This window comes from Embleya sp. NPDC020886 (assembly GCF_044333915.1).
GTDB lineage: Bacteria > Actinomycetota > Actinomycetes > Streptomycetales > Streptomycetaceae > Embleya.
Genome location: NZ_JBIRRX010000015.1, coordinates 115219 through 172889 on the forward strand (window position 1 = coordinate 115219; position 57671 = coordinate 172889).

At 70.3% G+C, this 57671-nt stretch carries 53 protein-coding genes (1 of these 53 running past the window's edge); 18 read left to right on the plus strand and 35 right to left on the minus strand.

Annotated elements, in window-relative coordinates; genetic code table 11:
* Window positions 1–176: 176 nt before the first annotated feature.
* Window positions 177–797, minus strand: a complete 621-nt coding sequence (locus tag ACH4U8_RS37070) for an anti-sigma factor (protein ID WP_360314649.1) — start codon at window positions 795–797, stop codon at window positions 177–179.
* Between the two features lie 104 nt (window positions 798–901).
* Window positions 902–1519, minus strand: coding sequence for an RNA polymerase sigma factor SigE (gene sigE, locus ACH4U8_RS37075; protein WP_052174094.1), 618 nt, complete (start codon window positions 1517–1519; stop codon window positions 902–904).
* Window positions 1520–1844: 325 nt separating this feature from the next.
* Here sigE and ACH4U8_RS37080 point away from each other — a divergent pair, with 325 nt between their 5' ends.
* Window positions 1845–2531 carry an O-methyltransferase gene (locus tag ACH4U8_RS37080; RefSeq protein ID WP_360314647.1) on the plus strand — a complete coding sequence of 229 codons (687 nt, stop codon included), beginning with the start codon at window positions 1845–1847 and terminating at the stop codon, window positions 2529–2531.
* A gap of 159 nt (window positions 2532–2690) precedes the next feature.
* On the opposite strand, the gene ACH4U8_RS37085 is transcribed toward ACH4U8_RS37080, so the two are convergent.
* Complete coding sequence (locus ACH4U8_RS37085) at window positions 2691–2858, minus strand: DUF3117 domain-containing protein (protein WP_078976897.1); 168 nt, start codon at window positions 2856–2858, stop codon at window positions 2691–2693.
* A 281-nt stretch (window positions 2859–3139) separates the two neighbouring features.
* Here ACH4U8_RS37085 and ACH4U8_RS37090 point away from each other — a divergent pair, with 281 nt between their 5' ends.
* Window positions 3140–3937 carry an enoyl-CoA hydratase-related protein gene (locus ACH4U8_RS37090; RefSeq protein WP_360314645.1) on the plus strand — a complete coding sequence of 266 codons (798 nt, stop codon included), beginning with the start codon at window positions 3140–3142 and terminating at the stop codon, window positions 3935–3937.
* A gap of 69 nt (window positions 3938–4006) precedes the next feature.
* Here ACH4U8_RS37090 and ACH4U8_RS37095 read toward each other — a convergent pair whose 3' ends face one another.
* Window positions 4007–4585, minus strand: a complete 579-nt coding sequence (locus ACH4U8_RS37095) for a DNA-3-methyladenine glycosylase I (protein ID WP_360314643.1) — start codon at window positions 4583–4585, stop codon at window positions 4007–4009.
* Window positions 4582–5271, minus strand: a complete 690-nt coding sequence (locus tag ACH4U8_RS37100; protein WP_395782635.1) for a DivIVA domain-containing protein — start codon at window positions 5269–5271, stop codon at window positions 4582–4584. The genes ACH4U8_RS37095 and ACH4U8_RS37100 overlap by 4 nt, the downstream gene beginning before the upstream one ends.
* Before the next feature lie 206 nt (window positions 5272–5477).
* On the opposite strand from ACH4U8_RS37100, the gene folP reads away from it, so the two are divergent.
* The gene (gene folP / locus ACH4U8_RS37105) at window positions 5478–6290 is read left to right on the plus strand and encodes a dihydropteroate synthase (protein ID WP_360314701.1); all 813 of its coding nucleotides are present in this window, start codon (window positions 5478–5480) and stop codon (window positions 6288–6290) included.
* Between the two features lie 97 nt (window positions 6291–6387).
* Here the strand turns inward: folP and ACH4U8_RS37110 are convergent, their stop codons facing one another.
* The 5 genes from ACH4U8_RS37110 to fdxA form a co-directional block, all read right to left on the minus strand.
* Complete coding sequence (locus ACH4U8_RS37110) at window positions 6388–7797, minus strand: alkaline phosphatase PhoX (protein ID WP_395782636.1); 1410 nt, start codon at window positions 7795–7797, stop codon at window positions 6388–6390.
* A gap of 98 nt (window positions 7798–7895) precedes the next feature.
* On the minus strand, window positions 7896–8678 hold the full coding sequence (locus tag ACH4U8_RS37115) for a TIGR00730 family Rossman fold protein (RefSeq protein ID WP_360314637.1): 783 nt from the start codon (window positions 8676–8678) through the stop codon (window positions 7896–7898).
* Window positions 8679–8758: 80 nt separating this feature from the next.
* Window positions 8759–9820: a succinyl-diaminopimelate desuccinylase gene (gene dapE / locus ACH4U8_RS37120; RefSeq protein WP_360314635.1), complete on the minus strand. Its 1062-nt coding sequence runs from the start codon at window positions 9818–9820 to the stop codon at window positions 8759–8761.
* 68 nt (window positions 9821–9888) lie between these two features.
* The gene (gene dapC / locus ACH4U8_RS37125) at window positions 9889–10971 is read right to left on the minus strand and encodes a succinyldiaminopimelate transaminase (RefSeq protein ID WP_360314699.1); all 1083 of its coding nucleotides are present in this window, start codon (window positions 10969–10971) and stop codon (window positions 9889–9891) included.
* 87 nt (window positions 10972–11058) lie between these two features.
* On the minus strand, window positions 11059–11385 hold the full coding sequence (gene fdxA, locus ACH4U8_RS37130) for a ferredoxin (protein WP_020556628.1): 327 nt from the start codon (window positions 11383–11385) through the stop codon (window positions 11059–11061).
* A 203-nt stretch (window positions 11386–11588) separates the two neighbouring features.
* Between fdxA and ACH4U8_RS37135 the strand changes: the two genes are divergently transcribed.
* Window positions 11589–12530, plus strand: coding sequence for a GNAT family N-acetyltransferase (locus tag ACH4U8_RS37135; protein ID WP_395782637.1), 942 nt, complete (start codon window positions 11589–11591; stop codon window positions 12528–12530).
* Window positions 12527–13366: a SirB1 family protein gene (locus tag ACH4U8_RS37140; protein ID WP_395782638.1), complete on the plus strand. Its 840-nt coding sequence runs from the start codon at window positions 12527–12529 to the stop codon at window positions 13364–13366. The genes ACH4U8_RS37135 and ACH4U8_RS37140 overlap by 4 nt, the downstream gene beginning before the upstream one ends.
* 68 nt (window positions 13367–13434) lie before the next feature.
* On the opposite strand, the gene ACH4U8_RS37145 is transcribed toward ACH4U8_RS37140, so the two are convergent.
* From ACH4U8_RS37145 to ACH4U8_RS37165, 5 genes are all read right to left on the minus strand, one after another.
* Window positions 13435–15042 carry a cellulose binding domain-containing protein gene (locus tag ACH4U8_RS37145; RefSeq protein ID WP_395782639.1) on the minus strand — a complete coding sequence of 536 codons (1608 nt, stop codon included), beginning with the start codon at window positions 15040–15042 and terminating at the stop codon, window positions 13435–13437.
* A gap of 269 nt (window positions 15043–15311) precedes the next feature.
* On the minus strand, window positions 15312–15917 hold the full coding sequence (locus tag ACH4U8_RS37150; protein ID WP_360314627.1) for a response regulator transcription factor: 606 nt from the start codon (window positions 15915–15917) through the stop codon (window positions 15312–15314).
* 10 nt (window positions 15918–15927) lie between these two features.
* A complete protein-coding gene (locus ACH4U8_RS37155; protein ID WP_395782640.1) occupies window positions 15928–17136 on the minus strand; it encodes a sensor histidine kinase in 1209 nt (402 codons plus the stop codon).
* Window positions 17137–17185: 49 nt separating this feature from the next.
* Window positions 17186–17914, minus strand: coding sequence for an ABC transporter permease (locus tag ACH4U8_RS37160; RefSeq protein WP_360314623.1), 729 nt, complete (start codon window positions 17912–17914; stop codon window positions 17186–17188).
* Entirely contained in the window at window positions 17911–18861 is a 951-nt protein-coding gene (locus ACH4U8_RS37165; protein ID WP_395782641.1) for an ABC transporter ATP-binding protein, read from the minus strand. The genes ACH4U8_RS37160 and ACH4U8_RS37165 overlap by 4 nt, the downstream gene beginning before the upstream one ends.
* A 58-nt stretch (window positions 18862–18919) precedes the next feature.
* On the opposite strand from ACH4U8_RS37165, the gene ACH4U8_RS37170 reads away from it, so the two are divergent.
* Entirely contained in the window at window positions 18920–19690 is a 771-nt protein-coding gene (locus tag ACH4U8_RS37170) for a hypothetical protein (protein WP_395782642.1), read from the plus strand.
* 75 nt (window positions 19691–19765) lie between these two features.
* On the opposite strand, the gene ACH4U8_RS37175 is transcribed toward ACH4U8_RS37170, so the two are convergent.
* The 5 genes from ACH4U8_RS37175 to ACH4U8_RS37195 all read right to left on the minus strand — a co-directional run bounded on the left by ACH4U8_RS37175 (window position 19766) and on the right by ACH4U8_RS37195 (window position 25222).
* On the minus strand, window positions 19766–22609 hold the full coding sequence (locus ACH4U8_RS37175) for a VanW family protein (RefSeq protein WP_395782643.1): 2844 nt from the start codon (window positions 22607–22609) through the stop codon (window positions 19766–19768).
* A gap of 355 nt (window positions 22610–22964) precedes the next feature.
* A complete protein-coding gene (locus ACH4U8_RS37180; protein WP_395782644.1) occupies window positions 22965–23357 on the minus strand; it encodes a DUF6113 family protein in 393 nt (130 codons plus the stop codon).
* Between the two features lie 10 nt (window positions 23358–23367).
* Complete coding sequence (gene mshB, locus ACH4U8_RS37185) at window positions 23368–24270, minus strand: N-acetyl-1-D-myo-inositol-2-amino-2-deoxy-alpha-D-glucopyranoside deacetylase (RefSeq protein WP_360314613.1); 903 nt, start codon at window positions 24268–24270, stop codon at window positions 23368–23370.
* 58 nt (window positions 24271–24328) lie between these two features.
* Complete coding sequence (locus ACH4U8_RS37190) at window positions 24329–24949, minus strand: class I SAM-dependent methyltransferase (RefSeq protein WP_360314611.1); 621 nt, start codon at window positions 24947–24949, stop codon at window positions 24329–24331.
* A gap of 72 nt (window positions 24950–25021) precedes the next feature.
* Window positions 25022–25222, minus strand: a complete 201-nt coding sequence (locus ACH4U8_RS37195) for a DUF2304 domain-containing protein (protein ID WP_379992253.1) — start codon at window positions 25220–25222, stop codon at window positions 25022–25024.
* Window positions 25223–25430: 208 nt separating this feature from the next.
* On the opposite strand from ACH4U8_RS37195, the gene ACH4U8_RS37200 reads away from it, so the two are divergent.
* Window positions 25431–27554: a prolyl oligopeptidase family serine peptidase gene (locus ACH4U8_RS37200; protein ID WP_395782645.1), complete on the plus strand. Its 2124-nt coding sequence runs from the start codon at window positions 25431–25433 to the stop codon at window positions 27552–27554.
* A 74-nt stretch (window positions 27555–27628) separates the two neighbouring features.
* On the opposite strand, the gene ACH4U8_RS37205 is transcribed toward ACH4U8_RS37200, so the two are convergent.
* From ACH4U8_RS37205 to typA, 11 genes are all read right to left on the minus strand, one after another.
* On the minus strand, window positions 27629–28711 hold the full coding sequence (locus ACH4U8_RS37205) for an ABC transporter ATP-binding protein (RefSeq protein ID WP_395782646.1): 1083 nt from the start codon (window positions 28709–28711) through the stop codon (window positions 27629–27631).
* Complete coding sequence (locus tag ACH4U8_RS37210; protein WP_360314605.1) at window positions 28704–29747, minus strand: ABC transporter ATP-binding protein; 1044 nt, start codon at window positions 29745–29747, stop codon at window positions 28704–28706. Before ACH4U8_RS37210 ends, ACH4U8_RS37205 begins: the two co-directional genes overlap by 8 nt.
* Window positions 29748–29763: 16 nt before the next feature.
* Window positions 29764–30774, minus strand: a complete 1011-nt coding sequence (locus tag ACH4U8_RS37215) for an ABC transporter permease (protein ID WP_360314603.1) — start codon at window positions 30772–30774, stop codon at window positions 29764–29766.
* A complete protein-coding gene (locus ACH4U8_RS37220) occupies window positions 30767–31696 on the minus strand; it encodes an ABC transporter permease (RefSeq protein ID WP_020556610.1) in 930 nt (309 codons plus the stop codon). Before ACH4U8_RS37220 ends, ACH4U8_RS37215 begins: the two co-directional genes overlap by 8 nt.
* 159 nt (window positions 31697–31855) lie before the next feature.
* Window positions 31856–33502, minus strand: a complete 1647-nt coding sequence (locus ACH4U8_RS37225; protein ID WP_395782647.1) for an ABC transporter substrate-binding protein — start codon at window positions 33500–33502, stop codon at window positions 31856–31858.
* A gap of 492 nt (window positions 33503–33994) precedes the next feature.
* Window positions 33995–35128, minus strand: a complete 1134-nt coding sequence (locus ACH4U8_RS37230) for an oligopeptide/dipeptide ABC transporter ATP-binding protein (RefSeq protein WP_360314597.1) — start codon at window positions 35126–35128, stop codon at window positions 33995–33997.
* 41 nt (window positions 35129–35169) lie between these two features.
* Window positions 35170–36309 carry an ABC transporter ATP-binding protein gene (locus ACH4U8_RS37235; RefSeq protein ID WP_395782648.1) on the minus strand — a complete coding sequence of 380 codons (1140 nt, stop codon included), beginning with the start codon at window positions 36307–36309 and terminating at the stop codon, window positions 35170–35172.
* A gap of 61 nt (window positions 36310–36370) precedes the next feature.
* Complete coding sequence (locus ACH4U8_RS37240; protein ID WP_360314593.1) at window positions 36371–37354, minus strand: ABC transporter permease; 984 nt, start codon at window positions 37352–37354, stop codon at window positions 36371–36373.
* A gap of 127 nt (window positions 37355–37481) precedes the next feature.
* The gene (locus tag ACH4U8_RS37245; RefSeq protein WP_360314591.1) at window positions 37482–39245 is read right to left on the minus strand and encodes an ABC transporter substrate-binding protein; all 1764 of its coding nucleotides are present in this window, start codon (window positions 39243–39245) and stop codon (window positions 37482–37484) included.
* A gap of 132 nt (window positions 39246–39377) precedes the next feature.
* Entirely contained in the window at window positions 39378–40421 is a 1044-nt protein-coding gene (locus tag ACH4U8_RS37250) for an ABC transporter permease (protein ID WP_360314589.1), read from the minus strand.
* 325 nt (window positions 40422–40746) lie between these two features.
* Window positions 40747–42612, minus strand: coding sequence for a translational GTPase TypA (typA, locus tag ACH4U8_RS37255; protein WP_360314587.1), 1866 nt, complete (start codon window positions 42610–42612; stop codon window positions 40747–40749).
* Window positions 42613–42814: 202 nt separating this feature from the next.
* Between typA and ACH4U8_RS37260 the strand changes: the two genes are divergently transcribed.
* The 5 genes from ACH4U8_RS37260 to ACH4U8_RS37280 all read left to right on the plus strand — a co-directional run bounded on the left by ACH4U8_RS37260 (window position 42815) and on the right by ACH4U8_RS37280 (window position 47810).
* On the plus strand, window positions 42815–43624 hold the full coding sequence (locus ACH4U8_RS37260) for a hypothetical protein (protein ID WP_395782649.1): 810 nt from the start codon (window positions 42815–42817) through the stop codon (window positions 43622–43624).
* A 272-nt stretch (window positions 43625–43896) separates the two neighbouring features.
* On the plus strand, window positions 43897–44220 hold the full coding sequence (locus ACH4U8_RS37265) for a hypothetical protein (protein WP_360314583.1): 324 nt from the start codon (window positions 43897–43899) through the stop codon (window positions 44218–44220).
* Window positions 44221–44224: 4 nt separating this feature from the next.
* Window positions 44225–45046: a hypothetical protein gene (locus tag ACH4U8_RS37270; protein ID WP_360314581.1), complete on the plus strand. Its 822-nt coding sequence runs from the start codon at window positions 44225–44227 to the stop codon at window positions 45044–45046.
* 77 nt (window positions 45047–45123) lie between these two features.
* Window positions 45124–47052 (plus strand): fumarate reductase/succinate dehydrogenase flavoprotein subunit, encoded by a 1929-nt coding sequence (locus tag ACH4U8_RS37275; RefSeq protein ID WP_395782650.1) that lies wholly within the window; start codon window positions 45124–45126, stop codon window positions 47050–47052.
* Window positions 47052–47810, plus strand: coding sequence for a succinate dehydrogenase/fumarate reductase iron-sulfur subunit (locus tag ACH4U8_RS37280; protein WP_360314577.1), 759 nt, complete (start codon window positions 47052–47054; stop codon window positions 47808–47810). The genes ACH4U8_RS37275 and ACH4U8_RS37280 overlap by 1 nt, the downstream gene beginning before the upstream one ends.
* Window positions 47811–47942: 132 nt before the next feature.
* Here the strand turns inward: ACH4U8_RS37280 and ychF are convergent, their stop codons facing one another.
* Window positions 47943–49016, minus strand: coding sequence for a redox-regulated ATPase YchF (gene ychF / locus ACH4U8_RS37285; RefSeq protein ID WP_360314575.1), 1074 nt, complete (start codon window positions 49014–49016; stop codon window positions 47943–47945).
* A gap of 135 nt (window positions 49017–49151) precedes the next feature.
* On the opposite strand from ychF, the gene ACH4U8_RS37290 reads away from it, so the two are divergent.
* Together ACH4U8_RS37290 and ACH4U8_RS37295 are read left to right on the plus strand one after the other, a co-directional pair.
* Complete coding sequence (locus ACH4U8_RS37290; protein ID WP_395782651.1) at window positions 49152–49694, plus strand: hypothetical protein; 543 nt, start codon at window positions 49152–49154, stop codon at window positions 49692–49694.
* Window positions 49695–50005: 311 nt separating this feature from the next.
* Window positions 50006–50554 (plus strand): DUF6542 domain-containing protein, encoded by a 549-nt coding sequence (locus ACH4U8_RS37295; protein WP_395782652.1) that lies wholly within the window; start codon window positions 50006–50008, stop codon window positions 50552–50554.
* Window positions 50555–50645: 91 nt separating this feature from the next.
* Here ACH4U8_RS37295 and ACH4U8_RS37300 read toward each other — a convergent pair whose 3' ends face one another.
* A complete protein-coding gene (locus ACH4U8_RS37300; protein ID WP_360314569.1) occupies window positions 50646–51599 on the minus strand; it encodes a 4-hydroxy-3-methylbut-2-enyl diphosphate reductase in 954 nt (317 codons plus the stop codon).
* A 128-nt stretch (window positions 51600–51727) separates the two neighbouring features.
* On the opposite strand from ACH4U8_RS37300, the gene ACH4U8_RS37305 reads away from it, so the two are divergent.
* Window positions 51728–52819, plus strand: coding sequence for an acyltransferase (locus tag ACH4U8_RS37305; RefSeq protein ID WP_380020512.1), 1092 nt, complete (start codon window positions 51728–51730; stop codon window positions 52817–52819).
* 45 nt (window positions 52820–52864) lie between these two features.
* On the opposite strand, the gene ACH4U8_RS37310 is transcribed toward ACH4U8_RS37305, so the two are convergent.
* On the minus strand, window positions 52865–53872 hold the full coding sequence (locus ACH4U8_RS37310) for a PHB depolymerase family esterase (protein ID WP_360314565.1): 1008 nt from the start codon (window positions 53870–53872) through the stop codon (window positions 52865–52867).
* Between the two features lie 215 nt (window positions 53873–54087).
* Between ACH4U8_RS37310 and ACH4U8_RS37315 the strand changes: the two genes are divergently transcribed.
* Both ACH4U8_RS37315 and ACH4U8_RS37320 read left to right on the plus strand, forming a co-directional pair.
* The gene (locus tag ACH4U8_RS37315) at window positions 54088–54588 is read left to right on the plus strand and encodes a (deoxy)nucleoside triphosphate pyrophosphohydrolase (protein WP_360314563.1); all 501 of its coding nucleotides are present in this window, start codon (window positions 54088–54090) and stop codon (window positions 54586–54588) included.
* A gap of 24 nt (window positions 54589–54612) precedes the next feature.
* Entirely contained in the window at window positions 54613–57066 is a 2454-nt protein-coding gene (locus tag ACH4U8_RS37320; RefSeq protein WP_360314561.1) for a SpoIIE family protein phosphatase, read from the plus strand.
* A 71-nt stretch (window positions 57067–57137) separates the two neighbouring features.
* Here the strand turns inward: ACH4U8_RS37320 and ACH4U8_RS37325 are convergent, their stop codons facing one another.
* Window positions 57138–57284: a hypothetical protein gene (locus tag ACH4U8_RS37325; protein WP_395782653.1), complete on the minus strand. Its 147-nt coding sequence runs from the start codon at window positions 57282–57284 to the stop codon at window positions 57138–57140.
* A gap of 217 nt (window positions 57285–57501) precedes the next feature.
* Here ACH4U8_RS37325 and ACH4U8_RS37330 point away from each other — a divergent pair, with 217 nt between their 5' ends.
* Window positions 57502–57671: the 5' end (the start) of a tetratricopeptide repeat protein gene (locus ACH4U8_RS37330; protein WP_395782654.1), read on the plus strand. Its footprint extends 2905 nt past the window's final position; 170 of the gene's 3075 nt are visible here — the first part of the coding sequence; its start codon is at window positions 57502–57504; its stop codon lies off the right edge, out of view.

The following is a 57671-nucleotide window of genomic DNA, read 5'->3' on the forward strand; positions in this document are numbered from 1 at the left end:
GCAGTGGATACCCGCCCCGCCACGTCGCACGCGCGGTCGGCCGAAAGTGCCCCGCCCGCCGGGCGACACCCACCCCGATTCGCCCGACGACGACCCGTTTCCGCCGATCCGCACCACACCGGGCCACGACCTCGATCCCGCGCCGAATACCTCGACGCGGGATTGCGGTCGTCGCCCTAGTGGCGAGCGCCCTCCGACGGCACCGGCACCGTCAGCGGGGCGCCGGCCAGCACCAGCCCCGGCCGGCGCGGCGCCGAGCCCGCCGGCAGTGCGGTCGTGGTGGCGGCCTGCTCCACGAGGTATCGCTCCACGGCCGGCGCCGCGGGCCGTCCCTCGGTGCCGCCGCTCGTCCCGCCCGGCACGAACGCGCTGCTCAGCGCGACGGCCATCATCGAGAACGCGCCCGCGGCGGCGAATGTCAGCCGACGCCGGCTCACCGGCGGGCGCACCCGCTCGGGCATGTTGCCGGGCCGACCGGCCCGCGGACCGGTCGAGCGCAGACGCGCACGTGCCGAGACCGCCGGTCGCCCGGCGGTCGGGAAGGTGAAACGATCCCCCGACGCGGGCGGCGGAGGCGGCTCCTGATCCGGCTCGCCCAAGGCCAGCAACCGCGCCATCAGATCGCCCGACGGTCCGGGTTGCGCCACCTTGCCGAGCAGTTGTTTCACCTGGCGCTGCTCCTCCGCCTCCACGCGACAGTCCGCGCATTCGGCGAGGTGCGCCAGCACCTTCTCACGGGCCTCGTGGCCCAGCTCGCCGTCCACATAGGCGGCGAGCTTGTCGTCGAGGTGGCTCATGTCCCCACCTCGCATGCCCCACGTCGGGTCGCGGCGCGCCCCACCCGTGTGGCACTCACTACCCCCCTGCCCAAGCGGTCGCCGGGCTCACTGATCACGGTCCCTCATCTCCGCACCGTGGTCCGGACCTCCGCAGCCGTCTCCTGGCCTGCCTTGTTCCGGGGAGCACGATGCCGCAGCGCCGCACGGAGCTGGGACCGGCCGCGGTGAATGCGGCTGCGCACGGTCCCGAGTTTCACTCCGAGCGTGGTGGCGATCTCCTCGTACGACAGGCCCTCGATGTCACACAGCACGACCGCGGCGCGGAACTCCGGAGCGAGCGCGTCCAGCGCCTGCTGGACGTCCGCGTCCAGGTGGGCGTCGTCGTATGCCTGCGCGGGTGAGAGCTCACGACCGGCGAGGCGTTCGCCCGCGTCGTCGCCCAGACCCTCGAAGCGGATGCGCTGACGGCGCCGAACCATGTCGAGGAAAAGGTTCGTGGTGATGCGGTGCAGCCAACCCTCGAACGTGCCGGGCGTGTAGCTCGACAACGATCGGAACACTCGGACGAACACCTCTTGGGTGATGTCGTCCGCGTCGTGCGGGTTGCCGCTGAGGCGGTAGGCGAGCCGATAGACCCGAGCGGAGTGGGTGCGGACGATGTCCTCCCACGACGGCGGGACCCATTCGGCCTGGGCTGGGCTGCTGATTGCGTTTGCGGCTTCGGCCACGTGATCCGGCATCGGCGACGCGTCGCGGGTACAGGATTGTTCCCCGCGGTGGTCGACCACTGCCACACCTCCTCTTCCGAGTAGCGCAACCACCATAAGCGCCCTGCCTGTTAAGCCCGGATAAGGGCGCCGAGCCCGGATCCGGCCCACCTGCGGTGCCGCGAGACCACGAGCCTCGTGTTCACCTGTCTTCCGAGGGGGCCAACGAACCGCGCCCGGACGGGGTTCCCCGATTCCGGCCCGGTCGCCCCCCGGCGCTCGTGCCCGGCGCCCGGGCGCACGCGTGCGGCGCTCCCCGGCCGGGCGGATGACCCCTCGGTAATACCCTTGCGCTCAGGTGGCCGACCCGTCGAGACGCGTACGGGCGGCCGGGACAGAGGAGGAAGCCATTTCCGGCAATCGCCAGGCGAGCTGGGCGTTCGCGGAAGAGTACGTCGGCGAGGACGCCGTCCTCGCGGGCGCCCGCGCCCGCGCCCGGGAAGTCGGCGTGCTCCCGATAGGTCCGGGTGGCGGTGCCGCACTGCGCTTCCTCGCGGCCGCGGTGGAGGCCAAGGCGGTCGCCGAGATCGGGACCGGGACCGGGGTCTCCGGCCTCTACCTGCTGCGCGGCATGCGCCCCGACGGCGTGCTCACCACGGTCGACGCCGACCCGGAGAACCAGCGCCTCGCCAAGGAGACCTTCACCGAGGCGGGCTTCCCCAGCGGTCGTGCCCGGTTCATCCCGGGCCGCGCCCTGGAGGTGCTGCCGCGGCTCGCCGACGGCGGTTACGACCTGGTCTTCTGCGACGGCGACAAACTGGAGTACCTGGACTACCTGGCCGAGGCGCTGCGCCTGCTGCGACCCGGCGGCGTGGTCTGCTTCGACAACGCGCTCCTGCACGACCGGGTGCCCGATCCGGCGCACCGGGACCCGGAGACCGCGGCCGTGCGCGACGTGCTGCGGGTGATCCGCGAGCACGAGTCGCTCGTGCCCGCGCTGCTCCCGGTCGGCGACGGCCTGCTGTGCGCGGCCCGCCGGGGCTGATCGCCTCCGGTGGTCGCGGCTCGTCGGGACTCCTCCCGCCCGCGCCGTCGGGCCAAAGCCGCCCGGACATGCCGACGGCCTCGATTCGGACCCGAGTCTCCGGGTCCGAATCGAGGCCGTCGCATCACGACTTTCGTCGAGGGCGTCGCCCCGGGGGGGTCAGCCCACGGCGTTCTTCAGCGCCTCGCTCAGGGCGCCGGCCTCATCGGCCGACAGCTCGACTACGAGCCGTCCACCGCCCTCAAGCGGAACGCGCATGACGATGCCCCGCCCTTCCTTGGTCACCTCGAGCGGGCCGTCGCCCGTCCGCGGCTTCATGGCCGCCATGCTCGTTCCCCTTCCTGCATATCGACGCACCGGTGCTCAAACCGGCCACCGGTCTTCGAGAGCATTGATCAGGGACCATTATCCCGCATCGAACGGTGGGGTGAGCAACATCGGGTCCCGTCGGCCTCTCGAACCTCGTCCGTACGGAGCGGAATGAGATGGTCCGTCCCGGCTCGAAATCGAGCTGACGGTCCATCAGGGCCGGGCGGGGGCACGGCCGGACGGTCCGGCATGCTGTGCACATCCCACCTGCGGTGATGTACGTGATGCGGAGGCAGGCCATGGCCGACAAGACCGACAATGTGCTCTACGAACTCGCCGACGGAGTCGCGACCGTCACGCTGAACCGTCCCGACGCGATGAACTCGTTGGACGAATCGAGCAAGATCGCGTTGCGCGACGCGGTGCTGCGCGCGGCCGAGGATCCCGATGTTCGAGCGGTCCTGCTGACCGGCAGCGGCCGGGCGTTTTGTGTCGGCCAGGACCTCAAGGCGCACATCCGCCAGCTCGAAACCGGCCCCGAGGCCACCTTCGCGACCGTGCGCGAGCACTACAACCCGTTGGTGACCGCGCTCGCCACGATGGCCAAGCCGGTGATCGCCGCGGTCAACGGCGTCGCGGCGGGGGCCGGCGCGGCGATCGCGTGGGCCTGCGACTTCCGGATCATGGCGGACACGGCCGGCTTCAACACGGCGTTCGCGGGCGTCGCGCTGACCGCCGACTCCGGCGCGTCGTGGACGTTGCCGCGCCTGGTCGGTCAGGCTCGGGCGGTCGAACTGCTGATGGTGCCGCGCATGGTCAAGGCGGCCGAGGCGCTCGAACTGGGACTGGCCAACCAGGTGGTGCCGGCCGATCAGGTGCTGGACACGGCGCGCGAACTGGCCCGCCGGCTCGCCGAGGGGCCGACCGTGGCGCTGGCCGCGCTCAAGGAGTCGGTGGCCTACGGCGCGTCGCACTCGCTGGTCGAGACCCTGGCCAAGGAGGAGGAGCTGCAACTGCGCGTGGGCGGCTCGCAGGACCACCGGATCGCGGTCGCGGCCTTCGTCGCCAAGGAGAAGCCGACCTTCGTCGGCCGCTGAGTCCGGCTCGGCGCACCGCCGCGCGAGGTCGATCCGCGGCGGTGCCCCGGCCCGGCAGGACGGGCGGCCTCAGCGAGCGGTGCAACCCGTGAGGTGGTCGTTGACCAACCCGCACGCCTGCATCAGCGCGTAGGCCGTGGTCGGGCCGACGAAGCGGAATCCCTTGCGCTTGAGTTCCTTGGCCAGCGCGGTCGACTCGTCGGTGACCGCCGGTACGTCCGACAGGGCCGCGGGAGCCTTCCGGCGTCCGGAAGGTGCGAACGACCATACGAGCGCGTCCAGGCCGCCCTGGAGGGCCTGCGCCGCGTGTGCGTTGGCGATGGCGGCGTCGATCTTGGCCCGATTGCGGATGATGCCCTCGTCGGCGAGCAGCCGGGCCCGGTCCGCGTCGTCGAATCGCGCCACCGCGGCGATCGAGAAATCCGCGAAGGCCGCCCGGAAACCGGCCCGTCGGCGCAGGATGGTCAGCCAGGACAGGCCGGACTGGAACGCCTCCAGGCACACGCGTTCGTACAGCGCGTCCTCGCCGTGCACCGGGACGCCCCACTCGGTGTCGTGGTAGGCCCGATAGTCCTCCGGGCCGGTCGCGCCCCACGGGCAGCGCAGCAGTCCGTCCGGCCCCGCGACCGGACCGCCGACGACGGTCACGGCTTCGGGTCGCCCTTCGGCTCGGCGGTGGGTGTGGCGCCCTCGGTCGCGTCCGTCGCGTCCGTCGCATCCGTCGCGTCGCTCGCATCCGTCGCGACCTCCGCAGCGTCGGCCGGCTCGGCGGGCGGTGCCGCACTCGGCTCGGCGTCGGCCGGCTCGGCGGTCCCACCCGGGGTCGACTCGCCGACCTCGGCCGCATCCTCGTCCGCCCGTGCGGCGGCGCTCGCCGGCCGGGCCTGCTCCTCGTCGGCGCCGCTCGACCCGGCTTCGCCCGACTCGGTGCTCGGCTTCTCCAGGGACAGCGTGGTGCCCGCGGCGCGCGGCGGCGGGGCGAGTCGGCCCGCGCCGAGCGCGCTCGCCCCCGCGGCGGCCGGGACGGACACGGTGACGCCGGCCGGGGTGGTGCCGCTGATCTTGTATTCGAGTTCCAGGATGCGCGCGTCCCGCGCCGCGAGTTCGCCGGTGAGGCGGTCCAGGACCAGGTCGACCTCGCTCATCCGGTAGCCGCGAAAGACCACCGGGAACCGGATGTCGTCCACGTCGGCGCTCGTGAGCGGGCGGTCGCCGGCCATCCGCAGCTCGGGCTGTTCGCGGTGGGCGTCGGGAAGGGAGCCACCCGCCCCGAGCACGACCGCGGCGATCACGAGGATCACCCCGGTCACCACGACAAGCTGGATCCAGAACACGGACGGCTCCCCTTCGACGGCGCTGCAAGTGCTGGGACGGGCGTCCGCTCCGGGCCGCTTCGGGAAGCCCCCGGGTCGTCGCACGGGACGATCGTGCCACGATCAGGGGGTCAGGTGGCACGTGCAGGGTGTGGTGGGCGGAGGTCGACGGGGTGACGACGCTGAGGCTGGGGCGACGGGAGTTCGGTGGCGACGAGTTGGTGATCATGGCGATCGTCAACCGGACACCGGACTCGTTTTTCGACAAGGGAGCGACCTTCGACGATCGACCCGCCCTGGACGCGGTCGAACGTGCGGTCGCCGAGGGCGCGGGGATCGTGGACATCGGGGGAGTCAAGGCCGGTCCGGGGGCGGAGGTGGACGTCACGGAGGAGATCCGCCGCACGGCGTCGTTCGTGGCCGAGGTCCGCCGCCGCCACCCCGACGTGGTGATCAGCGTCGACACATGGCGGCACGAGGTGGCCGAGGCGGTCTGCGAGGCGGGCGCGGACCTGATGAACGACGCGTGGGGCGGGGTGGACCCCAAGCTCGCCGAGGTGGCCGCCAAGTACGACGTGGGCATCGTGTGCACCCACGCCGGTCGCGCGCAGCCGCGCACCCGGCCGCACCGGATCGGCTACGTGGACGTGATGGCCGACATCCTGGACGTCACGGTCGGCCTGGCCGAGCGCGCCGCGCGGCTGGGCGTGCGCCGCGACGCGATCCTGATCGACCCCGGGCACGACTTCGGCAAGAACACCCGGCACTCGCTGGAGGCGACCCGCCGACTCGGCGAGATGGTCGACACCGGCTGGCCGGTCCTGGTGTCGCTGTCCAACAAGGACTTCGTCGGCGAGACGCTGGACAAGCCGGTGAACGAACGCCTGCTCGGCACGCTCGCCACCACCGCGGTCAGCGCGTGGCTCGGTGCCCGGGTGTATCGCGCGCACCAGGTCGAGGAGACCCGTCAGGTGCTGGACATGGTGTCCTCGATCCACGGCACCCGGCAGCCCGCGGTGGCCCGGCGCGCCCTGGCCTGACCGGCCCGCGGGGAACGTGTCTCGGCGCCCGCGCCCACCGAGGAGGTGGGCGCGGGCGCCGAGGAGTGGCTCCGGCCGCAGCCGGCGGATCAGCGGATCAGCAGCGCTTCCAGGGGCCCTGGATCGCGTACATGGTGCCCGGGGTCTGCACGTTCGCGAACAGCGTGCGGCCGTCCTCGGAGAAGATCGGGCCGGTGAACTCGCTGTCCCCGTCCGCGTCGTTGCGGGCGACCGGGTAGGTCTTGCCGTCCTCGGTCGCGCCGAGCAGGTGCTGCACGCCCTCGCCGTCCTCGGCGATGATCACGCCGCCGTGCGGCGAGACGCTGATGTTGTCCGGGCCGTCGAACGGGCCGTCCACGTCGGGCGTCGCGTTCACGCCGAAGCGCAGCTTCAGGGTCAGCCGGCCGCGGCGGGGGTCGTAGAACCAGATCTGGCCGTCGTGCGCCGTGCCCGGGCTCTCCTTGCGGGCGAAGCTGCAGACGACCCACGCGCCGCCGTCGCCCCACCAGATGCCCTCGATCTTGCGACCGCGGGTGATGTCGGTGTTCTGGAACTGCTTGCGGATGGACACCGTGCGCGCGTCGCGCTCCTGCACCTTGACCCAGTCGACGGCGTAGGTGGTGCCGATCTCGGTCGCGCGGGAGAGGTCGTCCACGTGCTTGCCGCTCGCGTCGACGCAGCGCATCGCCGCGAGGGTGCCCGCGTCGTCGGCGAGCTTGCGCAGCCGGCCCCGGCCGCCGTCCCAGTGGCGCGGGGGCTCCCAGCGGTAGAACAGCCCGTTCGGGTTGCTCGCGTCCTCGGTCAGGTAGAGGTGACCGCGGCGCGGGTCGACCGCGACCGCCTCGTGGGCGAACCGGCCGAGCGCCTTGATCGGCTTCGGGTCGCGGTTGGCGCGGCGGTCGTACGGGTCGACCTCGAACACGTAGCCGTGGTCCTTGGTCGCGCTGCCCTGACCGGCGAGCTGCTCGGTCTCCTCACAGGTCAGCCAGGTGTCCCAGGGGGTCACCCCGCCCGCGCAGTTGGTCGCGGTGCCGGCCACGCCGACGTACTCGCGGATGCGCCTGCCGTAACGGTTCACCTCGACCACCGTGCAGCCGCCGGCGAGACCCTCGTCGTAGACCAGACCCGACAGGTGCGGGACCGGGAGCGGGGTGTCCTTGAACGAACCGCCGAGCTCGTGGTTGTTGACCAGGACCGTGCCGCCGCCGCGCAGCTTGAAGGCGCCGGTGCCGTCGTGGTTGCTCGGGGTGAGCTCGCCCGACTCCAGCTTGGTGACACCGGCCTCGGTGACGATCTGGTACGAGAAACCCTTGGGCAGCGCCAGGCGCCCGGCGGGGTCGTTGATCAGCGCACCGTAGCCCGGCTGGGCCGGCGGCCGGCCGTGCCCGTTGTGCCGGGACGAGGCCGAGGCGTTCGGGGCCAGCAGCATGCCGGTGCTGCCGATGAGGGCGACACCGGCACCGGTGGTGGCGGTGCGACCGAGGAAGCCCCTGCGGGACAGCGACATCTGGTTTCTCCAGTGACAGGCGGGAAATATCGGGACGCCCCTACGCTTTCGCCCGTCGGTGTCCCCCAAGTGAACGCGGCGGGGCGCCCGAATGCCCGTCAGGTGGCAATTGCTCCGCCACCGGCGCGGCGTTCCGCCTCGGCCTTGTCCGCGCGGGACTCGGCCTCGATCTTGGAGCACTCCAGGTCGGCGTCGCGGATGATGCGCACCGCCTCGTCCACGTCGTCGGTGATCCGGATCAGGTCCAGGTCGGCCGGCGACGCCTTGCCCTGGGCGATCACCACGTCACGGACCCAGTCGATCAGGCCGGTCCAGTAGTCACGACCGATCAGCACCACCGGGAAGTGGGTGACCTTGCCGGTCTGGACCAGGGTCAGCGCCTCGAACAACTCGTCCAGCGTGCCGATCCCGCCGGGCAGCACGATGAAGCCCTGCGCGTACTTGACGAACATCGTCTTGCGCGCGAAGAAGTAGCGGAACGTGATGCCCCGGTCCACGTACGGGTTGAGCCCGGACTCGAACGGGAGCTTGATGCCCACGCCCACGGACTGCCCGCCCGCGTCCCGGGCTCCCTTGTTGGCCGCCTCCATCGCGCCCGGGCCGCCGCCGGTGATCACCGCGTAGCCGGCCTCGGCCAGCGCCCGGCCGACCCGCTCGCCGATCCGGTATTCGGCCGACCCGGGTTTGGTCCGGGCGGACCCGAACACGCTGACCGCCCGGCCCAGGTCGGCGAGCATGCCGAACCCGTCCACGAACTCGGTCTGGATCCGCAGCACGCGCCACGCCTCGGTACCGAGGTGCCCCATGCCGGGATGCTCTTCCTCGACCTCACTGGGCGAGGCGAACTCGGGTGGCTCCTCCGGAGCGAATCGCGCATCCATCCGGCCACCCTGTCACGCCCGGGCGGTGGTTGATCGCATTTACCGGGGAACCACCGCGACGGTTCGGGCCGGGCCGGGTCCTAACGCAGCCAGTGCAGCAGTCGCTTCTCGCTTTCCCCGATCAGCGCGATCTCCACGTGTTCGTCGCGCTTGTGCGCGAGGTTGGGGTCGCCGGGCCCGTAGTTGACCGCGGGGATGCCCAGCGCGGAGAAGCGCGCCACGTCGGTCCAGCCGAACTTGGCCCGCGGCGCGGTCCCGATCGCCGCCACGAAGGCCGCCGCCGCGGGTCGGTCCAGACCGGGCAGCGCACCGGCGGCGGCATCGGTGAGCACCACGTCGAACCCGGCGAACACCTCCCGCACATGCTCCAACGCCTGCTCGACGCTGCGATTGGGGGCGAACCGGAAGTTCACCGTCACCGTGCACACGTCCGGGATCACGTTGCCCGCCACGCCGCCCTCGATCGCGACCGCGCTGAGCCCCTCGCGGTACTCGAGCCCGTCGATCACGACCTTGGCGGCCTCGTAGCCCTGCAAGCGGGTCAGGATCGGCGCCGCGGCGTGGATCGCGTTGTCGCCCAGCCACGAGCGGGCCGAGTGGGCACGGGTGCCGAGGGTGGTGATCCGCACGCGCAGGGTGCCCTGGCAGCCCCCCTCGACCGCGCCGCCGGTCGGCTCCATCAGCACCGCGAAGTCGGCGACGAGCCACTCCGGACGGGTGTTCGCCAGCCGCAGCAGCCCGTTGCGGGAGGCCTCGATCTCCTCGCAGTCGTAGAACACGTAGGTGACGTCGCGATTGGGCTCGGTCAGTTGTGCGGCGAGGCGCAGTTGCACCGCGACGCCGCTCTTCATGTCCGAGGTGCCACAGCCGTACATCAGCGGACCCTCGATCCGCGACGGCAGATTGTCCGCGATCGGGACGGTGTCCAGGTGGCCGGCGATCAGGATGCGTTCGGGCCGCCCGAGGTCGGTGCGCGCGACCACCGAGTCACCGTCCCGGTGGACGGTCAGATGCGGGTGGGCGCGCAGCGCCTGCTCCACCGCGTCGGCGAGCACCCGCTCGTCGCCGCTGACGGACGGGATGTCGACGAGCTGCGCGGTGAGCGACGCCGCGTCCTGGGACAGATCAAGCCTCACGGTCATGACGGCAGCCTATCCCTGTCCCGGGACGCGTTATCTGACGATATGTCAGGTGAATCGAGCCTCGTCGCTCAACCGCTCTTGAGCCGCTCCACGCCCGCCGCCACCCGCTCGTCGGTCGCGGTGAACGCGATCCGCACGTGCCGATTGCCCGACGGGCCGTAGAAGTCGCCCGGCGCGACCAGGATGCCGCGCTCGGCGAACCACGCCACGGTGTCCCAGCAGTCCTCGTCGCGCGTGGTCCACAGGTAGAGACTCGCCAGGGAGTGCTCGATCCGGAAGCCCGACGACTCCAGCGCGTCGCGCAGGGCCGCGCGCCGGGCCGCGTAGCGGGCCCGTTGCACCGCGACGTGCTCGTCGTCGGCGAAGGCGACGGTCATCGCCGCTTGTACCGGCCCCGGCACGATGTGTCCCGAGTGCTTGCGCACCGCGAGCAGTTCGCGGATCACCGCGAGGTCGCCGGTGACGAAGCCCGCGCGGTAGCCGGCCAGGTTGCTGCGCTTGGACAGCGAGTGCAGCGCCAGCAGCCCCTCGTGCGAGTCGCCGCACACGTCCGGGTGCAGCACCGAGACCGCCTGGGTCTCCCAGCACAGCTCGATGTAGCACTCGTCCGAGACGACCAGGATGTCGTGCGCGCGGGCCCACTCGACCACCGCGCGCAGTTCCTCGACCGAGTGCACCGCGCCGTGCGGGTTGCCCGGCGAGTTCAGCCAGATCATCCGTACGCCGGCGGGATCCGGCAGCACGCCGTCCGCCACCGCGAGCGGGGTGGCCCCGGCCAGCCGCGCACCCACGTCGTAGGTGGGATAGGCCGGCGTCGGGTGCGCGACCGTGTCGCCCGGGCCGAGCCCGAGCTGGTTGGGCAGCGCCGCGACCAGTTCCTTGGTACCGATCACCGGCAGCACCGCGTCCGGATTCGCGCCGGAGATGCCGAGCCGGCGCACCAGCCACCCGGCGATCGCCTCGCGCAGTTCGGGCTTGCCGTACACGGTCGGGTAGCCGGGCGAATCGGCGGCGGCGCTCAGCGCGTCCCGGATGAGCTGCGGGGTGGGATCGACGGGCGTGCCCACCGACAGGTCGACCACGCCGTCCGGGTGGGCCCGGGCCCGCGCGCCGAACGGTTCGAGGCGGTCCCAGGGGAAGACGGGGAGCAGATCGGTGACGCGACGCGCCCGCCGACCCCGCGCGGCTGCGGGGTCGGTAGGCGTTTCCGCACCGTTGTGCGAAGCGGTCACGTCGCTCTACTCGCCGGTCGCCTGCGGCGGCAGCGCGGCGATGAGCGGGTGGTCCTTGGCGATCAGACCCATCTTCGAGGCGCCGCCCGGGGAGCCGAGGTCGTCGAAGAACTCGACATTCGCCTTGTAGTAGTCCTTCCACTGCTCCGGGGTGTCGTCCTCGTAGAAGATTGCCTCGACCGGGCAGACGGGCTCGCAGGCTCCACAGTCGACGCACTCGTCGGGGTGGATGTACAGCGCACGCTCACCCTCGTAGATGCAGTCGACGGGGCACTCCTCGATGCATGCCTTGTCCTTCAGGTCGACGCAGGGCTGCGCGATGACGTAGGTCACGTCGGGTTCCTCCTCATGCGGGCGGTACAGGGTGCGCGGGAGCGCGGCAACGTCGGTGCCCACAACTAGTATCGCGGTGGGCCGGGGCCTACTCCTAGCAGGTGGCCCTTCCTGTGGGCCGCGAACATGTCAGCAGACGTGGGCGGACGAGGTCAGCGCGGATCGGGGAAGCCGGACAGGTGAAGAGGATCACACCGCGAGATGTGGGCAGACGCGTGTCGGTGCGCCGCGAGCTGCCGCCGGAGGAGTCCGGAGCAGCCTTTACGGACGTCGTGGGCGACCTCGTGGACTGGCGCGACGGTGTGCTGACAATCACCCGCAGGGACGGCAGTATCGCCCGGGTGGCCGAAGCGAGCATCGTGGCCGCCAAGGTGGTGCCGCCGCCCGTGCAACGACTCACCCCGGCTCGGCTGCAGGACGTGGCCAGCCGATCCTGGCCCGCGCCGGAGGTCGCCACGTTCGGCGAATGGCTGCTGCGCGCGGCCGAGGGATTCACCCGGCGGGCCAACTCGGTGCTGGTCCTGGGCGAGCCCGGCGTCCCCTCCCAGGAGGCACTCGATCGAGTGAACCGCTGGTACGAGACCCGCGGGTTGCCGACGCTGTTCCAGGTCGCCCACGCCGACCCGTTCGACCGCTTCCTCGACGCGGCCGGGTGGCTCGCGGAGGGCGACGCCCTGATGCGCACCGGGCGGCTGGTGCGCGCGGCGGACGTGCTGCACGACGTGGACGCGAGTGCGGTCCGGATCCAGGACACCCTCACCGACGCGTGGCTCTCCCTCTACCACCACGTCGCGGGCCGCTCGGGCGGCGGCGCCGAACGGCATGTGCTCCAGGGTCCGCCCGGCACCCTGTTCGCGACCGTGTGCGATCCGGACTCGGGCGCGCCGATCGCGATCGGCCGTGTCTGCGTGCTCGGTCGGTACGCGGGCTTCGCCGCCCTGGAGGTCGACCCGGCCCATCGTCGGCGGGGCCACGCCCGGGCGATCGTGAAGGCGCTGACCGATCGGGCGCTGGCGAGCGGCGCGGTCACCGGGTGGCTCCAGGTCGAATCGGACAACCGGCCGGCCCGCGAGCTCTACGACGCGCTCGGCTTCACCGACCATCACCGCTACCACTACCGTCGATCGCCGGTCGCCCGCCCGTGAGCGATCCCGGGAACGCACGCGATCGGTTCGCCTCGGTGGTCCGGGCGGACGAGGTGGACCTGGCCGAGGCGGCACTGCTGATGGGCGTCGAGGTCGATCCGACCTTCGACCCGGCCGCGGGCATCGCCGAGTTGGACCGGCTCGCGGCGGCCGTGCGGGCCGAGGTGGGCCCCGGGGGCGACCCGGCCCGGGCCGCCGCGGCGCTCGCGCTCGTGCTCGGTGGTCGGGCCCGCTTCTTCGGACAACAGTCGGACTACGCCGACCTGCGCTCGTCGCTGCTGCACGAGGTGCTGCGCCGTCGACGCGGGCTGCCGATCCTGCTGTCGATGGTGTGGATCGAGGTGGGCCGACGGGCCGGCCTGCCGGTCTACGGCGTCGCGTTGCCGGGACATTTCGTGGTCGGGATCGGCGATCCGGACGACACCTTCGAGCTGGCCGACCCCTTCCACGGCGGGGTGCCGCTGTCGGTGTCGCGGGCCCGCCGGTTGGCCGCGGAGGCGGGCGGCCAGGCGGGCGATCCGGCGCTTTTGCAGCCGGCCCGGCCGACCGCGATCCTGCTCCGGGTGCTCAACAACATCCGCGCCTGGGCCGCTCAGCCCGAGCGCGGCATCGAGGGCGCCTGGACCCGGTTGTGGGCGGTCGAGCTGTCGCTGCTGCTGCCGCGCCATCCGGCGGCGCTGCGCCACGAGCGCGGCACGCTGCTCGCCAAGACCGGCCAGTTCGCGGCCGGCGCCCGGCAGTTGGAGGAATACGCCGAACTCGTCGAGCGGATCGACCCGAAGGTCGCCGAGGGTGTGCTGGCCGAGGCCAAGGCCGCCCGGGCCCGGCTGAACTGAGGCCCGGCGACCCCCGGACGGGGCCGCGGCGGACCGAGCACGCTCCCAGCCGGTCCCGCCGCCGGGACTCAGCCGCCCAGGATGCGCAGGAACGCGTCGGCGTCCTGGGCGACCCCGCTGCACGTGGGGTCGACGCCCGCCTCGGTGCCGGCGCCGTCGGGGCACGGCCGGTCCCGCGCCGCGGACCACCAGGCGATCCGGCCCAGGTGCACCGTCCGGGCGAACTCGGCGAACCTGCGCGCGTCGTCCAGCGTGAACACCTCGCCCGCCACGTCGTTGCGGCCGATCATCACCGTCACCGACACCCGCCGCCAGGACTGCTCCTCGGACAGTTGCGGCCACACCTCGCGGATCTGCCCCTGTACGGCGTGCGCGGCGTCGCTCGCGAACTGGCCCATCCGGCCCTGCGGCCGGGGGGCGACCGCGGCGCCGTAGTTCAGCGCCTTGATGTTGACGTAGGAGACCTCGACCTGCTGCGCGACGGCGTCGCGCAGCAGCGCCTTGGCCTCGTCGCCCAACCCCTGGAGCGGGTCCACGGGCAGCGAGTACCCGATGTCCACGGGCCGGCCGGCCGCCCGGGCACCCTCCTGGAGCAGGTGCAGCGCCGCGTTGCGCCGCTGCACCACGTCGGGACGCACCAGCGAGCGGCCCTCGATGTCCAGGTCCATCCCGGTCGCCCCGGTCGCGGCCAGAGCCTGCCGGTAGACGCCCGCCAGTTCCTCGGGCGTGCCGCAGGACGCCGCGAGGTCGGTGCCGCCGGCGCCGCCGAAGGCGACCCGGATCGTGGTGCCGGCATCCCGCAGCGCGGCGATCCGACCGGTGGTCACCGGGTCGTCGAGTCGGGTCACCCCACCCCACATCGGCCGACAACCACCACCGTCCACGACGTAGGCCAACGTGCGCTCGCGCACCCCGCCGGCCGCGCCCGCCCGGGTGGGGTCGAGCGCGCCGGCGAGCGTCATGTCCAGGTAGGGCGCGAGGTGTTCGACCGTGCCCGAGCGCGGCGTGGCCGACCCGGCGGAGCCACTCGAGGACGGCGGCGGCGGCGTGGTCGACGGGGCGCCGACCCGGCCGGTGCCGGTGGGAGTGGGCCGAACGGTGGGCCGGTCGGTGCCGTCGAGCGGGCCGGCGGAGGGAATCGGCCCGGCCGTGGCCGAGCGGTCACCGGACGCGGTCGGGGCGGGCATGCCGCACGGCTTGTCGTTGATCGTGCACGCGATCGGGCCGTCGGCACGCGCCGATTCGCTCGCGGTCGGCACGCCGGCGCCGTCCCGGCGCACCTCGAAGCCGACCACGATGCTCTCGCCCGGGCGCAGCGCCTTGTTCCAATTCTCGTTGCGCACCGTGTACTTGCCCTCGGCCGGCTGCAATCGGCCGTTCCACACGTTCGCGACCCGGGTGCCCGCCGGCAGATCGAAGCGCAGCGTCCAGCCCTTGACCGTGTCGGAGCCGGAATTGCGCAGGACGTACTGGCCGCTGTACCCGGTGGGCCACGAACCGGTGCGCACGTAGTCGGCGCTGAGCACGTGGTCGCGCCCGGGCGAGTCCCCGGACAGGGCCACGACCAGCGCGGCGGGCAACGCGGCGAGCGCGGCGCCGGCGGCGGCCCAGCGGATCCGCTCCCGGCGGGGACGACCGGCGCCCGGCTCGGGACCGCTTGCCCGGTGCGACCCCATGCCCATTTCCTCCGACATCCTCTCCGGCGGCACTCGGGCCGCCGGGCACGAGGACTCTACCGGCCTTCGCGCCCGGGTCCCATCGACCCGGTCCGGGCGGGGAGTTGCGAAGATCCTTCGTCTCGGCACGAGAGATGCGGGTATCGATCCCCGGCCACGAGCCGTGGAGCGCAAGGCATGCGGCGACACCCTCAAGGACGCCGAGGCGGGCCGGCCCGGTCACCGTCGGGATCGGGCCGGGGTCCGGTCCTCGCGGTGCGGGCCGCCGCTCACATCCAGCCGTTCTCGTGCGCGATGCGCACCGCGTCGGCCCGGTTGCGGGCATGCGTCTTGCCGATGCACGAGGAGAGGTGGTTGCGCACGGTGCCCTCGGACAGGTGCAGCCCCGACGCGATCTCGGACACCGTCGAGCCGTCGGCCGCCGCCCGCAACACGTCGCGCTCGCGTTCGGTCAGCGGATCGGCGCCGACCGAGAGCGCGGTCGCCGCGAGCGTGGGGTCGATCACCCGCTCCCCGCGCAACACCCGCCGGACGGCGTCGGCCAGTTGTGCCGCGGGCGCGTCCTTGACCAGGAAGGCGTCCGCGCCCAGTTCCATCGCCCGACGCAGATAGCCGGGCCGGCCGAAGGTGGTCAGGATGACGATCCGGCACCCGGGCACGACCCGGCGCAGCTCGGCGGCGGCGGACAGACCGTCCTGGCCGGGCATCTCGATGTCCAGCAGCGCCACGTCGGCGCCGCTGGCCCGAACCGCCGCGAGCACCTCGTCCCCGCGCGCGACCTGCGCGACGACGCGAATGTCCTCCTCCAGGCCGAGCAACGCGGCCAGCGCCTCGCGCACCATGGCCTGGTCCTCGGCGAGCAGCACATTGATCACGGGCCGAACGTTAGCGGTTGACCCCGGGACCGATCAGCCCCACGTCGTCCTTACCGGGAAGCACCGGGACCGAAGCGGTCAATGCGAACCCGCGACCTCCCTCGGGAACACCCACCCGAATGTCGCCGTCGGCCAACGCGAACCGCTCGCGCAGCCCGGTCAGCCCGTTGCCCTCGCAGCGCACCGCACCACGCCCGTCGTCGGTGATCTCCAGGCTCCACGCGGCTCCGGTACTCAGCGTGACCGAGCAACGTCGCGCGCCGCTGTGCCGCATCGTGTTGGTGACCGCCTCGCGCAGCGCCCACGCGAGCACCGCCTCGGCCTCCGGGTCCGGGCACACCGGCCACTGTTCGGGCAGTACGACCAGCTCGATGCCCACCGCGCGGGCGGCGATCCGGGCACCCGCCAGCTCGACCGCGAAGGTCGGCCGCCGATAGCCGCCCACCGCCTCGCGCACGTCCACGAGCGCCTGCCGGCTGACCCGCTCGATGTCCGCGACCTGTTCCGCCGCGCGCTCGACCTGCCCGGGCAGGAACCGGCCGGCGAGTTCGCTCTTGAGCGTGATCAGGGACAACGAGTGGCCGAGCACGTCGTGCAGGTCGCGGGCCATCCGCAGGCGCTCCTCGTTCGCGGAGAGCTGGGCCACGATCTCCCGGGCCTCGCGCAGCTCGACCAGCGTCTCCAGGAGTCGGCGCATCCCGATCATCAGCCCGCCGGTGAGCACCGTGACGAAGGCGAGCACCAGGATGTCGTTCCCGGCCGCCCCCAGCAGCACGCCCAGGGCCAGCCCGGTCAGCACACAGCCCAGGATCGCCCACATCGACTGCGGGAAGCGCAGCCCGGCCCCCAGCGACACCGACACGTAGACCATCAGGCCCAGCCACTCGTCGTCGAAGGCCAGGATCAGCGCGACCGAGGTCGCCCACAACACCAGGCAGGTCAGTCGCAATATGCGATCGGTGTCCAGCACCCGGCGCAGCGCGGTCTCCAGCCGGCCGAACAGGCCGAACCAGCCGATCCCGCCGAACACCAGCGAGACGTAGCAGACCACCACCACCAGCAGCCCGAACGAGCCCAGCGCCAGCCGGACCGGGCCGTAGCCCCCGGTCGCCAGGTCGTGCACGACGGGGGTGAGGAAGAACAGCCACAACAACGACCACGACATCCGGATCGCCCGCCCTCGCGCGCTGTCCTGCCGCGTCGGGTCCGACCACTTCATGCCGTGCGCTCCTTCGTGGATGAGGTCCCGTGCCGCAAGCGATCCCGATTCAGGCCGCGACCTTTTGTTCGTCGCGACGGTAGCGCCACGCCGCCAGCGCGGTGAACGCGACCAGATACAGCGCCAATACCGCGATGTCCGACATCCGGGGATGCCGGCCGTCCAACACCTCCCAGCCGAGCCGGCCGAGCCGGTAGGTCGGCATCACGTGCCCGATGTCCTGGAGGAACTGCGGGAACCCGGTCAACGGGACCCACATCCCGCCGAGCACCGCCATGCCCAGGTAGACCAGCATGAACACCGGCTGGGCGGAGTCCGGCGCGACCAGATAGCCCAACCCGATGCCCAGCACCGCGAACACGAACGAGCCGAACCACAGCGCGATCACCAGCACGCCCCATTGCCACGGGTCCAGCCGCACCCCGCGCAGGAAACCGGTGAACAGCACCAGCACGATCGCGGGCAGGCCGACCACCGCCGCCGACGCGAGCTTGGAGATCACATACTGCCGCCCGGTCAGCGTGGTCAGCCGCAACTGGCGGGTCCAGCCGCTCTGCCGCTCGGCCGCGATCCGCTGCACGCCCGCGCTGAGCGTCGCGCCGACCGCGCCGAACGAGGCCATCGACACCATGATGTAGGCGGCCACGTCGGTGCCGTCGACGTCACCCGACTGGCTGCCGAAGATCAGGTACATCGCGACCGGGTAGGCGAGCGTGAAGAGCAGGTACCGGCGGTTGCGCAACATCCGCAGGACTTCCAGCCTCATCAGGGTCCTCATGACGCGATCTCCATGCCTTCCGCCTCGTCCGCCTGCTGGGTGATCGCCAGGAACGCCTGCTCCAGGCCGAGTCCGGCCACTTCCAGGCCGCGCGGCCGAAGACCCGCGGCGTAGATCGCGGCGACCGTCTCGTCGGCGTCGTCGCTGCGCATGCGCACCGTGGTGCCGCCGAGTTCGAGCTGCACGACGCCGGGCAGCGCGCGCAGGGTCGATTCGTACCGCTCGACCGACTCGGTCAGGTCGAAGGCGATCCGGCGCAGTCCCGCGCGGGCCTTGATCTGCGCGGCGCTCGCGTCGGCGAGCAGTTTGCCGCGGTGCAGCACGAGCACCCGGTCGGCGACGTTGTCCGCCTCTTCCAGGTAGTGCGTCGCGAACAACACGGTGCGGCCCAGCTCGGCCTGTTCGCGCATGCTCCCCCAGAACCGCTGCCGGCTGTCCACGTCCATGCCGGTGGTGGGCTCGTCCAGGACGATCAGGTCCACCTCGCCCGCGATGGCCACCGCGAAGCGCACCCGCTGGGCCTGCCCGCCGGAGAGCTTGTCGACGTTCTTGTCGACCAGGTCCTCGATGCCCGCCCGTTGCAGCACCTGTGCCTGCGGGAACGGGCGCGGGTGCAGGTCGCGGGCCAGCTTGACCATCTCGCCGACGGTCACGTCCGGCATCAGGCCGCCGCTCTGCAACATCGCACCGACCCGCCCCCGGCGGATCGCGTCGCGCGGGTCGCCGCCGAACAGCGCGACGGTGCCCTCGGTGGGCCGGCTCAGGCCGAGCAGCAGGTCCAACGTGGTGGACTTGCCGGCGCCGTTGGGGCCCAGCAGGGCGACCGTCTCGCCCTGGTTCAGCTCCAGATCGAGCCCGTCCACGGCGCGCAGGTCGCCGAAGCTCTTGCGCACACCGGCGAGTGCGACGGCCGGCGCGGTCGTCTGTTTTCCAGCCGTGATCGTCATGCGTCAACAGTGGCGGTGGGCGCGGATCCGGCGAAGTGGGAAACCTCCTGATCGCGCCATGACAGATGTCATGGCCGTGCCGGCCGGGCCGGACGCCTACCGTGGGCACATGGTGCGACTGACCGACTCCCAGACCGGCAAGTCCGAGCCCGTGACCACCTCGATCGGCAGACGGGTGCGCGTCGCCTACCCGAGTCGCTCGTTGCGCGCGGCGATCCTCGCCGACACCTTCCGCCGCGTCGCGGACCGGCACCGGCTGACCGTGACGATCCATCAACTGCCGTACCGCGCACAGATCGCGGACCCGGCGGGCTACGGGCGATACAACATGCCGGTGCCCGGCACCGGACAGCCGGACGGCGCGATCGACCTGTACATCGGTGAGAGCGGCGATCAGGGACCCAAGGCCCGGGTACACGTGCTGCACCCGGCGGCGCTGATCGAGGCCGCGCCGCGGCGCCCGGTCCCGCACCCCCGAGACCCGCTCGCGCTGCGCCTGCTGCTGCTCTCGCTGACCGCGGACGAACCGCTGCGCGCGGACCCCAAGGGCTATTACGGGGCCGCCGAGGCCGAGCGCACCCTCACCGAGTTGCGGGCCCGAACGGCCGAGTGCGCCGAGTCCCCGTCCCGGGCGCTGCCGGGCGAGGCGGTGGCGCCGATCCACGCCGCGCTCGACGACGGCCTGGACACCCCCACCGCGCTTCGGCTGGTGGTCGAGCTGGCCCGCGATCAGGGGCTGGCCCCCGGCGCCCGGTTCGAGGCGCTGGCCTATCTGGACCGCTTCCTGGCCCTGGACCTGTCCCGCGACGTGGGCCGGCCCACGGACTGACCCGGCCCCGGACGCGGCACGCCGGACGGGCAGGTCGCCCGTCCGGCGTGTGGCTGCGCGCGAAGGTGCCCGGCGCTAGTCGTCCGACATGCGGACCGGCATCGCGCCCGGCGGCGGCGAGTCCGCCGTGCGTCCCTGGCCCTCGCCCTCCGCGCCGCCGGTGCGATCACAGGTGATCTTGTCCGCCGGGTCGTACTTGGTGTGGAACTTCTCCCGCGCGCTCTCCTTGCCGCCCTGGATGAACACCCGCGTCACGTCGATCTTGAACCCGTCGGAGGCGGCCTGCGGCACGCAGCCGGCCGACTTGTCCACCACCGACTTGGGCTTGACCACGTCGTACTTGCTGCCCGGCTCGGCCTTGATGTCGTCGAACCGGCGGGTGCCCAGCAGGGTCACGGTCACCGTGGAGTCGGTGTAGGTGGACTCCAGATAGACGTTCTTCCCGGAGTCGTTCTGGAACTTCAGGTCCAGCGAGGGCCAGGCCACGGTGGCCTCGCGACCGGCCGGATAGCGGTCGATCCAGAAGCTGTGCGGGCGATGCATGACGTCCTTGAGCCCGGCGAAGAACACCGCGTTGAAGGTCGTCGTGGCCACCTGCGACACGCCGCCGCCGAAGTCGGTCTGGAAACGCCCGTTGTTGATGATCGTGCCCTTGGCGAAGCCGTTCTCCGCGGTGCGCTCGCCGACCGTCTTGTTCAGGCTCCAGGTGTCGCCGGGCTTGACCACCGAGCCGGTGATCAGATCGGCGGCCCGGTGGATGTTGGTCAACCGGTATGGGGCGAACGGGTAGTTCGTCGTGTACGTCGACATCACCTCGGTGATGCCGAGCTTGTTCGCCGCCTCGGTGGTCAGCTTGGGCTCGACCGGGCCGAGGCTGACCTTCGCGGTGCGGGCCGTGCCGGTCTTGGCCAGCACGGTCAGCAGCGCGTCGGCCGCGGTCGCGCCGGAGACGCCCTTGCCGGGCACGGACGGCACCACGGACACCTTGGCACCGGCCGCCAATTTGCCCTCGACCTTGAACGTGGCGTTCTTGGGCTTCTCGCCGACCGAGGAGAAGGTCTGGCCCAGTTCGTCCTGCAGCCCGTTCGTGTCGATCCTGGGCTGCAACCTGCCGCTGCCGTCCGGGACCATGGTGAGGTACTTGGCGAGCACGGCCGGGGTCAGCTTGAGGCTCTTGGTGCCGGCCGTCAGGGTGACCGGTCCGGACATCGCGGGCACCGCGAACTCGCGCATCGCGCGGTCCACTTCGGCCTGGGCGACCTTGGGGTCGGCGGTCTTGACCGGCAGTTCGACCGGCCCGTTGCCGCGCAGGAAGGCCGCCTCGACCAGCTTGACCGCGGCGGCGGTGTCCAGCACCTTGCCCCTGGTCGGCGCGATCGCGGCGGCCTGGCCGCCCGCGAACGAGATCCCGCCGTCGGTCAGCCCGCCGCCGGCCTCGGCGGCGCGCGCCTCCAACTCGGCCCCCAGCTTGACCGGGTCCACGACCGTACGCGGCTGCGTCTCCCGGGTCTTGCCGAGCATCGCCGGCACCGAGGTGAGCGGGTTCATCCCGCCCTTCGACGCCTCGCTGACCGTCGCGCGGGCGTCGAGCAGCAGCCCGGCCACGGCCGGGTCGAGCTGGAACTCCTTGCCCGCCAGGGTGAGCCTGATCGGCTTGGTGGTGCGATCGCCGAGCTTTTGTTCGAGCGTACGCACCGCCTCGTCGCGGGACTGGCCGCCGATGTTGACGCCGAGCACCGAAGTGCCGCGCGGCACCCCGCCGCCGGCATAGGCCAGCGACGCGCCGTACACCCCGCCCACCACGGCGAGCCCCGCCGCGCACGCGATCAGCGCCTTCGGCTTGCGCCGCCGCGGTCGCGCGGGCGCGGGTCGCGGCTCGTCGGTGCCGTCCCGAGTGTCGTCGGGGTGCGCCGTGCCGGACTCCGCCGCGTGCGCGTCGGTGGTGCCGTACTGCGGGAACCCGTGGTCGGCGGCGTCCTGCTCCTGCCGCGTCTGGTACTCGTACGGCCCGTCGGACTCACCGTCGCGGGTCCAGCGCGGCGGGTCCTGCGAGGGCAGCGGGGCCTGGCCGCGCAACACCACCGGCGGAATCGGCCGCGACCCGGGGATCTTGATGCTGACCCGGGTGGTCATCGTCTGGTCACCGGACTCGACGTCCGACTCGGCGTCCACCTCGTCGGCGGGCGCGGCCGGCACCGGGTTGGCCTCGGGTGTGCCGAAGCCGGCGATCAGCCGGCGCCGACCCACCCGGGTCGGCAGCGCGCCGCTCGCCGCGACCGCCTCCCCCGGCGCCGCCTCGGTCGGCCGGGCGAACGGCTCGACCACGGGCGGCGGGCCGTAGCCGACGTCGTCCAGACCCGCACCGGGCACACCCGCGCCGTGCTCGTCCGAGTACGCGGCGGGCGCGCCGGAGAGCGGCTGATCGTGCGGCGGTTGCCGGTGGCTCGGCGGCTGCCCGGGCTGCGCCGGTACGAACGCCGGCGGCGGCGCGTCCGAGAACGGCACCGGACCGGACGCACCGCCCGGGTCGGCGGTCAGACTCCTGGCTCCCGAGGCGCCGGGAACCCGCTGCGGCAGTCCGTTGGGCCCCAGCGGCGGGGCCTCCTGCCGGGGCGGTTCCGCGACGGGAGGCACATCGTCGTCCGCGCTGGGCCACGACGAACCACCCGGCGGCCCCGCGACGGGCGCGGGGCGGGGCGGTTCGTCATCGAACCACGACGCGAACTCGTCGTCGTCCCCGAACGGATCGGGGGATGGATGCGGAGACGACGCGGGCGCGGCGGATCGCTCACGGGCAGCGGGTGCGGCCGGCGACGAGCGGCCGACCCGCCCGAAGAACGGATGCGGATCACCACCGAGATCGTCGCGGCGCGGCTGCGCGCCCGGGTCGTCGGGCGTGGGGGGCTGGTCGTTACTCACGAAGAACGAGCTCTCCGACAGCTGAAGGTTGCGTGGCGGCGCACGGCCGCCCCCGCCCGGGGTCGGGCGGTATCCAGGAAAGTGCGACGGCGGTGCGTTGACACACGCCGCGTGCGGGTCGTGACACCGCCTTCGAGGGTTTTACTGCTCCCCATCGAAAGCGAGTGGACGAACTCGGCCACCGAGGTTGCCCGGTACGACGGGCCAGAGGAGTCGGTCGCGACGGCCCCATGGACAGGACATGACACGCACCGCACCTCGGCAACCACAATACTGCGCTCCTGCCACACCGTTACCCCGCACCGTCGCCTACCGCGCAGCACGCGCCGTCGGCAAGCATGGCGGGGCAAGGGAGTCACCTTGTCCGCGTCTTCACCGATTCACCCGAAAGGAGGACGGGTTTGATGCCGCCCCAAGGGTAAGTGGCCGCGGCGACACCGAAGATGGTGCCACCGAGCAGATAGATATACGACAGGAACCCGCTGACAAAGATCCAGTCGCCCTCGGGCCGGGTCCAACTCGCCAGCCACAACACGGTCAGGATCCAGGCGGCGACCGGCACCGCGGCCCCCGCCTTCGTCTTGAGCAGCGAACCGCCCGCGACGAACAGGCCGCCACTGCCCGCGAGCGCGACGATCAGTCCGGCAGGCGGGTAGGCCGCCTGGGTGAACGCCCCGATGAAGGCGATCACCACGCCGAGCAGGAACAGCACCACGTATGCCGCGATGCGGCCGGCTTTGTCTGGCACGAGGGCTACCTTACGGGCGCAGTCCGGCGAACAGGTCGTCCTCGCGGTGGTCCGGGCCGGTGGGCCCGAGTTCGCCGCGCACCAGCCGATAGTGCTCGACCGACATGATGCTCTGGCCGATGTTGTTGGACAGCGCGAAGAAGCCGTCCTCCACCGAGACCTGGGTGGGATAGGCCCGCAGCGCGTCGAACTTGGCGCCCACGTAATCGCCCGCGTCCACGGCGGTGGTGACCTGGTCGTCGTCCACCGCGAACGGCAACTCGTCCACCTCGACCGCGGTGAACGGCACGTCCTGGCCGGCCTCGATCATCCGCTCGATGCCGGCCTTGAGGATCGACCGGGGCATCACGTTGTAGTAGATCTTCGCGATCGTCCAGGGTTCGCCCGCGCCCTCGGCGTGGGTCGGGTCGGCGGCCAGCTCGGCGGCACGCAGCGCCACCCGGTGCGCCTGGATGTGGTCCGGGTGGCCGTAGCCGCCGCGCTCGTCGTAGGTGGCGAGCACCTGCGGGCGCACCTCGCGGATCACCGACACCAGGTGCGCGGCGGCCTCGTCGACGTCGGCCCGCCAGAAGCAGTCGGGCCGATCGTTGCTCGGCACGCCCATCATCCCGGAGTCCCGGTAGCGGCCCGGGCCACCCAGGAAACGCTGGTCGGAGATGCCGAGCACCTTCATCGAGTCGGCGATCTCGGTCATCCGGTGCGGCCCGAGCCCGTCCTCGCGGTCGGCCGCCAGGTGGGCCAGCTCGGGAACCAGGATCTCGCCCTCCTCACCGAGCGTGCAGGTGACGAGCGTGACGTGCACACCCTCGGCCGCGTAGCGCGCCATCGACGCGCCGTTGTTGATCACTTCGTCGTCCGGGTGGGCATGGACGAGCAACAGGCGCAGCGGGCTTTCGACAGTGCGTTCGGTCATGCGTGACAGCCTACGCAGCCGATCGCGGGACCCGGGGCGCCGACCCCGCGTCGCCGAGTCAGCCGGTCGGCCGCGCGTGCACGGCCACCAGGTAGTCGCCGCCGTCGATCCAGGGCTCGCGCCCCCAGCCGGCGTATCGGGTCCGGCGGGTCAGCCCGGCCGCCGCGCAGGCCGCCTCGTACTGCTCGACGTCGATCGTGGCACCCACCTCGTCGGGACCGCCCGTGAGGCTGAACCCGGCGACCAGGATCCCGCCCGGCCGCAACATCGTGCCCAGCGCGCGCACGACCTCGACCTCGCTGCCCGGAGTCAGGAAGATCATCACGTTGCCGGCGGCCACCACCAGGTCGAAGCTGCCGCGCCCGCCGAGCGCCGCCGGATCCAGGTCGGCGAGGTCGTCGAGCACCCAGGTCAGCCCGGGCGCCGCGGCCCGGGCCTCGGCGAGCATCGAGGCGTCCAGGTCGACGCCGACCACCTCGTGGCCCTGCCGGGCCAGCTCGATCGCCACCCGGCCCGTCCCGCAGCCCGCGTCCAGCACCCGCGCGGGCTCGGACAACAGCGCGTCGCAGAACCGCGCCTCGCCGTGCATGTCGCGCCCTTCGGCGGCGAGTCGGCGAAACCGCTCGGCGTACTCGGGCCCTCGGGTGCCACCGGTATTGGCCAGCCATCGATTGGTCATGACAGACCAGCCTACAAAGCCGACCCCGTGAGCCCTCGCCGGCGGCACTCGCTCAGGACCGAGGGAGCCCGCTCAGAAATGGATCCCGTTGACCACTCCGGCCAGGCTCATGCCCGCGTCGCGGATCGAGGGGGCCATCGATGTGGTCGACAGATAGAAGCCGAGCAGCGTGCAGACGATCGCGTGTACGGGCCTGAGCGCGGACTTTCGGACGAAGAAGACGACGGTGACACCGAGCAGCAGCACGGCGGAGACGGACACCACCACAGTCACGCACCTCCTGTGCGCAAGGGGGTTCGAGGGCTTGCTCGGGGAAGCCGGCCATCGCACCCAAAGGGACATGTCTACACACAGACTGTAAGCCGGCGATCACGAACAGCGTTCACTCGTTCAGCGGGCGCGAGGTGGTGTTCGCACGGGCGTCCGCACTCTCCCTCGGTCTCCCCTCCCCCCGACGCCCCCGCCCCGTACGCTGTGGCGCATGAGCTCGGAGATCACATTTCCCCGGCAATACGCCCGCACGCAGCGCTTCACCCAAGGCGCTCCACGCGGCTTCGGCATCGCCGACGGCCGGATCACCTTCCTGCGGTCCAAGGCCGCCGACGACCCCACCACGTGCCTGTGGACGCTCGACCCCGAGACCGGCGTCGAGCGCCTGGTGGCCGATCCCGCGGTGCTGCTCGGCGGCGCGGCCGAGGATCTCTCCGCCGAGGAGCGGGCCCGACGCGAACGCAGTCGCGAGGGGGCGGCCGGCATCGTCGGTTACGCGCTCGACGGCGCGGGCGAGCTGGCGGCTTTCACCCTTTCGGGCCGGCTGTTCGCCGTCTCCCTCACCGATGGGCGGGCGGCGCGCGAGCTGGCCGTGCCCGGCCCGGTGATCGATCCGCGTCCCTCCCCGACCGGCACGCACATCGCCTACGCGGCGGCCGGCGCCCTGCGGGTGGTGGCCGCCGACGGCTCGGGGGACACCGCGCTCGCCGAGCCCGACGGCGACGACGTCGTCTGGGGCCTGGCCGAGTTCATCGCCGCCGAGGAGATGTCCCGCTTCCGGGGCTACTGGTGGGCGCCCGACGGCTCCGCGCTGATCGCGACCCGCGTGGACGACGCGCCGGTGGATCGCTGGTGGATCAGCGACCCGGCCAACCCGGCCAGTGCGCCGACGCGGGTGGCCTATCCCGCCGCCGGCACCTCCAACGCCGAGGTCACCGCGTGGCTGATCGGCCTCGACGGCACCCGTACCGAGCTGACCTGGGACCGCGCGGCGTACCCCTACCTCGCGAGCGTGCACTGGTCGGCTGGCGGCGACCCGCTGCTGAGCGTGCAGCCGCGCGACCAGAAGCGGCTGCTCACCCTCGCCGTCGACCTCGCCGCCGGGACCACCCGCGAGCTGCATGCGGAAACCGACGACGTGTGGATCGACCTGGTCCCGGGCGTACCCGCGTGGACACCGGACGGCCGGCTGGTCCGGCTGGTCGACGCCGACGGGGCCCGCCGGGTGGTGGTCGCGGACAAGGAGCTGACCGACCGCCGCCTGTTCGTGCGCTCGATCCTGGACGTCGCCGACGAGGACGTGCTGGTCACCGCGTCGGCCGGAACCGACGCGAGCGACGCCGAGATCGGCGAGATCCACGTCTACCGGGTCGCCGCCGACGGGGTCACCCGGGTGAGCGCCGAGCCCGGCGTGCACACCGCGGTGCGCTCCGGCGACACCACGGTGTTGCTCTCCTCCTCGCTGGACCGCTTCGGCGCCCGGGTCGGGGTGTATCGCGACGGCACCGAACTCGCCGAGATCACCTCGCACGCGGCCACCCCCGTGCTCACCGCGCGGGTCGAACTGTTGCGCGCCGGTGCCCGCGACATCCCGTGCGCGCTGCTGCTGCCGACCGGGTTCGACCCCGCCTCCGGCGAGCGGCTGCCGATCCTGCTGGACCCGTACGGCGGCCCGCACGGCCCGCGCGTGCTCGCCGCGCGCAACCCGCACCTGACCTCGCAGTGGTTCGCCGACCAGGGCTTCGCGGTGCTGGTCGCGGACGGCCGGGGCACCCCCGGGCACTCCCCCGAGTGGGAGAAGTCGATCCACCTGGATCTGGGCCCGATCACCCTCCAGGACCAGGTGGACGCCCTCGCGGCGGTCGCTGCCGAGCGGCCCTGGCTGGACACCACCCGGGTGGGCATCCGCGGCTGGTCCTACGGCGGCTACCTGGCGGCACTGGCCGTGCTGCGCCGCCCGGACGTCTTCCACGCGGCCGTGGCCGGCGCACCGGTCACCGCCTGGGAGCTCTACGACACGCACTACACCGAGCGCTACCTGGGTCTGCCCGCCGAGCAGCCGGAGGTCTACCGGCGGAACTCGTTGGCCGCCGGCATCGAGCAGGTGCCGACCCGTCGGCCGCTGATGCTGGTGCACGGCCTCGCCGACGACAACGTGGTCGCGGCGCACACGCTGCGGCTGAGCAGCAGCCTGCTCGCGGCCGGCTACCCGCACGAGGTGCTGCCGCTGTCCGGCGTCACCCACATGACGCCGCAGGAGCAGGTCGCGGAGAACCTGCTGCTGCTCCAGGTCGACTTCCTGCGCCGGGCCCTGGCCCGCCCCGCGACCGACTGACCCACCGGCAGGCACACGACAGGGCCCGCCGTTCCCGATCGGGAACGGCGGGCCCTGTCGTGTCGGGACGCGGATCAGGCCGCGCCGACGATGTCCTTCTCCTCGGCGAAGTGACACGCGCTGTCGTGCGCGCCCAGGCCGGAGAGGCCCTTGCGGATCTCCAGCAACGGCTCCTGCTCGGCGCAGATGTCCTGCGCCTTCCAGCACCGGGTACGGAACCGGCAGCCCGAGGGCGGGTTCGCCGGCGACGGCACGTCGCCGGTGAGGATGATCCGCTCGCGGTGTTCGCGGCCGTCCGGGTTCGGCACCGGCACCGCGGACAGCAGCGCCTGGGTGTACGGGTGCGTCGGGTGGTCGTAGATCTGCGCGTCGGTGCCGATCTCGGCGATCCGCCCGAGGTACATCACCGCGACGCGGTCCGAGATGTGCCGCACCACGGAGAGGTCGTGCGCGATGAACAGGTACGACAGACCCAGTTCGTTCTGCAGCTTCTCCAGCAGGTTGACCACCTGCGCCTGCACCGACACGTCCAGTGCGGACACCGGCTCGTCGGCGATGATGATCTCCGGGTTGAGCGCGAGGCCCCGGGCGATCCCGATGCGCTGGCGCTGACCGCCGGAGAACTGGTGCGGATACCGGTTGATGTGCTCCGGGTTCAGGCCGACCAGTTCGAGCAGTTCCTGCACCCGCCGCTTGCGGTCGCCCCTGGGCGCGACCTCCGGGTGGATGTCGTACGGCTCACCGATGATGTCGGCGACCGTCATCCGCGGGTTCAGCGAGGTGTACGGGTCCTGGAAGACCATCTGGATGTTGCGGCGCACCGCCTTGAGCGCACGACCGGACAACTTCGCCAGGTCGTCGCCCTTGTACAACACGCTGCCCGCGGTGATCGACTCCAGGTTCATCAGCAGCCGGGCGACGGTGGACTTGCCACAACCCGACTCGCCGACCAGACCGAGGGTCTCGCCCTTCATCAGGTCGAAGGTGACACCGTCGACGGCCTTGACGGCGCCGATCTTCTTCTGGAAGAGGATGCCCTGGGTGATCGGGAAGTGCTTGACCAGCCCCCGCACCTGAAGGATCGGCTCGCCCTGTGCCACCGGCTTGACGACCTTGCGCACATCGGCGGCGGTCGCGCCGGTCGGGGACTCAGTCACGGACTTCTCCCTCCATCACGGTCTCCCAGAAGTGGCATGCGCTACCACGCCCGGGCGAGATCTCGTGCAGCGGCGGAACGTCGCTGCGACACACGTCCTGCGCGTACGGGCAGCGCGGGTTGAACGCGCAGCCGGACGGGATGCGCATCAGGTTCGGCGGCAGGCCCTTGATCGCGTACAGCTCGCGACCCTTGTGGTCCAGGCGCGGGATCGACTCGAGCAGACCCTTGGTGTACGGGTGGGTCGGCTGCCGGTACAGCTCGCGCACCGGCGCCTGCTCGACGATCCGGCCCGCGTACATGACCGCGATCTTGTCCGCGACGTCGGCGACCACGCCGAGGTCGTGGGTGATCAGGATCAGGCCCATGTTGCGCTCGCGCTGGAGTTCCGCGAGCAGGTCCATCACCTGCGCCTGCACGGTCACGTCGAGCGCGGTGGTCGGCTCGTCCGCGATGATCAGCTCGGGGTCCAGCGCGAGCGCCATCGCGATCATGATGCGCTGGCGCATGCCGCCGGAGAACTGGTGCGGGTAGTCGTTCACCCGGTCCTTGGCGGCCGGGATGCGCACCTGGTCCATCAGCTCGATGGACTTGAGCTTGGCGTCCTTGCGGGACATCCCGCGGTGCACGGTGAACATCTCGGCGAGCTGGAAGCCGACCGAGTACACCGGGTTGAGCGCGGAGAGCGCGTCCTGGAAGATCATCGAGATCTTCTGGCCGCGGATCTTCCGGCGCTCCTCCTTGGACATCTTGAGCATGTCCTTGCCGTGGAAGCGGATCTCACCACCGGTGATGTGCCCCGGCGGCATGTCCAGGATGCCCATGATCGTCTGCGCGGTCACCGACTTGCCGGACCCGGACTCGCCGAGCACCGCGAGCGTCTCGCCGGCGCTGACGTCGTACGAGACACCGTTGATCGCCTTGGCCACACCGTCGCGGGTGCGGAACTCGACGTGGAGGTTGTCCACTTCGAGCAGCGGCGCGGCAGCGGCCGAGCCCGGGCTCCCGGGCTTGTTCTTCGTGTCGATCGTCGTCACTTGTCTGTCCCCTCCCTCAGCGGAGCTTCGGGTCGAGGGCGTCGCGCACCGCGTCGCCGAGCAGGATGAAGCTGAACACCGTGACCGAGAGGAAGATCGACGGGAAGATCAGCTGGTACGGCGAGTCGCGCAGCGCGGTGGTCGCCGAGCTGATGTCCGCGCCCCACGAGATCTCGGTGGGCGGCAGCCCGATGCCCAGGAAGGACAACGTCGCCTCGGTGGCGATGAAGGTGCCGAGCGAGATGGTCGCGACCACGATCACCGGGGCGATCGCGTTCGGCAGCACGTGTCGCCCGAGGATCCGCGGAGTGCCGGCGCCCAGCGCCTTGGCCGCCACCACGTAGTCGGACTTCTTCACCGTGATCACCGAACCGCGCATGATGCGCGCGATCTGCATCCAGCCGAAGACACCGAGCGCGGCCACCACGGTCCACACGGTGCGGTCCTTGACCGAGCTCATGAACACGAGCGCCGCCAGCAGCAGCGGGATGCCGAAGAAGATGTCCGTGACGCGGGCCAGGATGGTGTCCAGCCAGCCGCCGAAGTAGCCCGACAGCGCACCGATGAGACCACCGATGACCACGATCAGCGCGGTCGTCGCGACACCGACGATGATCGAGGCGCGGGCACCGTAGACGGTGCGCGCGTACACGTCGCAGCCCTGCACGTTGGTGCCGAACCAGTGGTCGCCGGACGGGTCCTTGTTGGTGTCCAGGATCGGACAGTGCCGCGGGTCGATGTTGGTGAACACGCCCGGGAAGCACGCCATGAACACCAGGAACAGCAGCAGGATGCCCGACACGTAGAAGCTCGGGCTGTTGCGCAGCTCGCGCCACGCCTCCGCCCAGGCCCCGCGGGGCTTGTCCTGCGGTGCCTGCGCGTCCGGTGCGGAGTACGCGCCGCGCTTCTCCAGCGTCGTGCCCTCTTCGTCCGCGAGCAGACTGCCGGGAAACTCGATGGCGGATTGGGGCTGCTGGTCGCTGCTGGTCGGCAGCTGTTCACGCTGCTGCTTGTTCATGTCAGGCATACCGGATCCTCGGGTCCAGGACGGCGTACAGCAGGTCGACGATCAGGTTCATGACCAGATAGATCATCACCAATGCCGCCACCGCGCCGACCACTGTCGAGCTCTCGTGCTTGGTGACCGCGAGGTAGATCAGGCGGCCGACACCGTCGACGTTGAAGATGCCCTCGGTCACGATCGCGCCGGCCATCAGGGCGCCGAGATCCGCACCGAGGAACGTCACCACGGGGATGAGCGAGTTGCGCAGCAGGTGGCGGGTGACCACTCGGCGGCGCGGCAGACCCTTGGCGGTCGCCGTGCGGACGTAGTCGGCGCGCATGTTTTCCGCGACGCTGGTCCGGGTGAGTCGGGCGACGAAGGCCAAGGAAAGTGAGCCGAGCACGATGCCCGGCAGCAGGAGCTGACTCCAGGTCGCGTCGCCCACGGTGGCGGTGGCCTCGAAGATGCCCCACTCCGAACCCAGCCAGAACTGGGCGACGGTGCCGAGCACGAAGACCGGGATCGAGATGACCACCAGTGTGCCGGCGAGTACGAGCGTGTCGACGAACTTGCCGCGGCGCAGGCCGGACAGCAGGCCCAGGCCGACGCCGACCACGACCTCGATCGCAAATGCGATCATCGCGAGTCGGATCGACACCGGGAAGGCCCGCTTGAGTTCGTCGGCAACGGGACGGCCGTTGAAGCTCGTCCCGAAGTCACCGTGGAGCAGGTCGGTGATGTAGTACCAGTACTGCACGATCAGCGGGTCGTTCAGGTGGAACTCTTCCCGCATCTGGCGCACGAAGACAGGGTCGGCACCCTTGTCGCCGAACATGGCCGAGATGGGGTCGCCACCCAGCTGATACACCATGTAATAGATCAAGAACGTGGTCCCGATGAACACCGGGATCATCTGGAGCAGCCGCCGTACGACATATCGCCCCATACCAGCCTCCTGCTGTCGTCGTCGGCCCGAAGCGGGGGTTCGGACCAGTGGCCGGCGCCATGGATCGCACGACGCCGGCCCGGCCCATCACCGCCAAGATCCGGCCGCACCGTTGCGGTGCGGCCGGACCGTGGTCAGCGTCGGGTCATGTCCGAATCACTACTTGACGGTGACCTCGGTGAAGACCGGGTTGCCGTACGGGTCGAACTGGACATTGGAGACCTTGGTCGAGGAACCGCCCTTGGTCACGTAGTACCACAGCGGGATGGACGGAACGTCCTTCGCCATCTGCTGCTCGGCCTGCTGCCAGAGCTTGACACCCTCGGTCTGGTCCGGGGCGGCCATCGCGCGCTTGGCCAGGTCGTCGAACGCCGGGCTGGAGTAGCCCGAGTCGTTGGACGCGGCACCGGTCAGGTAGACGTCGGCGAGGAAGTTGTCCGGGAACGGGTAGTCCGCACGCCAGCCGGTGCGGTACGCGCCGGTCATCTTCTTCTCGGTGATGTCCTTACGCGCCACGCTGAACTCGGGGTACAGCTTCGGCTCGCAGGCGTTCGGCTGCTTCAGCGCCTCGTTGATGCTGTTGCAGACCGCGGTGACCCATTCCTTGTGCGGGCCGTCCGCGTTCGTGGCGATCTTGAGCGTGCCACCGGGGATGCCGCCGCCGGCCGTGACGAGCTCGCGAGCCTTCGCGGGGTCGTACTTGGTCAGGTCGCCGGTGATGTCCTTGCTGTAACCCGGGATGTTCGGGGCCAGCCAGTCGGTCGCCGGCTGCTCGGCGCCCTTGTAGATCGCCTTGACGATGCTCGCCCGGTCGATCGCCATGGACAGGCCCTGACGGACCTTCTCCTTGCCCGGCGCGCCCCAGCCGGCGTCGTACAGCGGGAAGCCGATCTTCTGGATCGAGAACTGCGGCGCCTCGATCGCGCGGTCGCCCAGGTCCTTCTTGAAGCTGCCGACGGCAGCCGTGGGGATCTGGTCGATCACGTCGAGCTTGTTGTCGCGCAGCGCCGTGTAGGCGGCGTCGTACGTGGTGTACATCTCCAGACGCACACCGTTCGACTTCGGCTTGTCGTCACCGGCGTACTTGTCGAACTTCTTGACGGTGATCGACTTCTTGTGGTTCCAGCCGCCGTTGGCGGTGTCGATCTGGAACGGACCGTTGCCGATCGGCGCCTCGCCGTACTTCTTCGGGTCCTTGTAGAACTCGGCCGGCAGCGGCGAGTAGACCACGTAGCCCAGGCTCGCCTTGAAGGACGAGACGGCCTGCGTGAGCTTGATCGTGAACGTGTTCTCGTCCACGACCTTGAGGCCCGACAGCTCCTTGGCCGTCGGCGCACCGTTCTCCGGGTGCACCGCGTCGTAGCCCTCGATCTTCGCGAACCAGCTCGCGTTGATCTGCTTGTTCTCGGAGTTGGCGCCCCAGTTCCACGCGTCGACGTAGGACTTCGCCGTGACCGGCTCGCCGTTGTGGAAGGTCCACCCCGGCTTGAGCTTCACGGTGTAGTTCGTCGAGTCCGGGCTCTCCACCGACTGCGCCATGGCCGGCACGGGCTGCCCGGTCTTGGAGTCGTAGGTGTACAGGCCGCGGAACATGAGCTGCAGCGGGTAGAACCCACCGGTCTCGTTCGAGTTCGCCGGCTGAATCAGGTTCTGCGGCTCGGTGCTGCTGGCGGAGTAGTAACCGGCGGGAAGCCCGCTGCCACCGCCCTTGCTGCCCTTGTCGTCATCGCTGCTGCCACACGCAGTCGCCGCCAGGCCGAGAACGGCCATGCCGACGACCCACTTCACGCGCGTTGTTCCGCGCATGGGTTGCCTCCTCGTGGAAATCACTACCGAAGTGAAGTGCAACGGGGCTCCCAAGCGGGAAGCTTCCGTCACGCCTGCTCGTAGAGTCGGCGCCCCCGAGCGCGTGACCAGGTTCCGAGCACAAGCGGATCTACTATCCGTCACCGATTGGCTGCGACCAATCCCCTGCAGGTTTCAGTTTGATCACGTAAATCCGTGATCAATCTCGAAACCCAGACATATGAGACCAGTGCCGAAGCCGTATCAAACGGACACCATGTACCGCTGCCCGGAGCATACAGTCCGATGAACGAACACCCATAGCACGCCCCTACCTCGTCTCGACAGGCGAGAAACGCTACTGAGCGTGACGATACTCCCCCGGGCGCGGCGGCGCGGACCGGCTGGTCGGAGCGGTTCAACGCGCGTAGCTGACCTGCAGGAAAGCACGAAAAACGGGATGCCACCAAATCGGTGGCATCCCGTTCGGGAGTGCGATATAACGACCGGCCGTTACTCCGGGTCGGAGCTGATGCCCGCTTCCAGGGCTGCTTCGATGCGCTCCTCGGGCATGGTCTCCTCCGCCTTCGCGGTGGCCTCCAGTGGTCCGGGGAAGTGGCACGCGACGCGATGCCCCTCCAGCAGCGTCTCGATCCCGATCAGCGGCGGTTCCTCGTTCGCGCACACGTCCTGCGCCTTGGGGCAGCGGGTACGGAACCGGCAACCCGAAGGCGGATTGATCGGACTGGGCATGTCGCCGAAGGCGTGCACCCGTGTCCGGTTCGCGCTCTTGTCCGGGTCCGCCTCCGGCACCGCGGCCAACAGCGTGTGCGTGTACGGGTGGTGCGGATTGGAGTACAGCGAGGTGCGGTCGGCGATCTCCACGATCTTGCCGAGGTACATCACCGCGACCCGCTGGGAGAAGTGCCGGACCACCGCGAGGTCGTGCGCGATGAACACGAACGCGATGCCCATGTCCCGTTGCAGGCCCTGGAGCAGGTTGACCACCTGGGCCTGGATCGACACGTCCAGCGCGGACACCGGCTCGTCGGCCACGATCAGCCGCGGTTGCAACGCCAGCGCGCGGGCGATGCCGATCCGCTGCCGCTGGCCGCCGGAGAACTCGTGCGGGAAGCGGTTGTAGTGCTCGGGGTTCAGACCCACCCGCTCCAGCAGCTCCTGCACCCGCTTTTTTCGGCCACCCTCGGGATCGATCCCGTTGACCTCCATCGGCGAACTCACGATCGCACCGACCGTCTGTCGCGGGTTCAGCGAGGAGTAGGGGTCCTGGAAGATCATCTGGATCTGGCTGCGGATCGGGGCGATCTGCTTGCGGGTCGCGTGCGTGATGTCGGTGCCGTCGTAGCGGATGCTGCCGCCGGTGGGCTCCAACAGCCGGCTGATCAGCCGGCCGGTGGTGGACTTGCCACAGCCGGACTCGCCGACCAGGCCGACGCTCTCCCCCGGAGCGACGGACAGGTCGATCCCGTCCACCGCCCGCACGTTGAGCATCTTGCGCCGAACCAGGCCGCCACCCTTGACGGGGAAGTACTTGACCAGTCCCCGGACGTCGAGCAGCGGCTCGCCGGGCGCCTGCGGCGCGGGGTCCGGGGCGGGCGCCGGGGACTCGCTGATCGTCTCGGTCATCGTCGTTCTCCTGCTTTCTGCCATCGGCCGAGCTTCAGCGGTCAGCCGAGCAGCGGGCGGACGTCGTCGATGAAGATCCGCTGCTTGTCCTCGGCGGTCAGGTGACAGGCCGCCCCGCGACCCTCGGCCAGCGTGAGCGCGGGACGCTCGGTCGAACAGCTGTCGCCGCCCACCACGTCGACGTAGTCGCAGCGCGGGTGGAACGGGCAGCCCGAGGGCGGCGCCAGCAGGCTCGGCGGGGTGCCGCGGACCGGCCGCAGCGGGATGTCGACGTCGCCCGAGAGGTTGGGCATCGAGGACAACAGCCCCCACGTGTACGGATGCCGGGGGTTCTTCAGCACCTCGCGCACGGTGCCCTTCTCCACGCTGCGCCCCGCGTACATCACCAGCACGTCGTGCGCCATCGACGCGATCACGCCGAGGTCGTGGGTGATGAACAGGATCGCGGTGCCGAACTCGTCCTGGAGATCGCGCAGCAGATCCAGGATCTGCGCCTGCACGGTCACGTCCAGCGCCGTGGTCGGCTCGTCCGCGATCAACAGGTCGGGGTCGCAGACCAGCGACATCGCGATCATCGCGCGCTGGCGCATGCCGCCGGAGAAGTGGTGCGGGTAGTCGTTGACCCGCGTCTTGGGATTGGGGATCCCGACCCGGTCGAGCATCTCGATCGCGCGGGCGTGCGCGTCGTGCCGATTGGCGCCCATGTGCCGGCGATACGACTCGGCGATCTGCTCACCCACCGTATAGAACGGTGACAGCGCGGTCAGCGGGTCCTGGAAGATCATCGATATGCGCCGGCCGCGCAGATCGCGCAGCTTGCGCTCGGGCATCTTCACCAGTTCGTTGCCGTCGAACCGGATCTCGCCCTCGATCTTCGTCTTCTCCCGGTTGTGCAGGCCCAGGATGGTCAGCGAGGACACCGACTTGCCCGAACCGGACTCGCCGACGATGCCGAGCGTGCGGCCCTTCTCGACGTCGAAGGACAACCCGTCGACGGCCTTGACGACGCCGTCGTCGGTGGAGAAGTGCACCCGCAGGTCGCGGACCGACAGGAAGGCGTCGGAGCCGCCCTCGGCGGCACCCGCGTGCCGGCCGAGCGGTTCCGGGGCTCCCTTGCCCTTGCCCTTGCCCTTGCCCTTGCCCGTCGGTTGCTCGGCGGTGGTTTCGGTACTCGCGGCCATGCCCTGCTCCTCGGCCCCTGCGGCTACTGGACGGTGACGCGGACTCATCGGACGCCGCCCTTCACGAGAGCCGGACCCGGGGATCGATGACGACGTACAACATGTCCACCACGAGGTTCGCGATCATCGTGAAGGTGGCCGCGATGACCACCACGCCCATCATCATCGGCAGGTCGGAGTCGGTCACCGAGGTGACCGCGAGCATTCCGATGCCGTGCAGGCTGAAGGTGCTCTCGGTGATGATCGTGCCGCTCATCAACACACCGATGTCCACACCGAGCACGGTGACGATCGGGCTGAGCGCGCCTCGGAAGGCGTGTTTGATGTACACGCTGCGGCCGGACAGGCCCTTGGCCTTGAGGGTTCGTACGTAGTCCTCGGACAACACGTCCACCATCGTGGATCTGGTGAGGCGGACGTACATCGCCATGTGGATGGTCATCAGACAGATCCATGGCAACAACAGTCCCGACGCCCACAACAGCGGATCGTCGGTGAACTGGTGGTACTGCGGTCGATCCATCCAGCCCAACTGCTGGACGAAGATGTAGATGAAGACCGGCCCGAGCACGTAGATCGGCGCCGAACCGCTCAGCAGCGCGAAGCCGGTGGCGACCTTGTCGGTCTTCTTGCCCCGGCGCATCGCGGCCAGGACACCGAGTCCGATACCGAGCGTCATGAACAGCACGACCGCGCCGATGGCCAGCGAAACGGTGGTCGGGAAACGGTCGGCCACCGTGTGCGAGACGTTCTGGTTGTTCGCGAACGAGTAGCCCAGGCACGGGAAGTTGCAGGTCTGCTCACCGATGTTGCGACCGGTGAAGATCCCCGACACGAAGATCCAATACTGCTCCAGGAGCGGTTTGGCCAGGCCGAGGTTTTGCCGGACCGTCTCGCGCATCTCGGGCGTGCAGTTCTTGCCACACGACAGACGCACGACCGAGTCGGCGCCGGACGCGGCGAAGAACAGGTAGAACGTGATGAGGCTGACGACAAGCAGGATCGCCGCTACGCCGAGCAGCCGCCGGACCAGGAATCGAAGCATGAGGCCGGTCTTCCTCCGCGATGTGCCCCGGAAGGTCGATGCGGCCGGACCGTCGGTCCCGGGAGTCGCGTGGCGACTCCCGGGACCGACGGCGGACGAGCGGATCGACCTTCGGGGGGCCGGACGGCTACTTGATGAAGATGTTGTTCAGGTTGATCGCGCCGTAGGTGTTGAGCGCGGCGCCGCCGATCTGCGGGCCGTACACCAGACGGTGACGCTGGTAGATGTACGGGATGGACGGCACGTCCTGCATGATCTTCTCGTCGAGCTTCATCCACTCGACCGCCTGCGCGGTGGTGTCCGAGATCTTCAGGATGCGGTCGATCTCCGCGTCCACGGCGGGGTTCTTGTACTTCGAGTAGTTCTGGCCGTTGTCCTTGACCTGACGGCTGTCGTACACCGGGGTGTAGACGGTCGAACCGGTCGGCCAGTCCGCGCCCCACCCGGCCCAGTAGAGGTCACACGGCGTGTCGAGCTTGCCGATCACGTCGTAGTACTCCTTGTCGGAGATCTCCTTGCGCTCCATCTGGAAGCCGGCCTTGCCGAGCTGGTCCATGATCGGCAGCGCACGCTCCTGTTGGACCTTGGTCGTGTTGATGCACAGCACGACCTTCTGGCCGACCTTGCCCGCGGCCTCCAGCATCTGCTTGGCCTTGGCCTGGTCACCGTCCGGCGGGAGACCGTCGAACAGGCTCTTGTACGGCGTGTAGCCGAGCTGGGTCGGCGAGGCGATGGTGGTGGAGAAGTCGCCCGCGGTGGGGCCACCCTCGGCCAGTCGCGCGGACTGCCGCGGGAACGCGGTCAGCATCGCCTTGCGGACGTTGACGTCGGTGATCCGCGCGTTGTTGATGTCGAACCGGTTCGCGTACGGGCCGACGCCGTCGGTGACCCGGTTCTTGAGCGCGGGGTCGGTGGCGATCTGCTGCGCGAAGTTGGCGTCCGGACGCTCGTTCAGCGTGAACGCGGCGGCGTCACTGCCGGCCGCGGCGGTCAGCCGCTGGAACTGCGTCGCGCCGGGGATGCCCATCTCGAACTTGAACTGGTCCACGTACTGGTGCCGCACGGCGTCGGTGGCCGGGTCCCAGTTGGGGTTCTTGTCCAGGACGAGCTGCTTGTCCGGCTCGTGCGTGCTGATCTTGTACGGGCCGCTGGAGAACGGCTTGGTGTCGATCTGCTCCTTGGTGTCCTTCGCCTTGGGCATCGGCGCGGTGGTGCCCATGGCCGCGGCGAAGGGGAAGTCCGACTGCGCGTCCTTGAGGTGGAAGATGATCGTCTTCGCGTCCGGGACCTCGATCTTGTCGTTGCCCAGCTCGCCGCCCTCGTACGGCCCGGGGTAGACCTCCCAGTACTTGTCCGTCCCGGCCAACCAACCCTGGATCCACACCGGACCCTCGTTCCACGCCTTGTTGAACATGCGCTCGACGCCGTACTTGACGTCCGCGGCGACGATCGGCGTGCCGTCCTCGTACTTCAGGTTGTCCTTGAGCGTGTACTTCCAGGTCTTGCCACCGTCGGTGGTGGTCCCGGTGTCGGTGGCGAGGTCACCGACGAGGGTGGTCTTGTCGCCCTCGATCTTGTACGTCGTCAACCGCCGCGTGACCATCTCGGAGACGGTCATCAGGTTGCTGACGTAGGCACGACCCGGGTCCAGGTGCGAGAAGCCGGTGCGGTTGAGCACGCCGGCCACGCCGCCCTTCTTGGCTCCGGGTATCTCCGGCGCCGGGCCCTTCGAGTCGGCCGCCGTGCCGATCACGACGGACGCCGTCTTGGCGGAGGGTTTCGCCGTGTTGTCCTTCTTGTCCTCGCTGCCGCTGCTGCACGCGGACGCCGAGGCCGCGAAGGCCCCTACCGCGAGCAGCGCGACGAATCGGCGCTTCCCCGTCGTTGTCATGTGATCCCCTCATCCAGAAAACCGTTCACCGGGCCCAAGTGCCGCGGCGGGTGGGACGTACGCAGGAGCTGTTGCGCAAGCTCCGAGGTCACGCGGGTGGTTGCGGTTCGACCGCGCGCGGACCTCGGCCGGTCATCGGTTCGACTTGGGATCGAGCGCGTCGCGCACCGAGTCGCCGAGGAGGTTGAAGGCGAGCACGAAGATCACCATCGCGATGGCCGGGAAGGCCAGGTAGGTGACGTCGCTCTGCATGCCCTCGAAACCCTTGTTGATCATCCGACCCCAGTCGGGGGTGGGTTCGGTCATACCGACACCGAGGAAGGACAGCGCCGCCTCGGTCGTCACGTAGGTCGGCAGGTCGAGCGTCGCGACGATCAGGATCGGGGTCCACAGGTTGGGCAGGAGTTCCTTGAAGATGATCCGCCCGGATCCCGCTCCGCTGACCTTCGCCGCCTCGATGTACTCGCGTTCGCGCATCGACAGGACCTGGCCGCGCAGGATGCGGGCGATCCGGGTCCAGCCGAACAACGACAGCACGATGATCAGGGCCGTCGCCCGGAGCGCGGTGGGTGTCGTCTCGCGCTCGCTGACGAACAGCGCGAGCACGATCGGGGTGAACGCGATGAAGAACAACTGCGAAGGCATCGCCAGCAGGGTGTCGATCACCCGGCTGATCACGTAGTCGACCTTGCCGCCGAGGTATCCGGCGGTGATGCCCAGGATGGTGCCGACCACCGTGACGATCAGCACCACCACGACGGCGAGCAGCAGCGAGGTACGGATCCCGTACACGAGCTGCATCAACACGTCCCGGCCGACCGCGGGTTCGATGCCGAACCAGTGCTCGCCCGAGATGCCGCCGTTGGGTGCGATCGGGGCGCCGACCTCGTTGAGCAGACCCGGTTTGATCTGCCCATAACGTGTGTACGGATCCTTCCCGTACAACTTCTCGATCAACGGTGCAGCCAAAGCGATCAAGAAAAAGAAAATCACGATCACTGCGGATATGACGCCGCTGCGATCCCTGCGGAAACGCCGCCAGGCGAGCTGTCCGGGGGATCGCCCGATCACCTCTTGTGGGGCCGCCGAGACACCCGCTTCGGAGAGCGACGCGTCCGGCGTTCCCAGAATCGGGGATCCTCCCGCTTCCGGGACAAGCTGGGGTTGCATGGTCATGACTGCAAATACCCCCGAGTCGCGGTCGGGTGCGACCGGATTCCGTTTGGTTTGGTGGCCGCACGGACTCTCGCAACCGAATTACCCGGACGTCAAGAGGACAGTCATACTGAACCCGATAGCGAAAGATATTCGCCATTTTGATCTGTTCGAAGTTTCGAATCCGACCGATAAATGCTTGAAAATGTTACTCGCATTGGAAACATAACGAATATAACCGGGCAAAGATATCGACTTGGTCTCAGCATACGAAAAGCCGGTGACCTGCGGGTTCGACCGCAGGTCACCGGCTCGTTCGGGTCACCGAAGGGCGACCGTCAAGCGATCAGCGCTTGGCACGCGAGGCCGAGCGGCCACGCTCCTTCTGATCGAGAACGACCTTGCGGATGCGCACGGTCTCCGGGGTCACCTCGATGCACTCGTCCTCGCGGCAGAACTCGAGCGCCTGCTCCAGCGAGAGCTTGCGCGGCGGGATCAGCTTCTCGGTCTCGTCGGAGGTCGACGAGCGCATGTTGGTGAGCTTCTTCTCCTTGGTGATGTTGACGTCCATGTCGTCGGCGCGCGAGTTCTCGCCGACGATCATGCCCTCGTACACCTCGGTGGTCGGCTCGACGAACATCTGGCCGCGCTCCTGCAGGTTCATCATCGCGAACGGCGTCGCGACACCCGCGCGGTCGGCGACCAGCGAACCGTTGTTGCGGGTCCGGATCTCGCCGAACCACGGCTCGTAGCCCTCGTGCACGCTGTGCGCGATGCCGGTGCCCCGGGTGTCCGTGAGGAACTCGGTGCGGAACCCGATCAGGCCGCGCGCGGGCACCACGAACTCCATCCGGATCCAGCCGGTGCCGTGGTTGGTCATGGTCTCCATGCGGCCCTTGCGGGACGCCAGGAGCTGGGTGATCGCGCCGAGGTACTCCTCGGGCGAGTCGATGGTCAGGCGCTCCACCGGCTCGTGGATCTTGCCGTTGACCTCGCGGGTGACCACCTGCGGCTTGCCGACGGTGAGCTCGAAGCCCTCCCGGCGCATGGTCTCCACCAGGATCGCCAGCGCCAGCTCGCCGCGGCCCTGGACCTCCCAGGTGTCGGGGCGCTCGGTGGGCAGCACGCGCAGCGACACGTTGCCGACCAGCTCGCGCTCCAGGCGGTCCTTCACCAGGCGTGCGGTGACCTTGTGGCCCTTGCCGCCCTTGCCGACCAGCGGCGAGGTGTTGGTACCGATGGTCATCGAGATCGCGGGCTCGTCCACCGTGATCAACGGCAGCGGGCGCGGGTCCTCGGGGTCGGCGATGGTGTCGCCGATCATGATCTCCGGGATGCCGGCGATGGCGATGATGTCGCCGGGGCCGGCCTCCTCGGCGGGCTTGCGCTCGAGCTGGTCGGTCATCAGCAGCTCGGTGATCTTGACCCGCTCGATGGTGCCGTCGTGCCGGCACCACGCGGCCTGCTGGCCCTTGCGGATGGTGCCCTGGTGCACGCGGCACAGCGCGATACGGCCGAGGAAGTTGGACGCGTCCAGGTTGGTCACGTGCGCCTGGAGCGGTGCGCCCTCGTCGTACTCGGGCGCCGGGATGGCGTCCAGGATGGCCTGGAAGAACGGCTCCAGGCTGTCGCTGTCGGTGGGCACGGTGCCGTCGGTGGGACGCACCAGGGTGGCCACGCCGTCCCGCGCGCACGCGTAGACGATCGGGAACTCGATCTGCTCCTCGGTCGCGTCCAGGTCCATGAACAGCTCGTAGGTCTCGTCGACGACCTCGGAGATGCGCGAGTCTGGACGGTCGACCTTGTTGATGCACAAAATGACCGGCATCTTCGCGGAGAGCGCCTTGCGGAGCACGAAGCGAGTCTGCGGAAGCGGGCCTTCCGAAGCGTCGACGAGCAGCACGACACCGTCCACCATCGACAGTCCGCGCTCCACCTCTCCACCGAAGTCGGCGTGGCCGGGCGTGTCGATGATGTTGATGGTGACCGTGGGGCCACCGTCCTTGGGGTGATAGGCGACGGCGGTGTTCTTCGCGAGAATGGTGATGCCCTTCTCGCGCTCCAAGTCGTTGGAGTCCATCACCCGATCGTCCATCTGGTGGTGGGCACTGAACGTGCCCGCCTGCTTCAGCATGGCGTCGACGAGGGTGGTCTTGCCGTGGTCGACGTGGGCGACGATGGCGACGTTGCGGATGTCATGGCGCGTGGGCACGGCTGCGTGTCTCTCGGCTTCAGTCGGGGATGCTACGGACGGGCCGGCGACCGCGGGCCTCCTCGAGCCGCACGATGGGCATCGCGCGAACCGGCCTGCCTCCTCGGCGCCAAGGTCAATCGTACGGGGAGGAGCGTCCCCCGCTCGGTCCCGGCGCCCGTCGGCCGCCGTTCGAGGGGTCCACAGGGCACAATCCGTAGGTGTGAGCGAGTCTGGCGAGTCCTTCAACGAGCGCATCCGCAAGCGGTGGTCCAGGCGGGCCGCCGACCGGCCGGACGGGACCTTTGGGCCCGTTCCGTCCGATATGGGGGCCGACGCGACGCCCCCACCGTCCGACCAGGGCACCCCGGCGGGGCGGGCCCGGCTGCTCTACGAGCGGGCCACCGAGGCGTATCGCGACGGGGATGTCGCGATGGTCGAACAATTGGCCGATCTCATCCCGGAGGGGCCCGAAAGTGAGCCCTATCGCACTTTCGCGCGAGTCCAGGCCCTGGAGGCGCACGCCGACGACGCGGCCGCCGCGGCGGTCGCCCGGGCCTATCTGGACCGGATCGGCCCCAGCCATCCGGCCTGGGACACCGGCCGCGCGCTGTTCGGCGAGGTCATGGTGCAGGCGCTGATCATGGGCACGGTGCCGCTCGCGGACAATCTGGCCGCCGCCGAGGAGGCACTGCGCAAACCCGGTGATTCCTACACGCACCCCTCGGGCGCGACCATCCGCTTCGAGGCCGAGGACGACGAACCGCTGCTGATGGTGTTGCACGGAAACGCGGCGAAGGCGGTACGGGCCGCCAAACGCCTGGTCGAAACCGAAAAGCGGTCGTCCCGCGCCGGGTACGCCGACGCGTTGTGCACTTTCGCCCTGTGTGTCTGCGCCGAGGGCGACATCACCGCCGCGCGCGCGGCGCTCGCCGAAGCGGAGGGAGTCCTTCCGGGCCGTCCGCGCATCGGCGCGACCCGCGCCCGGGTGGAATCCAGCCCGGCCGCCACATTGCGCCCCGAGGATCGTTAAACCTCGAATTTCCCGAGCGCGGTCGAACACCTCGAACGCCGTTCGCCCTGATCACCGGAATTCGATCTTGCTTCTCGAAGATCGAATTCCGGTGATCTTTGTTTCGTTGATCATGTTTTCCCGATCTGTGACCCATCAGATCCGCGAAACACTTTCCTTCGATTGATCGTTCGCGCCAGACTGCCGAAGTTCCCACCTCGGGAATCAATGGCAAGTCCGCAACACCACCCCATCCCCCGGCCCCCGACGACGTGGCGCCGGAAAAACAGGAGGTGAGCGCGATCTTGACGACTCGGGCGCACGAGGACCTGGCCGAAGCCAGGCGCAGGCTCGACAATCTGGCACGCGCGGTGCGCACTCTGCGCCGCACGCTCGGCGACACGTACGGCGTCCGCAGACTCAGCGACGACGTGGAACGGGCACGAACCAGCCTCGGCTTCCTGGCCGAGACGGTCGCCGAGAGCGAACCGGCCGTCGCTCCCGTCCCGACGCCGGTCGAAGTGATGTCCGACCTGCCTTACGACCCGATCCTCTTCGCGGACGCGGACGACGAAGGTGTGGGCGGCATGCGCCCGCCCCGCCGGACAGGAAGGTGACGTCTTGGCCACAGGGACGACGGGACCAACCGGCGGTACCGGCACCAACGCACCCGGCCGGGCCCACATCCGGGCCCGACATCTGCGCACCGACCGCTGGTGGCTCTCGCCGGCGGTGACGGTGGGCATCCTGTCCGCGTTCATCGTCTACTCGACCTGGCGCGCGTTCGCGAACGACGACTACTTCGCCGAGCCGTACGTGTCGCCGTTCTACTCGCCGTGTCTGGCGTCCCGTTGCGACAGCATGCCGATGAGCGCGAACGCGCCGCTGTTCGGCGACTGGTGGGGGCTGTCCCCGGCCCTGCTGATCCTGATCTTCCCGCTGGGCTTCCGGCTGACCTGCTACTACTACCGCAAGGCGTACTACCGGGGCTTCTGGGCGTCGCCGTCGGCGTGCGCCGTCCCCGAGCCGCGCGGCAGTTACTCGGGCGAGACCCGGTTCCCGCTGATCATGCAGAACATCCACCGCTACTTCTTCTACTTCGCCGGCGTGGTGGCGGTGATCCTGTCCTGGGACGTGCTGATCGCGTTCCGCGACGAGCACGGCGCCTGGGGGCACATGGGGCTCGGCACCCTGGTGCTGCTCGCGAACGTGCTGCTGATCTGGGCGTACACGCTCTCCTGCCACTCGTGCCGGCACATCGTCGGCGGCAAGCTCAAGCACTTCTCCAAGCACCCGGTGCGCTACCGCTTCTGGGGCCTGGTCAGCCGGCTCAACGGTCGGCACATGGAGCTGGCCTGGGCCTCGCTGTTCAGCGTCGCGCTGGCCGATCTGTACGTGTACCTGGTCGCGAGCGGCGCCTTCGACGACCCTCGCTTCTTCTGAGTACCGGCTCGCCCCCCGAAGCCGGCGCACCTGCCCGACCCAGTACACCTGCCCAGCCCAGTACAGGAGTTGCCCTCGTGTCCGAAGTGGAACGTCATTCGTACGACGTGGTCGTGATCGGCGCGGGCGGCGCCGGGTTGCGGGCCGCAATCGAGGCCCGCATGCGTGGCATGCGCACCGCCGTCGTCTGCAAGTCGCTGTTCGGCAAGGCCCATACGGTGATGGCCGAGGGCGGCATCGCCGCCTCGATGGGCAACGTGAACTCGCAGGACAGTTGGAAGGTGCACTTCCGCGACACGATGCGTGGCGGCAAGTTCCTCAACCACTGGCGGATGGCCGAACTGCACGCCAAGGAAGCCCCGGACCGGGTCTGGGAGTTGGAGTCGTGGGGCGCGCTGTTCGACCGCACCGCGGACGGTCGGATCAGCCAGCGCAACTTCGGCGGCCACGAGTACCCGCGCCTGGCGCACGTCGGCGACCGCACCGGGTTGGAACTGATCCGCACCCTCCAGCAGCAGATCGTCGCCCTGCAACAGCAGGACGAGCGCGAGTTCGGCGACCCCGAGGCGCGGCTGAAGGTCTTCCAGGAGTGCACCGTCACCCGCCTGTTGACCGTCCCGGACGCCGGTTCGGACACCGGCAATCGCATCACCGGGGCGTTCGGCTACTGGCGCGAGTCGGGCCGCTTCACCGTCTTCGACGCACCCGCCGTCGTGCTCGCCACGGGCGGGATCGGCAAGGGCTTCAAGGTGACCTCGAACTCGTGGGAGTACACCGGCGACGGGCAGGCCCTCGCGTTGCTCGCGGGAGCGCCGCTGATCAACATGGAGTTCGTCCAGTTCCACCCGACCGGCATGGTCTGGCCGCCGTCGGTGAAGGGCATCCTGGTCACCGAATCGGTGCGCGGCGACGGCGGGGTGCTGCTCAACTCCGAGGGCAAGCGCTTCATGTTCGACTACATCCCGGACGTGTTCAAGGAGAAGTACGCGAAGTCCGAGGCCGAGGGCGATCGTTGGTACACCGACCAGGAGAACAACAAGCGCCCGCCCGAGCTGCTGCCGCGGGACGAGGTGGCGCGCGCGATCAACTCCGAGGTCAAGGCGGGCCGCGGCTCGCCGCACGGCGGGGTGTTCCTGACCGTGGTCGGCCGGATGGCGGGCGGCACCGAGGAGATCCGCCGCAAACTGCCGTCGATGTACCACCAGTTCAAGGAACTGGCCGACGTGGACATCACCGCCGAGGCGATGGAGGTCGGGCCCACCTGCCACTACGTGATGGGCGGGATCGCGGTGGACCCGGACACTGCGGCCACGCCGGGCGTGCTCGGCCTGTACGCGGCAGGTGAGGTCGCCGGCGGCATGCACGGCAGCAATCGGCTCGGCGGCAACTCGCTGTCCGACCTGCTGGTCTTCGGCCGGCGCGCGGGCGAGCACGCGGCGCGCTACGCCGAGGAGTTGGGCGAGGAGCGGCGCGAGGCCCCCCAGGAGCAGCTCGACGCCGCCGCCGCCGAGGCGCTGGCGCCGTTTGCCGTGGAGAGCGCGGAGAACCCGTACACGGTCCACCAGGAGCTCCAGCAGACGATGAACGACCTGGTCGGCATCATCCGCCGGGAAGGCGAGATGGGCGAGGCGCTGACCCGCCTGGAGGAGCTCAAGGCCCGCGCCGCCAAGGCCGGCGTGGAGGGCCATCGGCAGTACAACCCGGGCTGGCATCTGGCCCTGGATCTGCGGAACATGTTGTTGGTCTGCGAGTGCGTGGCGCGCTCGGCGCTGGAGCGCGAGGAGAGCCGCGGCGGGCACACCCGTGACGACTTCCCGGTGATGTCGGCCGAGTGGCGTCGGGTGGTACTCGCGTGCTCGATCGTCGACCCGGACGCGGAACACCTGTCCGTGACGCTGACCCGGAGCGAGGCCGTGCCGATGCGCGCCGACCTGATCGAGCTCTTCGAGCGCGACGAGCTGAAGAAGTACCTGACCGACGCAGAACTTCCCGGGGAGGACGGCTGATGTCCTACAAGGCGGACTTTCGCATCTGGCGTGGCGACGTCGACGGCGGCGAACTGCGCGACTTCAAGGTCGAGGTGAACGAGGGCGAGGTCGTCCTCGACATCATCCACCGCCTCCAGGCCACCCAGGCACCGGATCTCGCGGTGCGCTGGAACTGCAAGGCGGGCAAGTGTGGTTCGTGCAGCGCCGAGATCAACGGCCGACCCCGGCTGTTGTGTATGACGCGGATGAGCACGTTCGCGCCGGAGGAGGTGGTCACGGTCACCCCGATGCGCACCTTCCCGGTGATCCGCGACCTGGTCACCGACGTGTCGTTCAACTACGCCAAGGCCCGGCAGGTGCCCTCGTTCACGCCGCCGGCGGACCTGAAGCCGGGCGAGTACCGGATGCAGCAGGTCGACGTGGAACGCTCGCAGGAGTTCCGCAAGTGCATCGAGTGTTTCCTGTGCCAGAACACCTGCCACGTCATCCGAGACTTCGAGGACAACAAGCCGGCCTTCTCCGGCCCGCGCTTCCTGATGCGGATCGCCGAGCTGGACATGCACCCCCTGGACGTCGCGGACCGCCAGGAGGCCGCCCAGGACGAGCACGGCCTGGGCCTGTGCAACATCACCAAGTGTTGTACGGACGTGTGCCCGGAGAACATCCACATCACCGACAACGCGCTGATCCCGATGAAGGAGCGCGTGGCGGACCGCAAATACGACCCGCTGGTCTGGCTGGGCAACAAGATCCGGCGACGGGGGTCCGGGGACTGACCGCCGGCCGAAAATCGTCGGCCCGCGCGGATGCCGGTGCGGCGCTCGCCGGCAGGGGTCGGGCCCACCGGAGCCCGACCCCTGCCGACCCGCCCGCTCCACGCGTCACGCGGCGCGTGACGGCGGCCCGGTTCACACGTTGAAGCGGAACTCCACCACGTCGCCGTCCTGCATGATGTAGTCCTTGCCCTCCATGCGGGCCTTGCCCTTGGTGCGGGCCTCGGTGCGGCTGCCGGTTTCGACCAGGTCGTCGAAGCCGATCACCTCGGCCTTGATGAAGCCGCGCTGGAAGTCGGTGTGGATCACGCCGGCGGCCTCGGGGGCGGTGGCGCCCTTGGCGACCGTCCAGGCGCGGGCCTCCTTGGGGCCGGCCGTGAGGTAGGTCTGCAGGCCCAGGGTGTCGAAGCCGACCCGGGCCAGGATCGACAGGCCGGATTCCTCCTGGCCCAGGCTCTGCAACAGTTCCAGGGCCTCGGCCTCGTCCAGCTCGATCAGCTCGGACTCGATCTTGGCGTCCAGGAAGATCGCCTCGGCCGGCGCGACCAGCTCGCGCAGCTCGGCCTTGAGCTCCTCGTTGACCAGCTCGTCCTCGTCGACGTTGAAGACGTACAGGAACGGCTTCGCAGTGAGCAGGTGCAGCTCGCGCAGCGGCTCGGGGTCCAGACCGGCGGCGAAGACCGTGGTGCCCGCCTCCAGCACCGCCTTGGCCTTCTCCACGGCGGCGGCCACCGCGACCTTGTCCTTCTGCAGGCGCGAGTCCTTCTGCAGACGCGGCAGGACCTTCTCGATCGTCTGCAGGTCGGCCAGGATCAACTCGGTCTCGATGATCTCCTTGTCGTCGACCGGCGAGATCTTGCCGTCGACGTGCACCACGTCCGGGTCGGTGAAGACCCGGATGACCTGGCAGATCGCGTCCGACTCGCGAATGTTGGCGAGGAACTTGTTGCCCAGGCCCTCACCCTCGGAGGCGCCGCGCACGATGCCGGCGATGTCCACGAAGTCGACCGTCGCCGGGATCTTCTTGGCCGATCCGAAGATCTCGGCCAGCTTGTCCAGACGCGGGTCCGGCACGCCCACCACGCCCACGTTCGGCTCGATGGTCGCGAACGGGTAGTTCGCCGCGAGCACGTCGTTCTTGGTCAGGGCGTTGAAGAGCGTCGACTTGCCGACGTTGGGCAGGCCGACGATTCCGATGGTGAGCGACAACTGGATTCCCTGGCTTCTCGGCGTTGGACGTGGCGCGCTGCGGACATACAAGCGCCTGTGGAAAGTGTAGGTGGTGGCCTGTGGCCAGTAGCATCCCTGGTTTCGTACGTCGGCCACTCAACGACGGGGACATCGATGAGCCGCACCTCGAACACCAGCCACAACCGCAGGCCGCTGATAGACGGTGTCCTGTGGGAGTCCAAGCCCATGCGGATCCTGTTGCTCACCGCGTTCATCCCGATCGCGATCGGCTTCTTCGACGTGGCGGGCCTCGGGCTGCCCACCGGCGCGGCCTTCGCGCTCTACGGCGGGCTCTGCCTCTTCATGTTCCTCGGCTTCGCGCTCTACCAGTACCGCAAGCTGTCCATCGGTCCGCAGGGCCTGGTCTTCCACGGCCTGTTCCGCACCCGCGGCCTGCGCTGGGAGGAGATCGCCGCGGTCGAGGTCAAGCTCAAGGTGAACGGCGGTGACACCCCGTGCTACGCGGTGGTGCGCTGCACGATGCGCCTCGGCGTCCGGAAGCAGCACACGATCAACTTCCTGGACCAGGCCATGCTGCCGTACCTGGCCGTCGACCTGCGCCGATACGCCGCCTTGCGGGGCATCACGGTGCATGTGCGGAGCACCGACGAGGTGGTCCGCACGGTGGATCTGGTGGAAAGCGGCGCCCAGGTGTGACCCCCGGACCCCGACCCCACCCGAATTCGTCGCCCGCGACCGCCACCAATCCCGACCGAACGAGCGTCCTCCCTGGTGAACCCCGAGGAATCGGGGCAGGAAACGGATCGGTCGAGGACGAGGTGAGCAGCGACCGGGCGGACGATTCGACACGGACGGGGTGAGGTTTTTCGTGTTCTTGGACGGGTTTGACCGCGATGCGGCAATACCTTGGGTCAATGGAACAGCGCAGCCGAGCGGGAGCGCGTCCCGTACCGACCCGGAACCCACCGAAACGGCCTCCCGTGCCGGCACCGGGACGAGGTGAGGCCGTGCGCCGTCGACCCGACCCGTCCACCCCGCCGCCGCCCGAAACGCCGGGGGCCGGCGGCGAGCAGGCCCGGGACCGGAGCGAGCATCGGCCCGCCCGGGCGCAGGCCCGACCGCGTCGCCCGGTCCCGCCGCGGCGCGCGAACGGCGTCCCGGGCGGCTCCCGCCCGTCCGGTGGCGGCCTCACCGTCGCCGGCGCGGCCGTGTTCGGCTTCGGCGGCACGCTGCTCGGCGGCCTCGTGGACCACCTGGCGACCGACGGGCTGGGCTTCGTGTTCGGGTTCGCGTTCCTGATCAGCTCGGTGTTCGTGGCCTGGAAGGTGCGCGCCCGGGACTGGCTCGCCGCGGTCATCACACCGCCGATCGCGTTCGCCGCGACCGTGCTGATCGTGAGCACGCTGCTGGGCGCCGACTCCCAGGAGAGTTACCTGACCCGGGTGGGCCTGGACCTGATCACCGCGCTGTCCTTCAAGGCGGGCCTGCTGTGGGGCGGTACGGCCCTCGCCGGCGCCGTCGCCCTGGTCAAGCGCCGGGCGGCCGACCAACCCTAGGACGGCGACCGACCACCCGGCGGGCCCGAGCACGGCGAAGGGCCTGTCCGATCCCTCGGACAGGCCCCGCACGCCACCCCGCGCCCGCCGCTCAGCCGTTGCGCAGGTCCCGGCGCAGCTCCTGCGGCAGCGCGAACTGCAAACGTTCCTCGACCGACCGGTGGATGTGCACGTCGTCGAAGCCGCGCTCGGCCAGCCACGCGAGCACGCCGTCCACGAGCACCTCGGGCACCGACGCGCCGGAGGTGACGCCGACCGTGCCGACCCCCTCCAGCCACTCGTCCTTCAGCTCCTCCGCGTAGTCGACCAGGTACGACGCCCGGGCGCCCGCCTCCAGCGCGACCTCGACCAGGCGCACCGAGTTGGAGGAGTTGGTCGAGCCGACCACGATCACCAGGTCCGACTCGGCGGCGATCTGCTTCACCGCGACCTGGCGGTTCTGCGTCGCGTAGCAGATGTCGTCGCTCGGCGGGTCGATCAGCAGCGGGAGCTTCTTGCGCAGCTCCTTGACCGTGGCGACGGTCTCGTCCACGGACAGCGTGGTCTGGGAGAGCCAGGCCACCCTGGAGGGGTCGCGCACCTCGACGTTCGCGACGCCCTCGGGGCCGTCCACCAGGTGGATGTGGTCGGGCGCCTCACCGGCGGTGCCGATCACCTCCTCGTGTCCCTCGTGGCCGATCAGCAGGATGTCGTAGCCCTCCTCGGCGAAGCGCACGGCCTCCTTGTGCACCTTCGTCACGAGCGGGCACGTGGCGTCGATCGTGCGCAGCGAACGGGCCGCCGCCTCCTCGTGCACCACGGGAGCCACACCGTGGGCGGAGAAGACGACCGTGGCGCCCTCGGGCACCTCCGCCGTCTCGTCCACGAAGATCGCGCCGCGCTTCTCCAGCGTCTCGACGACGTATTTGTTGTGCACGATCTGCTTGCGCACGTATACCGGCGCACCGTACAGATCGAGGGCCTTCTCGACGGTCTCGACGGCTCGGTCGACGCCCGCGCAGTAGCCCCGGGGGGCGGCGAGCAGGACGCGGCTGGTTGACGACATGGATCCATCGTACGGGCGGTCCGCCGGTGATCCACCTGGGTCCGCGCGGCGAAGCGCGCGTAATAGGGTCCTTTGTCGGAGCCGATCTTCGACCCGGCCCGCCCACGCCGTCCACGGGAAGACGTCGGATGCCCTTCAGCTCAGCGGAACGGCCCGGAAGCGACACCTCCCGCCGATCGGGGCCCGCCAAGCGGCGCCGGGTGAGCTGGGATCTGCTGCGGGTGGCCTTCGTGGCGCTGGTGTTGTTGTTCCACGGCACCTACCTGGCCCGGCAGTGGCATCCCGAACTGGCCGCCCGGCCGTTGGTCTTCCCGTACCAGTTGGGCGCGAGCCTGCTCCTGGTCGTCTCCGGCTACTTCGCGGCGGTCTCGCTGCGCAAGGGCGACGTGGTGCGCTGGTGGGTGGGCCGGATGGCGCGGATGTTGCCCGCCTTCCTGGTCGGCGTCCTGGGCACCTCGCTGTTCCTGCGGCTGTGCGCGCCGCCGGGCTGGTACGCGCCGAGCCTGCCCGACGTGCTCGCCAATCTGGCCATGTTGTGGAACTGGAAACCGCAGTCGTACACCTATGTGGACGCGGCCTATTGGACGATTCCGCTGCAACTGTTGTGGTTCACCGCGATCTTCGCGCTGTGGCGCAGCAGGCGGGTGCACGGTGACGGGACGGTACGCACGCTGTGGCTGGTGTTGTGCCTCGAACTGCTCCTGCTGCCGATCCGGCTGCACCTGCAATCGGAGGCGTTCCGCACGCTCTACGACGGGTTCGGGCTCTATCGGGTGCACCTGTTCGCGGCCGGCATCGGCGTGCATCTGTGGTCGCGGGGCCGGATCCGCGGCCCGCACGCGGTGTTCCTGCTCGGCTCGTGCTCGTTCCTGCACCTGTGCCAGACCCGGCACGCGTCCTGGACGGTGGGGCTGGCGCTGGGCATCGGCGCGATCTGCCTCGCGGCGCTGGGCCCGGACTGGGACCGGTTCCTGCCCGCGTGGGTGGGCCGGGTCGCGCAGTGGACGGCCGGCATCACCTACGCGATGTATCTGGTGCACCAGTCGATCGGCTACGTGGTGATGCGTCGGCTGCAGGACCACGGTGTCGGCGCGTCGGGGCAACTGCTGGCGTTGGCGGTGCTCGCGGTGCTGCTCGGCTGGCTGCTCACGGTGTTGGTGGAGCGCCCGGCGCATCGCGCGATCATGCGCGGCTTCGACCGGTTGCGGCCGACGTCCTGACGGCGGGTCCCCCTGCCCGCACCTCGCCGGATCCGCCCGGCACGCTCAGAGCGAGTATTCGGCGAAGAACGCCCACATCAGTTCACCGGCCGAGATCTCCTGGTTGATCCGGCCGAACCCGCGCACCTCGGTGCCCGCCGCGCCCGGCCAGGTGTGCCCCGCGTCGGACTGCGTGTACAGGATCACCGCCGCGCCGCCCGCGCAGCCGGTGTACGCGGTGCGCTCGACGTGGCGGGACACCCGAGTGCGCACCGGCGTGCTCGGACAGTCGTCGATCGTGGCCCAGCGTCGCGCCGCCTCGGTCACCGGATAGGTCCAGCGCGACGCGATGCCGCCCTCGTACGGGTTGGCCTGGTCGGCCAGGCCGTGGAAGGTCAGCACCGGGACGGGTCGGATCGGCCGACACGGCGCCGGCCGGGCGCCGTCGGTGCCGTCCGCACGCAGACCCGCGACCGGGGCGATGGCCGCTATCCGCCGACTGAGCGTGCAGCCGAGCAGCGAGGTCATCCGGGCGCCGCCGGAGAACCCGGTCGCGTACACGCGCCGATCGTCCAGGCACAACGAGCGGTCCAGCGCGTCCAGGGTGGCGCCGACGAACCCGACCTCGTCCCGGCCGCCGACCGCGGCCGGATGTCCGCCGTACAGCGGCACGCCGGGGATGTTCCAGGCCCGCCCCTCGGCCGAACCGGGATAGCCCAGGCCGCCCTCCGGGACCGCGACGACGAAGCCGTAACGCTCGGCGGTCGCCCCCATCCCGGTGATCGCCATCTGCGCCCGGCCGGTGCTGTTGCTGCCGTGCAGGTTGAGCACCAGCGGTCGCGGGGCGGTGCCGTCGTAGCTCTGCGGGACGTACGCCTGGACCCGGTAGGTCTCGCCGGAGAAGGACACCGGGACGGTCACCCAGCCCTGCCGGTCCCGCCCGGTGCACCCGGTGTCCGCGGCGGCGGCCCCGGCGGTCGCGCCCGGATCGGTCTGGCGGGCGGTCAGCCGGGCCAACGCGAACACCGCGAGCACCGCGGCGACGGCGGCGAACACCGTGAATATCCGGCCCACTCGCACATCCACACTCCGGATTCCCGCCACAGCCACCCCACCCTCGTTCGGCGATCCGGGTCCGGATCCGGTTCATTTCGGTAAATATCTCGCAGCCGTGAATGCGCCGCAGCGGAAATACGTCGCCGCGCGAAACATGTCTCCGAACTCCGACGCTCGCGAACCGTGAAAGGTTGCCTCATGCGGCGACCTCTCGGCACGTAGAGTTGTCCGCCATGACCGGGACCCGCATCGTCGTCGGCGCCGCGATCCTCCACCGAGGACGCGTACTGGCCGCGTGCCGCAGCGCGCCGGCCGAGTTGGCGGGGGGTTGGGAGTTCCCCGGCGGCAAGGTCGAACCGGGCGAGAGCGAGTCCGCCGCGCTGGTGCGCGAGTGCCACGAGGAGCTCGGCGCGACCGTGCGACCGGTTCGCCGACTGCCCGGGGCCTGGCCGCTGGCCCGGGGGTATGTACTGCATGTGTGGCTCGCCGACCTGGTCGCCGGCGAGCCTCGGGCGCTCCAGGACCACTCGGCGCTGCGCTGGCTGGGTCCGGACGAGGTGTCCGGCCTGGCCTGGCTGGCACCGGATCGCCCGGCGGCCGAACTGGTCGCGATCGAGTTGCACGGGCACGACGCACGGGACGCACGGCAGCCGGCGATGCGTCCGGGGGCGGCTCGGCCGTACCCGGGGGCCGGGCTTGAGAACGTGATCAACCGGGAAAACGGTCCGGAGTAGCAGCGACAAAGGAATCCGCCGTCCATGGAGCAGCGCCCAGAAGCCGATCGGAATCCGGGGGACCCGACCCGGCGCTCCTCGGTGCCCGGTTCCCTGTTCGACCTCGTCCCGTCGGCCACGTGGGTGCTGGACGCCGAGGGCCGGATCGTGATGTGGAGCGCCGCCGCCGAGCAGTTGTTCGGCTATCGGCGCGAGGACATCCTCGGCGCCAACGCGGTCGACCTGATGCATCCGCCGTTCACCGCCGCGCAGCAGGCGGCCACCGAACACGCGGTCGCGGGCGCGGACGTCTTCGCCGGCTCGTACACGATGCGCCGCGGCGACGGCACGCTGTGCACGGTCGAATCGCGCTCGGCGTTCGCCGAGGACCTGGCCGGGAACCGCTTCGTCCTGATCACCTCGATGGACTCGACGGTGGTGCGCAAGGTCGAGGCCGACCTGGCGATCCGCGAGGCGCTCTTCGACCAGTCGCCGATCGGCGTGGGCATCTTCGACGCCGACCTGCGCTACGTCGCGGTCAACGACGCGCTCGCCGCGATCAACCGGCTGCCCGTCGCGGAGCACATCGGGCGCCGGCTCGAAGAGGTCCGCCCCGGGATGGACACCGAGCGGGTGCGCACGATCCAGCTCCGGGTCCTGGAGACCGGCGAACCGGTGGTCGACTCGCGGATCTTCGGCCCGATCCCCACCGACGGCACCCCGCGCACCGTGTGGTCGATGTCGTACAACCGGCTGGAGGCGCCGGGCGGCCGGATCCTGGGCATCAGTTGTTCGCTGATCGACGTGACCGAGCGGCACTACGCGATGGTCAAGGTGGACGCCGCGCGCAAGCGGCTCGCGCTGCTGAACGAGGCCGGCACCCGGCTCGGCGCCACCTTGGACGTGCCTCGGATCGCCGAGGAGCTGACCGCGTCGGTGGTGCCCGGCTTCGCCGACCTGGCCGCCGTGGACCTGCTGGAGGCGATCGTGCGGGGCGAGGAGATCCCGCCCGGCGCGCACGCCGAGAAGGCCCGCCTGCAACGGGTCGCCTCGCGCGGCGCCCGCCCGGGGCGCTACACCGACGAGCTGCTCCACCAGGGCAGCACGCTGGTCTACGCGGCCGACTCGACCTTCGGCCGCTGCCTGCGCACGGGCGGGTCGTACCTGATGCGCAATGTGCAGGACGACATGTACGACGAGCTGATCCACGACCCCGGCCGGGCCGAGGCCGCCCGGGCGCTGGGTCTGCACACGATGATCGTGGTCCCGCTCAGCGCCCGCGGGGTGGTGCTCGGCACGATGCTGCTCGGGCGCGGCGAGGGCCGGCCCTCGTTCGATCCGGACGACCTGACGCTGGCCACCGAACTGGGCGCGCGGGCGGCGGTGTCGGTGGACAACGCGCGGCTGTACCACCACCAGCGGGAGACCGCGGTGATGCTCCAGCGCAGCCTGCTGCCGCAGAACCTGCCGGAGTTGCCGGGCATCTCGGTCGCCCACCGATACCTGCCGGGCAGTTCGGTGACCGAGGTGGGCGGCGACTGGTACGACGTGATCCCGCTGTCCGGCGGGCGGATCGGGCTCGTGGTCGGCGACGTGATGGGGCACGGCGTGCACGCGGCGGCGGTGATGGGCCAACTGCGCACCGCGGTGCGCACGCTCGCGGGCCTGGAACTGCCGCCGGCCGAGGTGCTCGGGCACCTGGACGACATCGTGGTGGGGCTCGGGGAGTTGCACTACGCGACGTGTGTCTACGTGGTCTACGACCCGGTGGCACGGACCTGCGAGTTCGCCAGCGCGGGCCACATGCCGCCGGTGCTGGTACCGGCGGGCGGGCGGCCTCGGGTGATCGACAACCCGCCCGGCACGGTGCTGGGCGTGGGCGGTCTCGGCTTCGAACAGGGTGATTTCACGGTCGAGTCGGGCAGCACGCTGGTGCTGTACACCGACGGTCTGGTGGAGACCCGGGACCGCTCCCTGGACGTGGGCATCGACCTGTTGTGCGAGGCCGTGGCGGGGCCGCCGGACACCCTGGAGCGGATCGCCGACCAGATCCTCGCCGACGTCCACGAGGAGCCCGGCTTCGACGACGTGGCCCTGTTGGTGGCCCGCCTGGACGCGCTCGCCGAGGATTCGGTGGCCTCGTGGTGGCTGCCGGCCGAACCCGCCGTGGTCTCCCGTGCCCGCGAACTGAGCCGCAAGACCCTCACCGAGTGGGGCCTGGACGCCCTGATCGACATCACCGAGCTGCTGGTCAGCGAACTGGTCACGAACGCGCTCCGGTACGGCGCCGGCCCGATCCGGCTCCGCCTGCTGCGCGGCCGGGCGCTGCTGTGCGAGGTCGCCGACGCGGGCACCACCCTCCCGCGCATGCGCGAGGCCGACGACACCGACGAGGGCGGTCGCGGCCTGCAACTGGTCAACCAACTCGCCGAACGCTGGGGCAGCCGAAAGGCCGGCCACGGCAAGACGGTCTGGTTCGAACTCCCTTTGCCGGAGTAGGCGTTGCCGACCGGACCGCAACAACCGAGGGGTCCCGGCCGCTCCGCGAAGCAGCCGGGACGTCTCGCGGTCTACCGGGCGGTGTCCCGGCGGCGCCGCCGATGCACCAGCCGGATACCGCGCGCCGTGTCGAGAGCGAGTCGGAGCGCTCCCAGCCCCACCGACATCTCTCCACCGTGCGCCTTCACGAAGTCCGCCATCATCACGAGCATTTCCATGAGTCCGTCCACTCCCCTGGGTAGCTGCGGCGCCATCTGCCGCTGCCCCCTGTGTAGGCGGGCGGCGGGCCGTCCCGAAGCGCCGTCGGACAGCGGTCGGACGGCACCGGGCAGACCTGCGTGAACTGCGGACGTCCCGGCGATGCCGGGACGTCCGACCGGACACCGCTCCGGACACGCTCTAGGCTCGGAGGCGGCCGCTGGGGGGGAGTACTACATGGCGCCGGGCTTCGGCGAAGTGGACACCAACGCACCGGACACGGCGCGGGATCTGGCCGCGCGACTCCGGAACACCGCCCGGCACGCGGGCTTTGTGGGCGTGCGGGAGTTGGCCGCCGCCACCGGAATCGGGCGCTCCACCATCTCGGATGCGTTGACCGCCAGACG

Coding starts and splice junctions, on each gene's coding strand:
- ACH4U8_RS37070 (WP_360314649.1), bottom strand. CDS start 797: ATGAGCCACCTCGACGACAAGCTCGCCGCCTATGTGGACGGCGAGCTG.
- ACH4U8_RS37160 (WP_360314623.1), bottom strand. CDS start 17,914: ATGAGGACCCTGATGAGGCTGGAAGTCCTGCGGATGTTGCGCAACCGC.
- ACH4U8_RS37200 (WP_395782645.1), top strand. CDS start 25,431: ATGAGCTCGGAGATCACATTTCCCCGGCAATACGCCCGCACGCAGCGC.
- ACH4U8_RS37110 (WP_395782636.1), bottom strand. CDS start 7,797: ATGTCGCTGTCCCGCAGGGGCTTCCTCGGTCGCACCGCCACCACCGGT.
- ACH4U8_RS37300 (WP_360314569.1), bottom strand. CDS start 51,599: ATGTCGTCAACCAGCCGCGTCCTGCTCGCCGCCCCCCGGGGCTACTGC.
- ACH4U8_RS37250 (WP_360314589.1), bottom strand. CDS start 40,421: ATGACCATGCAACCCCAGCTTGTCCCGGAAGCGGGAGGATCCCCGATT.
- ACH4U8_RS37230 (WP_360314597.1), bottom strand. CDS start 35,128: ATGACCGAGACGATCAGCGAGTCCCCGGCGCCCGCCCCGGACCCCGCG.
- ACH4U8_RS37325 (WP_395782653.1), bottom strand. CDS start 57,284: ATGGAAATGCTCGTGATGATGGCGGACTTCGTGAAGGCGCACGGTGGA.
- mshB (WP_360314613.1), bottom strand. CDS start 24,270: ATGACCGAACGCACTGTCGAAAGCCCGCTGCGCCTGTTGCTCGTCCAT.
- ACH4U8_RS37315 (WP_360314563.1), top strand. CDS start 54,088: ATGACCGGGACCCGCATCGTCGTCGGCGCCGCGATCCTCCACCGAGGA.
- ACH4U8_RS37085 (WP_078976897.1), bottom strand. CDS start 2,858: ATGGCGGCCATGAAGCCGCGGACGGGCGACGGCCCGCTCGAGGTGACC.
- ACH4U8_RS37165 (WP_395782641.1), bottom strand. CDS start 18,861: ATGACGATCACGGCTGGAAAACAGACGACCGCGCCGGCCGTCGCACTC.
- ACH4U8_RS37245 (WP_360314591.1), bottom strand. CDS start 39,245: ATGACAACGACGGGGAAGCGCCGATTCGTCGCGCTGCTCGCGGTAGGG.
- ACH4U8_RS37115 (WP_360314637.1), bottom strand. CDS start 8,678: ATGGATGCGCGATTCGCTCCGGAGGAGCCACCCGAGTTCGCCTCGCCC.
- ACH4U8_RS37155 (WP_395782640.1), bottom strand. CDS start 17,136: ATGAAGTGGTCGGACCCGACGCGGCAGGACAGCGCGCGAGGGCGGGCG.
- ACH4U8_RS37220 (WP_020556610.1), bottom strand. CDS start 31,696: ATGGGGCGATATGTCGTACGGCGGCTGCTCCAGATGATCCCGGTGTTC.
- ACH4U8_RS37225 (WP_395782647.1), bottom strand. CDS start 33,502: ATGCGCGGAACAACGCGCGTGAAGTGGGTCGTCGGCATGGCCGTTCTC.
- ACH4U8_RS37305 (WP_380020512.1), top strand. CDS start 51,728: ATGCCCTTCAGCTCAGCGGAACGGCCCGGAAGCGACACCTCCCGCCGA.
- ACH4U8_RS37215 (WP_360314603.1), bottom strand. CDS start 30,774: ATGCCTGACATGAACAAGCAGCAGCGTGAACAGCTGCCGACCAGCAGC.
- ACH4U8_RS37145 (WP_395782639.1), bottom strand. CDS start 15,042: ATGGGGTCGCACCGGGCAAGCGGTCCCGAGCCGGGCGCCGGTCGTCCC.
- ACH4U8_RS37320 (WP_360314561.1), top strand. CDS start 54,613: ATGGAGCAGCGCCCAGAAGCCGATCGGAATCCGGGGGACCCGACCCGG.
- sigE (WP_052174094.1), bottom strand. CDS start 1,519: ATGCCGGATCACGTGGCCGAAGCCGCAAACGCAATCAGCAGCCCAGCC.
- ACH4U8_RS37290 (WP_395782651.1), top strand. CDS start 49,152: ATGAGCCGCACCTCGAACACCAGCCACAACCGCAGGCCGCTGATAGAC.
- ACH4U8_RS37280 (WP_360314577.1), top strand. CDS start 47,052: ATGTCCTACAAGGCGGACTTTCGCATCTGGCGTGGCGACGTCGACGGC.
- ACH4U8_RS37190 (WP_360314611.1), bottom strand. CDS start 24,949: ATGACCAATCGATGGCTGGCCAATACCGGTGGCACCCGAGGGCCCGAG.
- ACH4U8_RS37235 (WP_395782648.1), bottom strand. CDS start 36,309: ATGGCCGCGAGTACCGAAACCACCGCCGAGCAACCGACGGGCAAGGGC.
- dapE (WP_360314635.1), bottom strand. CDS start 9,820: ATGACCGTGAGGCTTGATCTGTCCCAGGACGCGGCGTCGCTCACCGCG.
- folP (WP_360314701.1), top strand. CDS start 5,478: ATGGCGATCGTCAACCGGACACCGGACTCGTTTTTCGACAAGGGAGCG.
- ACH4U8_RS37170 (WP_395782642.1), top strand. CDS start 18,920: ATGACAGATGTCATGGCCGTGCCGGCCGGGCCGGACGCCTACCGTGGG.
- ACH4U8_RS37090 (WP_360314645.1), top strand. CDS start 3,140: ATGGCCGACAAGACCGACAATGTGCTCTACGAACTCGCCGACGGAGTC.
- ACH4U8_RS37240 (WP_360314593.1), bottom strand. CDS start 37,354: ATGCTTCGATTCCTGGTCCGGCGGCTGCTCGGCGTAGCGGCGATCCTG.